This window comes from Psychrobacter sp. AOP7-A1-24, assembly GCF_052376235.1.
In the GTDB taxonomy this organism is placed as follows: Bacteria; Pseudomonadota; Gammaproteobacteria; order Pseudomonadales; family Moraxellaceae; genus Psychrobacter.
Genome location: NZ_JBQSVM010000005.1, coordinates 57,672 through 115,342 on the forward strand (window position 1 = coordinate 57,672; position 57,671 = coordinate 115,342).

Here is a 57,671-nt window from a genome sequence, read left to right on the forward strand (position 1 = left end):
ATACGAATACCACTGGTTAATACCAATACTAATAGTCTTAAATTATTGTAATGGATATCAGTCAGTCGACCAAAATAAAGCGCTATTTATTGATCAATAAATAGCGCTTTCAACAGCCTCATGACTTATTTCTGACACATTTCACAGTTACAAACAAGCAAGAATAATTATTATACTTGCTCGTTTAGTATGCCCTAATACAGAACTTATTTACTCTATAAAACTAAGCGTTTGCTTTTAGATCCAAACGTGCTTGATGCAATAATGGTTCAGTATAACCACTAGGCTGCTCACGCCCTTTAAAGACTAAATCACAGGCGGCTTTGAATGCATAAGAGCCATCAAAATCATCTGCCATCGATTGATAGTCAGCATCGCTTGCATTTTGCTCATCGACGACCTTGGCCATACGTTTCATCGTATCCATCACTTGCTGTTCACTGACTACGCCATGATGCAACCAGTTGGCAATATGTTGGCTTGAGATACGCAAAGTAGCACGATCTTCCATGAGACCTACATCGTTGATATCTGGGACCTTGGAGCAACCTACGCCTTGATTTACCCAGCGCACAACATAACCCAAAATACCTTGAGCATTGTTCTCAAGCTCTTGTTGCTTCTCTTCGTCAGTCCAGTCGGTATTTTTTGCCAATGGAATGGTCAAGATGTCGTCTAAACTCGCACGCTCGCGTGATTTTAGCGTGTCCTGTACATCAGCCACGCTTACTTGATGATAATGTATGCTATGCAAGGTAGCGCCCGTTGGTGATGGTACCCATGCAGTGCTAGCACCAGACTTCGGATGAGCGGCTTTGGTATCCATCATCTCTTTCATTTCATCAGGCTTAGCCCACATGCCCTTACCAATCTGCGCGTGACCTTGTAGTCCTGTCTCTAGACCGATATCGACGTTCCATTGCTCATAAGCAGGTTGCCATGCTTGCGATTTCATCTCGCCTTTTGGTACAAACGGGCCTGCATTCATACTGGTATGCATCTCATCGCCAGTACGGTCTAAGAAACCTGTGTTAATGAAGATAACGCGCTCTTTAGCTTGGCGAATTGCTTCTTTTAAGTTGACCGTCATACGGCGCTCTTCATCCATAATGCCGATTTTAAGTGTATTGCGCTCTAGACCTAACAAATCTTCTGATGCATTGAATAAGTCATTGGCCATTTTGACTTCTTCAGGGCCATGCATTTTTGGCTTCACGATATACATGGAGCCTTGGCGTGAGTTTGATAGCTCGTTTTTACCTTTGATATCATTGAGCGATAATAGTGGCGTGATTAAACCATCCATTAGGCCTTCAAATATCTGCTCTTCACCCTCACCCAAATCTACTAAAATAGCAGGGTTTTGCATTAGATGACCAACGTTACGAATTAATAATAACGAACGACCTGGTAAGATCAGCTTGCCACCATCTGGCGTATTGTATTCACGATCTGGATTCTGCTTACGTGTACGCGTTTTGCCACCTTTTTCGAAGGTTTCTTGTAGGTCGCTATTCATCAAGCCAAGCCAGTTACGATAAACTTCGACTTTCTCTTCTGCATCTACAGCAGCGACTGAATCTTCACAATCTTGAATAGCTGTCATAGCCGACTCAAGCAGTATGTCTTTAATGTTTGCAGGATCATCTTTGCCGACTGGATGGCTGCTATCAATTTGAATCTCAGCATGCAAACCATTATTTTTTAACAGAACGCCTGTAGGAGCTTCAGCGTCACCGACAAAGCCAACAAACTTAGCAGTATCTTGTAGCTCAGTACTGCTATCACCTTGTACGACCTCTAGCTTGCCATCGACTACTTTAAAGCCAGTCACATCGTTGTATGAGCCTGATGCTAGTGCAAAGTGCTCATCTAAAAATGCTTTAGCATAAGCGACAACGGCAGCACCACGAGTAGGATTGTAGCTACCACCTGCTTCTTGACCATTGTCACTGCTGATAACATCAGTACCATATAAAGCATCGTATAAACTACCCCAACGTGCATTGGTCGCGTTAAGCGCATAGCGAGCATTACGAACTGGCACGACTAACTGCGGCCCTGCGATGTGCGCGATTTCATCGTCGACATTTTTGGTATCAACCGTAAATGCTTCGCCTTCAGGTAACAGGTAACCAATCTCTTGTAGGAAGGTCTTGTAAGCTGGATAATCGATTTCACCATCTTTTGCTGGGTTATCTAGGTGCCACTGATCAATCTGTGCTTGAATCTTGTCACGAGTTTCTAATAGCGCCTTATTGCGCGGGGTAAACTCTTTGATAACCTTTTCAAAACCTGACCAATAATCGTCTGAATCCACACCGACTTTCGGTAGTACTTCGTTTTCAATAAAGTCATATAACTGCTGATCGATGGCTAAACTGCCTTTTTGAATACGATTAGTGTTAGAAGGCTGGCTCATATTGTTATCCTTGTCTGTTCGTGAGAGGTACTAATACTGGACTGTGCCAGTAATTGTTTAGAAGTTTGAAAGATGTTAAACGTCCATATTTGTTCATTGTAGAAATTTGCACGTTCTATTTTTCTAAGAAGATATCTCTACAAATTTTATGTTCTAATAAAAGGAGACTTATCAATAGCTCATCATAAAAATAAGATGAAATACTTAAAAAGTAAAATCTCATCCTACTATCAAATAATAAAATTAACAAGAAAACATCATTTACTAAGTAAATACTTGGGTTGTCTAATAATGATAGTCTAAACACTGTCTACATTAGAGGCCGTAATCATCATTTAGAAATTAGATATGGCCGAAGAAATATAAACGGTAAGTAATCATTAATGCTATTAATTATGCTTAATCGTTATCTGTTAATAAACACATATTGATGACTATCCGTTATTTAGCATCGTATCTATGTCGGACTAACGATATAATTACTTATATTATCATTCACAAACAAAGCTTCCTTAGACTATGACCATCAATCAACAAGACCTCGAAACATTACAATCGTCAGAAAGTGCTATAAATAGCGATAATATTGAAGAAAAACTGATCGAAGAAGACAGTGTGGATATCACACGTCTGCGTACTCCTATAAAGATAGATCTATCTCCTGTCTATAACTTCTTGGGCGCACACACCACGAAAGCTTGGGTAGATGCTGCTATTGAGAATCTGCCCATGATTATTCAAGATCATGCCAACTGCGAAAAAAAGGCCGCTGGCACGGCAATGAACTTAATATTCCGTTATGAGTTCTCGTATGACTTGCAACGTAAACTTGCACAGCTGATACGTGAAGAGATGCTGCACTATGAACAAGTACTGGGCATCATGAATGAGCGTGGACAAGAATGGAAATATCTGAGTGCTGGTCGCTATGCTAAAGGTATGCTAAAACATAAGCGCACTTACGAGCCAGCAGCGATGGTCGATGTGTTGATAATAGGGGCTTTTATTGAAGCACGCTCTTGTGAGCGTTTTGCAGCGTTAGCCGAAGTCATCGATGATGAGCGCTTAGCAAAATATTATCGTTATCTGCTCAAATCAGAGAGTCGTCATTTCGAAGATTATCTTGCACTTGCCCAATCATTATCAGACGAAAATATAGACGAGCGAGTTGCGTTCTTTAAAGAAGTAGAGGCTGAATTGATAAGTAGTCCAGATGCTGAGCTGCGTTTTCATAGTGGTACACCCGCATAAAAAGGCCTCTCCCTGTACCTACTTCCATAAGCATCTACCTATATAGTATAGAAAACGAAAAAAGGCACTATATTTGATACGAGAGGTTCACTCCTATCAAATACAGTGCCTTTTTGTAAATGTGTAAAATAGTTATTGGTACACCGACATATTACTTATTGTCTTCCATTAAAGGGCTGTCATACTGTTTATTGCTCTTAGCGATATCATGCGGATCATGGTCTTCCGTAGCCCTCTCTGCTGCAGTTGGATTTGCTTTTTGTAATGCATCATCAGGGACGATACCATTATTGTCATCTGCATCTTTCAAATTAGGATCACTTTTGACGCTTTCATTATGTGAGTTATTCATTGATACTCCCTACTGTGTTAACTGCTTGTCTAATCTAAGAAATACTATTTGTTAGTAAGCACTCATTGATCACTGTGCAAATGAATTTAGGTTACACTTTATATTCAATGCTTAACTTCTCTCTATTCGTTCCTTATCACCGATCATTTCTATACTTGCCTAGTCCTTTTCATCAGGATTTAAGATACGGGTCTGCGCATTATCAATATTGGCATAACGATTCAAGTCGTTAATAGCCTCACTCTTAGGTGCTGCACTACCGACAGTTTCTTCATTTATATTGTCGTCGAATGCGGTACTACCTTCTTGATCACGGCGGTCTGGCTGACGTGCTGGATTATCGTTATCATTCACATGCTCTGAGTCGACTACAGACTCATCAAAAGTATCCGTTCCTTTGTTCTCAGTAGTATTTTTCTCAATTGCACTGTGATCATCAGGTCCTAGTGCTTTCGTGTTGTCTATCGCTGAGTCTTTAGCTTTCATTACTATATCCTCGTTTTGTATTTATAATTTTATCTATTTGGCTAGCCTGCTCTTATATACAGACCTTTACTCATTGCCTTTTTGGCTCAAGTCGTAGGCACTCAGTTCTGCTGCGTTTTTGCCGCCAGCGGCAAGGTCTTCTTCTTTGCGCGGATCCGCATACACCTCATCGGTCTCTTGCGAATCTTGCTCAGGTCCATCGATTTCAGGTTTGTGCTTGCGCCCTACATAGCTGTCTTTTGGATTTTCCGATTCATTAGCAGCAGGATCATCCACGATTACCTTTTCTTCTGTTTCTGTTTCTGTTGCTACTGGTTTTTGTATAGTCATGGCGCGTCCCTCGCTTTATCATTTATTTTTATTATCTGTTAGGTTCTCTACTGGGTCAGTATTTTGATCGTTGTAAATTACTTATCAGTACGTAGATCGTCATCAATAAAAGGCGTTTGCTCTTCTTCGTTTAATGACTCTGGGGCGTTGGGTTTTTTGTTTTCTGCTAAGTTGTTTTCAACTTCCTGCCCATTTACCTGTTCTGCAGCTTGCTTAATATCCGAGTTATCATCGTTAGTAGTACTCATAATTATTTCCTATTCTTATAATTTAATTAAATGGTTTTGAAACACTATATATATATACATCTTAAATTTGTACCGACGCATAAAGAAGTAACCAATACTTAGCAAGTAGCGTCATAGTTGACATTAATTATAGGTATGACCTTGGGTAATGCACCAGTGTACTGCCGTATCAATATGTGAATAATTGTGAGGTTGCAAGACAGTTTGTAACTTTTGCAGTGAGTAAGCGCAAAAAAACCAAGCACCAGTATTTACCAGTGCTTGGTTAGAGAGATAACCGAATTACTAAAAATTAGCTAAAGGCAATCCTAGGAATTAGCTAGACTCTCCCACACGATTGATCGTCTTTAATAAATGATCTTGTGCGACATGTGGTTCCTCTCCTGCTACTGGCTTTAGCTGCTGCCAAACACCATTGCCATCAAGTGTCCATGCTTGCGTATTGTCTTGTAAATAGTTAATCAAGCCATCTTGATAGATCTGCTTAAACAGTTTTTTATTCTCAATCGGGAACGCCACTTCCACACGATGGAATAAATTACGATCCATCCAGTCTGCACTACCACAGTATAGACGCTCATCGCCGTTATTATAAAAATAATAAACGCGCGTGTGCTCCAAAAACCGTCCGATAACAGAGCGTACCGTAATATTTTCAGAGAGTCCTTTCACTTGCGGACGTAGACAACACATAGACCGCAAAATCAGCTCAATTTTTACACCTGCTTGCGAGGCATCATACAACTTATCAATGAGTCGACGCTCAGTTAGCGCGTTGGTTTTGATAATAATATGAGCCTGTTTACCTGCTTTGGCATGAGCAATTTCATCATCGATAAAGTTCATCAACTTCTCGTGCAAAGTAAACGGTGCATGTAGCAGCTTTTTAAGGTTGGCAGGTTTGCCCATACCGGTCAGTTCTTGGAAAATTTTGTGAACATCTTCTGAGATATCAGGATCGGCACTGAATAGACCATAATCTGTGTAAACCTTGGCGTTAGCCGCATGATAGTTACCCGTACCTAAATGTACATAACGGCGAATCCTATCACCCTCGCGGCGTACGATTAGCATGAGCTTGGCATGGGTCTTATAACCGACGATACCGTAGACCACGACCGCGCCAGCTTCTTGTAAATAGTTGGCAACCGCAATGTTAGACGCCTCATCGAAACGCGCACGCAGCTCAATGACAGCCGTGACTTCTTTACCATTGCGAGCAGCAGCGGCAAGCGCTTTGACGATTTCTGAATTGGTTCCTGAACGATATAGCGTTTGTTTAATCGCCAATACTTTGGGATCGCTGGCAGCCTGCCAAAGCAAATTGATAATCGGAGAAAAGGCGTGGAAAGGATGATGAACCAATACATCGCTTTTACGCATAGCAGCAAACATACTGGTCGATTTGTCTGACTTATCCATTTCTCGGCGAAATGCTTTTGGCACGACATGAGTAAATGGCTGATAGCGCAGTGCAGGGATGTTAAAGTCAAACAGCAGACGCGTTAAGTTGACAGGGCCATTGACACGGTACAGCTGATTGTCGTGTAGCTCAAACTCATTGAGCAGGTATTCACTGATATGCGTTGGACATTCAGTTGTCACCTCAAGACGAACTTTATCACCAAAACGGCGGTTTTCAAGCTCACCCTCTAACGCCTTGGCAATATCCTCGACATCATCAGCCAAATCTAAATCGGCATTACGTGTCAGCCTAAATTGGTGACAGCCTGTCACACTCATTCCAGGGAATAGCTCACCGATATGCTCATGAATGATAGCAGATAGCATGACATGATGTTCTTTACCACCAGTCAACTCATCTGGCAGACGAATCACGCGCGGTAGACTACGCGGCGCGGGTACAATCGCTAAGTTAATATCGCGACCAAAGGCGTCTTTGCCTTCCAATGTAGCAATAAAGTTTAAGCTTTTATTCACAAGACGCGGGAACGGATGCGCCGGATCAATGCTAATTGGCGTCAGTACGGGTACGACTTGCTCGGTAAAATAGCGCTTCATCCATGCAGACTGCTCAGCGTTTAGCTCATCACGTTTGAGATAGCGAATATCTTCTAATGCAAGCGCTGGCAAGATATCTTCATTGAGAATCCGATACTGCTCATTAATTGCAGCATGCGTAATAATAGATATCTCGTTTAGCACTTCGCTGGGGCGCATGCCATGGGCGCTGGTCGATACATCACCAATGTTAAGCTTTTGCATGATACCAGCGACACGAATCTCAAAAAACTCATCGAGATTGGATGAAAAAATAATTAGGAAAAATAAGCGCTCAAGCAATGGATGGCGAGAACTAGATGCCTGCGCTAAGACGCGAAGGTGAAACTGTAATAAAGATAAATCACGATTGATATAACTACTGGGTGAATAGCTACCGTCTTCTGAGCGTTGCCATTCGACGTCGGCTAACTCATTTAGGCTATTATCTATACTCATATCTTTATTAATACTTTTATTAGCGCCCTCGTTCATACTATTAACGTCAATCATATCGTTAACATCATCGCTCTGATTACCAGTCATCTCTACCACGTCACTACTCCTTTTGCGTTATCGATACGCCATCATCTTATATAGTTCTGTCTTTATTAGAGCGTGTTCTTCTTTTTATACTATTTTTAAAATGAGGACACGCCCTAGTGTTATTTGAAATATCTAGCCTACAACATCCTAGCCTAAAATATAGCCTAACCCTAAAGGTTTATATTTACGAAGAGGCTTGCGGTAATACGGCATTTTTCATGCGTTTCTTAATAATGGCTTGCTTATTGCGTAAACGTCTGTCGCCTTGATTGTCTTCGTAGTACTTTGGATTGGTGAGCATCGCAATAAGGAGTGCTGACTCATCTCGGTTTAGATTGGCCGCAGACTTATCAAAATAATGATGCGCTGCTGCATCAATACCATAGATACCATTGCCAAACTCTGCCACATTGAGGTAAGCGGTCATGATGCGCTGCTTATCCCACAGGGTCTCAATTATCACAGTAATGACAGCTTCTTCAGCTTTTCGGACATAAGAACGGTGCGAGGTTAAGAACAAATTTTTTGCCAATTGCTGAGTAATCGTTGAACCACCCGCAGAGGTTTTACCTGTCTCCTCGTTTTTCTTCATTGCCGCTTCAATACCTTTCATATCGAAACCGCTATGCTGACTAAACGTCGAGTCTTCGCTCACAATCGCCGCTTGCTTGGCAGACTTAGCAATCGCATCGTACTCAGCCCATGTCTGAGTGACCGTGCCGCCTGTCAGGCGATGCGTCAACATAAACATACTGTTGTTAATTGGCTGCGTTTTCCAAACTAATAGTAGGCCAACGACCAAAATATGGAATGCGACAACCAGTAGCATAATTGCCAATAACAGTCGTTTAATAAATGTGCCAAAACTTGCCATGCGCGATATCCGAGTGGTTAAAAAAGTAATAAGATAAGATAAATACTCTATTGATAACTATAAAACATCAACTAAAAATCAATGATTTTAAACGGGCTGTTTATAGCTATTTATCAACTGCTGACCATCAGTCATTAATAACAATCAACAGCAGCTCATCTTACCTAATCTCACAATCGCTGTCATTATTTACCCCATTTCTTTATGATGTAATGACCGTCAAAATATTTTGCGTTTTAGACAAGCGCGTGATGATAGTCAGCGCGTTGTAATCAGTATGAAGATAAGAGACTACCTATGCATGATGATAATATAGAAGTATTACGAGCGCGTGTTATTTTAGAAAATCCAAACCTCGACACCGCTGATAACGACAATCAATGGTGGCTACTGGGCACAGCGGGCTGTCATTTATGTGATGTCGCTGAACAAATAATCACACAGTTTCAGGCAGTACAACCAATTAGCTATCAATATGTCGATATTGCAGACTTTGATGAAGCGCTCATGATGGAATTTGCTACGACTATTCCTGTGATTTTGACGCCATCCAAACGATTAAACTATCCGTTTTCGGTGATGGATTTGCAGCAACTGCTCGCTTAATAATATTAGATTTATAATAAAGACGTTCTATTACGATGATAAAGTGGTGAGAAATCATGAAAGAATTAAAACCTGTCTTAAAAAAAATAACAGAAATCGAAGACCTGCGCCGTGTCGCTGAACGCAAAGTACCGCGTATGTTTTACGATTACGTCGACTCAGGCTCATGGACTGAGACCACATATCGTAATAACGAAACCGACTTTGACCGTATTAAACTGCGCCAGCGAGTATTGGTCGATATGGACAACCGTAGTCTGGCAACAAATATGATTGGCGAGTCCGTCAATATGCCAGTCGCCATCGCCCCAACTGGGTTTACGGGTATGATGTGGGCGGATGGTGAGATTCATGCCGCGCGTGCCGCCGAAAAGTTTGGTGTGCCCTTCTCGCTCTCGACTATGAGCATCTGTTCTATCGAAGATATCGCGACTCATACCAGCAAGCCGTTTTGGTTTCAATTATATGTCATGCGTGACCAAGACTATGTGGCCAGATTGATTCAACGGGCAAAAGATGCCAACTGCTCGGCGCTGATCCTCACAGCCGACTTACAAGTACTCGGTCAACGCCATAAAGATATCAAAAATGGCTTGTCTGCACCGCCTAGACCGACCCTTATCAATATCATGAACCTAATGACCAAACCACAGTGGTGTATGAACATGCTAGGCACCAAACGCCATACCTTTGGCAATATCGTAGGTCATGCCAAAGGTGTTGATGACTTGTCCTCTCTAACTGCTTGGACAGAAGAGCAGTTTGATCCGCGTTTGAGCTGGGATGACGTAGCCCGTATCAAAGACATGTGGGGCGGCAAGCTCATCATCAAAGGTATCATGGAACCTGAAGATGCCATTATGGCTGCTCGTAGCGGTGCCGATGCACTGGTCGTTTCAAACCATGGTGGTCGTCAATTGGATGGCGCATTGTCTTCTATTGCTGTGCTGTCCGATATTGTACAAGCTGTCCATGCTGAAGATAGCGATATCGAGGTGTGGCTAGACAGTGGCATTCGCTCTGGTCAAGATGTGCTAAAAGCTATTTCATTGGGCGCGAAAGGTACGATGATTGGGCGCGCTTTCCTCTATGGATTGGGCGCTTATGGTGAAGATGGTGTACGTCGCGCGCTTGAAATTATCTATAAAGAGTGTGATCTATCAATGGCGTTTTGCGGTCATACCGACATCAATAAAGTCACGGATGATATCTTGGTCAAAGGTACTTATGAGAACCTTAAAATTGGTAGGTTTTAGAACTAGCCGTTTTTAAGAACTTTCTATTTCTAAGAACTAGCTAGCTTTAAAAGCTATCAGTCATCAAGGCTATCAAAACTTGTATCATGATGACCTGCGGATACATAACATTATCTGACCATACCCTTTATACTATATATACAACATTTTGATGATATCTCGCTTTTATGACCATTCAACAACTATTAAAAACAGCGCCCGTCACTACCCTGCTACTAGCCAGCTTTATCGGGCTATTTATTATGCAGATATTGACAGGTGTCGATGCCAATAACCCCTCTACAGAGGCACTGCTCAAATGGGGTGCCAATGCTTTACCTTTTACCATGAATGATGATCCATGGCGATTGGTCAGCAGTGCGTTTTTGCACATTGGTCTGATGCATTTATTGTTTAATGGGTTTGCCATGTATTTCTTTGGGCAGATTGCCGAGCCGATGTTTGGCTCAGCCAAGTTTTTGACTTTATTTTTACTGGCGGCAGTCGGTGGTAATTTACTCAACAGCTATGTCACATGGCAAAGTATTTTGGATGGTACGGGACAGCCTGGACTATCAGCTGGCGCCTCTGGCGGTATAATGGGTATTGGCGCGGCATTGTTGATCGCGGCATTATTTAAAATATCGATCAATGGCATGGTGCTCAACCTAAAAAGTCTAATATTTATTATGGGCATCAACCTCGTCTATGGGTTTGCCGTACCAGGTATTGATAATGCAGGACATATCGGTGGCGCCGTTACAGGACTGGTAATCGCGTTAGCTTTTGCCATTGGCTATCGTCAGCGCTTGGCTATCGATATACAAAATGCATCTACTCAGCAAGCTCAGCGTGTCCACGCTTATCAAACTACCTATCACTACGGTAACCAAGACGGCAATTCATATAATAGTCAGTATAATGACCAACTCAATCACTCAGACCGTTATGGCAGCAGCTCCATCGATCAAGATGTCATTAATCAAAGTGCTGAGCTGGATAACCATGATACGGCTATGCCAAATGTGCACGGCAATGTAGAAAAAAGCACTGCTACCTATTCAGCATCTAAGAATAGCGCAACTCATCGCATCGCCAAGCCCGAAGAACCTGTAAAACCCTCATTTATCTGGCAGCTGTTACCATGGTTTACGATGCTGCTTATTAGCATTGGTTTTGTCTGGTGGTGGCAAGATATTCATCAGCAATTGCTGCAAGTACTAAAAGCCATTGAGTAAATGCTCATACTTATCTATTATTGCTATATAGTTCCCAAAAACAGCACACTGACTAACGTTACAGATTCGTTTTATTAACTGTCCTTTTGAACACGCATCGCCTAATCGCACCACTCAGTTATCTATACTCACTCATGAGACCCAATTATGTTAAAACTTGCAGCGCTACCCAATATCTCTACACGTACTATGTTTAGCGCGTTCACCGCTACTGCACTATTTAGTGTGGCTAGCATGTCTAACGCCGCACTTTTTAATGATAACTTGCCGACTGACAAAGACGCTGTCCTTAGCGTTGGGGTCAATGTCATGGCGGTCAACTCAGCCTATGACCTCGAAGACAATACTGAGGTGCGCGTGCTACCAGGTGCATTTTATGACAACAATAGAGTCTATGTACGCGGTGCACAAGCTGGTGCATATCTGATCAATGACGGCGTTAATCAGTTTTCGGCTTATGCAAAGCTTGCAGGTTCTGAGTTTGAACCTGATGATGCCAATGGTGCACTTCAAGGTTTGGATGAGCGTAAATCCTCAGCAGAAGCAGGTCTTAGCTATCAGCGTCGTACTGCTATCGGCGGTATTCGCGCGCAAATAGGTGCTGATGTATTAGATCGTAGTGGTGGTAACACAGCTCGCTTGACCTACCTTACGAGATTTAGCAAAAACAAGCTGACCGTCTATCCAAGCATTGGTTTTGAGTATCATGATGCCGATTACAACGAATACTACTATGGCGTAAGTGATGAAGAGTCAGCAGAAACAGGTGTTGCTGCTTATAAGTCTAACTCTAGCTTGAACCCGTATATCAACATTAGCGCCAACTATGACTTTAATGAGCGCTTTGCAGGGTTTGCCAATCAAAGCGTGAGCTATGTACCAAATGAGCAATACGATAGCCCAATGGTTGACTCACGTATGGAGTCAGCGACGACACTTGGTTTGCTTTATAAGTTCTAATTAAGCCTAAATTGTCATAAAAAAAGACCTTGCCATATAATGTGGCAAGGTCTTTTTATTCAATAAGTTTATAGATTCGTGGGTTACAACCCACACTACAAACTCAATGGAACCTAAGCATTACTTTTTAAATACGCTAACATAGTGTCCGCATCTGATACTTCAAATGGGTCTATTGGACAGTTGTCACCAAAATCAGCTTCCTTAAACACTTTTTTAACTTCTTTATTATCGACTACCATCGAATAACGCCATGAGCGCATACCAAAGCCAACATTGCTTTTGTCAACAAGCATGCCCATTTTACGAGTGAACTCACCATTACCATCAGGAAGTAAGAAAACGTTTTCACGGTTTTGCTTTAGACCCCATTGGTACATGACGAACGCATCATTGACAGAAATGCAAACTATTTCATCTACGCCTAATGCCTTAAACTCATTATAAAGCTCTTCATAACGAGGGAGATGGCTGGTTGAACAAGTTGGTGTAAAGGCACCTGGTAGAGAAAACACAACCACTTTTTTATTGGCAAATAACTCATCTGTGGTTAGATCATACCATGTGAATGGGTTGTCTCCGCCAATAGAGTCATCACGAACACGAGTTTTAAAGGTCATATCAGGAACATGGGTAATCATTATTTACTCCGATTTAGGTTATTGTCTTTTTTTCTAAAATCCTGCAGGTATATGATAATAGTTATACTGGTCCATAAGCAAACTTTGAGGTTATATCCCCTAGATAAAATATAGCAATAGCTTGAAAAGTATAGGCCAAAAAAAGACCTTGCCACATTCTCTTATAACTCATATAAGAAGTGACAAGGTCTTTTTATTTCTAAATTCTCAGTGAGACGAAAAGACGCATGCAAATGATACTTATCGTACATCAAGCAAATCTAACGCCGTAGTAGGTCAATATTTGATCTACTGCTTATTTAGGGTTCACCATATCAGCAGGAATAACCCACTCATCAAACTGCGCTTCAGTTAATAGCTCTAGCTCAACCGCTACTTGCTTCAAGGTTTTGTTTTCTTTATAAGCCGTCTTAGCGATTTTCGCTGCATTTTCATAACCAACATGACGGTTCAATGACGTTACTAGCATCAACGAGTTATGCAAGAAATCATCAATCTTGTCTTTTACTGGCTCGATACCAACCGCACAGTTGTCGTTAAAGCTGTTGCAAGCATCGCCAAGCAGTTTAATAGACTGTAATAAGTTAAATGCGATCACTGGCTTATAAACGTTTAGTTCAAAGTTGCCTGATGCGCCAGCCATGCTGATAGTCGTGTCGTTACCCATGACCTGAGCGACAACCATGGTCATTGCTTCTGACTGAGTTGGGTTCACTTTTCCTGGCATGATAGAAGAGCCTGGCTCATTTTCAGGAATCGTCAATTCGCCCAGACCACAGCGAGGGCCAGATGCCAACCAACGTACGTCATTAGCGATTTTGTTTAAGCTGCCCGCTAATGTTTTTAATGCGCCTGAGGCGAATACTTCGGCATCACGAGCGGCTAGTGCTTCAAATTTGTTCGGTGACGTAACGAATGGCAAGCCAGTCAAAGTCGCTAGTTGCTCAGCCGCTGTTACTGCATAGTCAGGGTGCGCATTTAGACCAGTACCAACCGCAGTACCGCCTAATGGCAATTCATACAGGCCTTGCAGCGCATTGTCGATACGAGTCAACGAATGGTCAAGTTGGCTCACATAGCCGCTGAACTCTTGGCCTAAGGTCAAAGGTGTCGCATCTTGCAAATGCGTACGACCGATTTTTACGATGCTATCGAATTCTTTTGCTTTAGCCGCTAATGTATCGCGTAATGCTGTTACCGCTGGAATCAGCAAGCTATTGATCTGACGAGCAGCCGCCACACGAATCGCCGTTGGGAAGCTATCGTTGGTAGACTGTGCATGGTTTACATGGTCATTTGGGTGAATTGGCGTGTAGCTGCCACGCTCAGAACCAGCGATCTCGTTAGCACGGTTAGCCAATACTTCGTTCATGTTCATGTTTGATTGTGTGCCAGAACCTGTCTGCCATACGACCAATGGGAACTGATCAACCAGACCGCCATTGATGATTTCGTCAGCGGCTTGTACGATTAGATCACGCTTGTCGCCTTCGATACGCTCTAGGCTTGCATTGGTAATCGCAGCGGCTTTTTTGACCATTGCCATCGCTTCAATCATTGGACGTGGTAATGTTTCGCCACCGATTTTAAAGTTTTGACGGCTACGCTGCGTTTGCGCACCCCAATAAGCATCAGCTGGGACTTCCACATTTCCCATAGTGTCTTTTTCGGTACGAGTTGCCTGATTCTGTGTCGACATAACTACCCTCTTTGCTGGTTTGTTGTTGGATAACTGAACGATAAAAAGTGCAACAGCTGCTGCACATAAACGGAAATACGATGTAAAGTGGCGTTATGATAGCATGACTAAGGCTTGTTGAATATTCACAAATAGCCTTGAGCGATGCTTAAAAACGAATGTCTAAAAACGCCTGTTAGCACCAATCTGACACTTCATTGGATAAGATACCTATGCACTTTGAAACCACGTACCCTAAATCAATACTATCTGAGCAAAATAGTCTTGATTCAAAAAATACTCAATCATCCAAACCTATAATTAGTAATCCACCTAGACGGCAATTTACTCGCCAGCGTCGCCAGTTAAATGACGGTGAACGTAGACAATACGCTCTTTCTGCAAGCTTGCATCTGTCTAAGTTACAGCAGAGGCTACCAAAAAACGCACGTATTGGATTGTATTATGATGGGTTTGGCGAACTACCCACTCAGCCAATTTTAGAGTGGTGTCAACGCTTAGGCTATTTATCTTATCTACCCGTGGTCGGTTCACTTGGTCGTGCTAGCAATGGCTTTGAGGATAAACGACTGCGTTTCGTCCCTATCTATCACTCAAAACTACTTAACGTACCGACACGTATTCATCAGCTAGGTATGAAACAAAACCACCATCGCAGGTTACTGTGGGCGCGAGAGTTGGACGTCGTTATCTGTCCGTTAGTGGCAGTAGACCTAAACGGCAACCGTATGGGTATGGGTGGCGGCTTTTATGATACAACGTTAGGTAAAGGCTCTCGCTCTGGCGCTAAAAAGCCATTAAAAATAGGCTGGTGTTATGATTTTCAAGTGGTTGAGCAGTTAGCGCGTCAACCGTGGGATGTGCCATTAGATGGCTTAATCACGCCAAGCGGCATAAGGTGGTTTTAATGAAAGATGATAAACAATTTAAAAAAGAAGACTCTAGCGCTGCTGATTCTAGTGCAGATAGCGTGGATGAGTATCTGCAAACGTTAGGCAATGAGGACGCTAGAGAGCTGCGTTACTACAGTCAAGAACAGCCGTTTAGCGCTGAGGAGATGACAAGGCTAATCAATGAAGAACGCCTCAATAAACTGTTGGCGCAAAGTGATGAGTTTTTGAGTAGTTTGAATAGTGAGTTGAGAGATTTTGAGGACGATGGTAGTTGATGTTTATTTTTAATTAAACAGAACTATTGTTTAAGTTCAGAGTATATCTTACTATAGATAATAATGATTATTATTACTAAATAGGATAGCCACTCTAGTGACAACCCTCTCTGTTAAGAAGTCTAGATCGTTTTATGTACTGACAGCTGCCCTGTTTTTTTGGATAGGAGTAACAATATTCGGGATTTACTTTTGGGAGTATGATGATTCTGAAAGCTTAATATCATTCCTTTACTTTCTCTCTGCTGGTATTTTATTTATTCTCGTTAGCTATAGAGAAAGACAGTTAGAAAAAAAGCGTATATATGATAATAATTTGTTATCCTTTAATAGCTTTTCAACGCAACTGAATGCAGAAAATGAGCATCTAATTCTGGTTTCCAATAAAAAAATTTTAAAGTTATCAACTTTCATTTTTTACGCTATATTAATCCTACTAATACTTTCCGTAGGTTTGATTCTATACGGTTATATAAACGGCAATATAGAGTATAGAGTCTTTGTCTTTATTTATCTTGAACTCTTCTTTATGCACTCTATTCATAAAAACAGTAAACAAATAAAGCAGCGTATCTACGATAAAAAAATATCGTAGATACGTAGAAATCGATCAACTCGCTATGCATATACGCTACCAATCACAACACCATTGACGCAATCCAACCAAAGGCCAGTAGCGGAATGTTGTAATGCAAAAATGTCGGTACCACACTGTCTTTAATATGGTCATGCTGCCCATCGATGTTTAAACCAGAGGTCGGCCCTAATGTCGAGTCTGACGCAGGCGAACCAGCATCACCCAAAGCACCAGCCGTACCGATAATCGCAACTGTTGCCAATGGCGAAAATCCTAATGAGATACACAGCGGTACATAAATCGCAGCCAAAATAGGAATCGTCGAGAATGACGAGCCAATACCCATAGTCACAATTAGGCCAACTAGTAGCATAATAAACGCAGCAATCGCTTTATTGCCAGCAAACAATGATGCCGCACCATCGACCAATGGCTGAATCTGATCAGTCGCTTTCATGACTTCAGCAAACCCTTGTGCCGTAATCATAATAAAGCCAATCATCGCCATCAGCTTAATACCGTCATTAAAGACTGAATCGGCCTCACGCCATTTAACGACACCAGTGGCCATAAATACGCCAAAGCCAAACATTGAACCTAGCAATAACGAATCCGTATATAACTGCACGACGAAGGCCGTAACAATAGCAGCTAAGGCAACCAGTGTCTTAAGCGTGCTTTGAGACTTTGCATCAGCAGCTGTTTTACTTAAAGCATCACCCTCTAAAGCTGCATCATGCGCCTCTTTATCAACGGCAACTTGTTGATACTCACGTGGCTTACGATAACTGATAAACATAGCCGTCAACAAGCCAACAAACATACCCAATGCTGGAATTGCCATTGCCTTAGTGACGGAGATATTGCTCACATCAATACCCGCTTCACCCACGTTCTTTAGCATGATTTGATTAAGGTAGATATCACCAAATCCATAAGGAATAAACATATAAGTGGTGACCAACCCAAAGGTAATTAAACAAGCAATGAGGCGTCTATCAATTTTCATACGATTAAATGCTAGTAGCAACGGTGGCACTAGCAACGGGATAAAGGCGATATGAATAGGAATTAAGTTTTGGCTAAAGCAGCTCATCACAATCAAGCCTGCAAATAGCATGTACTTAATCATGCCACCAGTGCCGCCAGCATCGATACGCTTGATGACCGATCCTGCCAGTGATTGCGGCAAGCCCGAGTGCGCAATCGCGACCGCAAACGCACCTAGTAATGCATACGACAGTGCAATTTCTGCTCCATTACGAATACCTGACTGAAAGGCTTCTAGCGTCTCAGTGATGCCAAGACCCGCGATTAAGCCACCTGCGATTGCCCCTATTAATAAGCTAAGCACCACGTGTACTCGCGCCAGTGACAGCCCTAGCATGATCACTACCGCCAGTAATACTGCATTGATTGTCATGTGTGCCTCGTATTCTATTTACTTTGGTCTACTGTAATCTTATTAATATCTCATGATTTATAGATATCGCCATCGTCTTAAAAACGCTTTGTCTCAAAAACTCACCGTTTAAGACGCGCGATATTTTACCTTATTTTGCCTATAAAACCTATGTGTAGAACCCGCTAAATATAAGAGAGATTTATATACAAATGCTTGATGGAACCTAACTTTCACTTATGACTTATCACTTATGACCTTTTGCATAAAACAGGTAGCAGTATCGGACGTAATACTTATACAGATATAGTCATTTAACAAAGATAAGCACGTGACTTGTTTAAAAAGCCTTGCAATTTTTTTCGTGAGCACCATTTATCTAACAATGAACCACGAACTTGACTTTACAAGTCTGGGGAACGAGGAAAAATATATGAGTGAACATAATATTGATAAAGACAACATCGACATCGATGTATCATCTGCCCTTAATACTGACACAACGCCTGACGCAAATACTGACACTGACGTGAACAATGAGACAGAAAGCTCATCTACAGATGAGTTAAATGCCTCGTCTGACGCTGTCAAAGACAATGAAGATGAAAGCTATCTACCACTGCTGGCATTACGCGACGTCGTCGTTTATCCGCACATGCAGATTGCATTGTTTGTGGGACGCGCGCCATCGGTAAAAGCAGTAGAGCTGGCACAGGCTGAGTACGGCAACAAAGTACTGGTAGTCGCACAAAAAGACTCACTAACCGAAGATATTGATCAAGGCAACTTGTATCAGTACGGTACAGTGTGCCGCATCGTCAGCACTATGCCACATGACAGCGATGAGAACTGCATTAAAGTATTGATTGAAGGTCAATACCGCGCTCGTGTCGATAATATAGAAGGCCATGACGACTTACTGATGGCAAGATTTGAGCGTGCTGACCTCGATGTCAGCATGGATGAGAGCCAACAGAAAAACACCATTCAAGCGTTAACTACATTATTTGAAAGCTATGCGGATGCACGACTTCGCAATGCACGTGAGCTAACCCGTGTTGCCAAACGTATTGATGACTTACTTGAGTTGGTTTATTTCATCTCAACTCGTGTGTCGATGGACCTCGATATCAAACAGTCTTTCTTAGAAGAAGACGATATCAAAACACATATCAATACTTTGACTGAGTATCTAGTAAAGCAAAGTGCTGAGCAAAACATCGAACAAGATATCCAAGATGCTGTCCGTCAGCAAATGGAAGACAATCAGCGCGAATATTTCTTAAATGAAAAAATGAAAGCTATCAAGAATGAGCTGTCAGATATGAATGACGGCGCGTTCGATGGTGAAGATGATGTGGCGGAGCTAGAGCAGCGTTTAGAAGATGCTGACCTACCAGACGATGTACGTAAAAAAGCGGAGCAAGAATTCAAAAAGCTCAAAATGATGCCACCTGCGTCAAGTGAATCGTCAGTGGTACGCAACTATATTGAGTGGATTTTGGACACGCCGTGGAATGCGACGACCAAAGTATCTATCAATTTAGACAAAGCCAAAACTGTATTAGACGAAGATCATTATGGTTTACAAGATGTGAAAGACCGCATCTTAGAGTACCTCGCCGTACAATCACGCGTGAAAAAACTTCGTGGTCCGATTCTATGTCTCGTCGGTCCTCCAGGTGTCGGTAAAACCTCATTGGGTGAGTCGATTGCCCGTGCCACTGGTCGTAAATTTGTGCGTATGGCGCTTGGTGGCGTACGTGATGAAGCAGAGATTCGTGGTCATCGCCGTACGTATATCGGTGCGATGCCGGGTAAAATCGTTCAGTCACTTGCCAAAGTAGAAGTCAAAAACCCGCTGTTCTTATTAGATGAAATCGATAAGATGGCACAAGACTTCCGCGGTGATCCAGCATCAGCGTTGCTGGAAGTATTGGATCCATCACAGAACGATACGTTTAACGACCATTATTTAGATATGGACTTAGACTTATCACAAGTGATGTTCATCTGTACTGCCAATAGCATGGATATTCCACCTGCGCTGCTTGACCGTATGGAAGTCATTCGCTTGCCGGGTTATACTGAAGAAGAAAAAGTCAATATCGCACAAAAATACCTAGTGCCAAAAGCCATCAAGCAAAATGGTCTCAAAGAAGGCGAGATTGAGATTGTTGAAGCGGCATTGCACAGTATCGTCCGTAGCTATACTCGTGAAGCAGGTGTGCGTAACCTTGAGCGTGAAGTGAACAAGATCTGCCGTAAAGTGGTTCGCGGTTCAGTTGAAACTCATGGTGCTCGTGCTCCGAAAAAAGCAGAACGTCAGCTAGTGACAGTCGATGACAAGAATATCGATGACTATCTAGGTGTACATCAGTATGACTACGGTCTGGCTGAAGAAGAGCCTGAAATTGGCCGTATTACTGGCCTTGCGTGGACACAAGTCGGTGGTGAGCTATTGACCATCGAAGCGGTCGGCATGAAAGGTAAAGGTGAGCTTAGCTTTACTGGTTCACTAGGCGATGTGATGAAAGAGTCTATTCGCGCAGCTATGAGTGTGGTTCGTGCTCGCGGTGATAGCTTGGGTATCGACTACGAGACGTTTAAAACAACCGACGTCCATGTACATATGCCAGAAGGTGCCACGCCAAAAGACGGCCCATCTGCTGGTGGTGCACTGACGACAGCATTGGTCTCTGCTCTAACTGGTATCGCAATCCGTCCAGATATTGCGATGACAGGTGAGATTACCTTGCGCGGTAAAATCCTACGTATTGGTGGCCTCAAAGAGAAGCTGCTTGCGGCGCATCGCGGCGGTATCAAGCACGTCTTGATCCCAGCGACCAATGAGCGTGATCTAGCTGATATCCCTGATAACGTAAAAGAAGGCTTAACCATTCAGCCAGTTGCTACGATTGAAGAGATTTTAAAGGTAGCTTTGGTCAATATGCCTACACCAATCAAACCTGCCAAAGTGACGGTTGATAAGACCTCTGGTAAAGCACTGCACAATTAATTGAACTTCTATTAGACTTATCCTATAGATTAAGAAGCCGCTTATCACAATGATGGGCGGCTTCTTTATGCCTATCTATTATTTACTACTAGTAATTTACACCTTTCTAAGTAGATTTCTCACAAATCTAAAGCCGTTTAATGTCAAGAAGTACTTATGCTATCTTGTTTTGCAAACCCATACGTTATTTACATTTATTAACTGATTGTTGCGCATTTGATGAATAACTATAGCGTTAGCTTGGCTATACTGACTCCGATGTTAACGAATATTGACGCCTATTTTTGTAGAAAAATAACGATAGATATTCGTATATATAACGAAAATTAAAAGTAACGACTAAAACAATTGGAGATAATAATGAATAAGACATTACTTGCAAGTACTCTATTATGCGGTTCAGCTTTAGCGGTGACTGGTTGTCAAACAGTAGAAAGCCAAATGCAAACGGGCAATCCTTTAGCACAGCCAACACTGAAATCAACCATTCATACAGTAGATGGCAAGAAAAAAGAAGTTGGTCAAGTGTTCTTACGTCCAGTTGATGAGGGTGTTCAAGTTTACGGTAAGCTGATGAATCTACAGCCAGGGCAAACGGTGGCACTACATATCCATGAAACAGGAAGCTGTGCTGATATGGGTAAAGCAGCAGGTGGGCACTTTAATCCAGACGGCAAGCCACACTCTAATCCAGACGATATGAATGGTCATGCAGGTGATTTGCCAAACTTAACTGCCAATGAAAATGGCGTTGCTACGGTCAATTACGTGAATAAGAAAATTGCAGCAACTGAAGCAGGTAAATATAGCGTAAACCGTTTAGCATTTATCGTACATGGTGGTACGGATGATTATACCAGCCAGCCGTCAGGCAATGCTGGTGACCGTGTCGCTTGCGGTATTATCGAAACAATGTAATAGCCCGCTAATAATATTTAAAACTAAGCATAATTGAAGCTAAATATAATTAGTGATATAAAAAACCTCTTAGAGATTCTAAGAGGTTTTTTTATGGCTTAACACTATTTATGACGAAGGTAAAAGAGGTTTACTCTTCTACCCACTCACCTTTACGCCAGTACACACCCCAACGTGTGGCTTTGCCATTTTTCTCAGAGCCAATATATTGCTCTTTTTTCTTGCGAGACCAACGCAAGATGGTTAGGTTACCATCAGGATCTTCATCTGGTCCTTCAAATAGATATTGGAACTTGTCTTCCATTTTATCTTTGATGTCTCTTAGCTCAGCCAGCTTTGGTGCGCGCGTCTCACGTACTTTGGGGAACTTAGATGCTGCTAAGAACATTCCAGCGGCACCTTCACGCAAAATGAAATAATCATCATGCTTGGTCGATTTTAGCTCAGGTAGATGGATTGGATCCATACGTGGCGGTGCTGCTTCGCCTGTTTTTAGAACCTTGCGTGTGTTGTCACAGTTCTGACAAGCAAAGTACGGACCGAAACGTCCAGTCTTCAGCTCCATTTGTCCATCGCACTTATTGCAGTCAATAGTTGGGGCATCTGAGCCTGGGACTTCAAACTTACCTTCTTCTAGGACGTAACCATCGCAGTCAGGGTTATTACCGCAAATGTGTAGCTTGAGACCACCATCAACGATATAGCCGTTCATCGCTGTACCGCATTTTGGACAGCGTTTTTTCTCCATCAAATCTTTGACTTCGGCCGCTTCATCATCACCTTCCGCATCATCTAGATTGGCAAATGCTTCGACTGGCATGAGGTTTTTGGTGCCTTTACAGCGCTCTTTTGGCGGTAAATTATAACCCGTACAACCTAAAAACACACCTGTTGAGCCCGTACGGAGCTGCATCGGACGATCGCAAAGATCGCAATGAACGTCAGGTACATCGGTCGGATCGTTGGGACGCATACCGTCTTTTTCTTTAGCACGCTCTAGAGTAGTTTTGAACTCGCCATAGAAATTATCAAGTACATCTTTCCAATCTTGATCACCCTCTGCCACATGATCGAGCTTATCTTCAAGTGCAGCGGTAAAGGTATAATCCATCAAATCTGGGAAGCTAGCCGTCAATCGATCAGTGACAATATCACCCATTTTTTCAGCAAACAGACGCTTGTTCTCAAGCTTCACATAACCACGATCTTGAATGGTCGAGATGATTGAGGCATACGTCGATGGGCGACCGATGCCTTTTTTCTCAAGCTCTTTCACTAGACTGGCTTCAGTATAGCGAGGTGCTGGCTTAGTAAAATGCTGACTCGGGTCTAGCTTATCGAGATTTAACTTATCACCTTTTTTGACATCAGGTAATAAGGTATCGTCAGTTTTTGCTGGTGGCATGACTCTTGTATATCCATCAAACACCATGGTACGACCACGGGCTTTTAGCTCGATATCATCTGCGCCTACGAACAGGTTCACTGACAGATATTTGGCAGGTAACATCTGACATGCCACAAACTGACGCCAGATTAGCTCATATAGACGTATCGCATCACGCTCAACGCCTGTGAGCTGCGTTGACTTCATGTTGACATTAGAAGGACGAATCGCTTCATGCGCTTCTTGTGCGCCTTGCTTGTTGCCATAGAAATTCGGCTTTTCTGGTACATATTTTGCGCCATAGCTGTCTTCGATATGACCACGAACAGCAGCAAGTGCATCGCCCGATAAGAACGTCGAATCAGTACGCATATAAGTGATATGACCTGCTTCGTATAGACGCTGCGCCAGAATCATGGTTTTCTTAACAGAGAAGCCTAAGCGCGTACTAGCAGCCTGTTGCAAGGTCGAAGTAATAAATGGTGCACTTGGACGCGATTGGGTTGGTTTTTCTTCGCGTTCTTTAACGATAAAGTCATTGGTTTTTAGAACTTCTAATACTTTATCGGTCTGCTCTTTATTAGCAAGCTTAAGTGTTTTGCCACCTTGCTTAGTTGCTTCTAAGCGAATGCCGATTTGCTCAGCGTCTTTCTTATTATTTGCAACGTGCGTATCTGCATGAATCTGCCAGTACTCTTCTGGGATGAACGCGCGGATCTCATGCTCACGCTCAACGACCAAGCGCATGGCAACTGACTGTACACGGCCTGCTGATAGTCCGCGAGCAATCTTTTGCCATAACAGTGGCGACACCATAAAGCCAACAACACGGTCCAAGAACCGACGAGCTTGCTGCGCGTTCACGCGGTCAATATCTAATTTAGAAGGCTGTTTAAACGCATTTTGAATAGCTGATTTGGTAATCTCATTAAAGACCACACGTTGATACTTGCTATCAGGGCCACCGATGACTTCTTTTAGATGCCAAGCAATCGCTTCCCCTTCTCTATCCATATCCGTTGCGAGATAGATTTTATCAGCGTCTTTAGCTAGTGCCTTGAGCTCTTTGATGACCTTGGTTTTGTTTGGCAACACTTCATAAACTGCTGCCCAGTCATACTCTGGATCTATACCCATGCGGCGTACCAGTGCTTGCTGCGCCTTTTCTTCTTTGGTTAGACTGTCATCTTTTTTAGTGGTCGTTGCTTTCTTTGCGCTTTTGCTCGCACTGACCGGCAAATCACGGACGTGACCGATACTTGAGCGTACGATAAAGTCATCACCAAGGTATTTATTAATCGTTTTTGCCTTGGCTGGTGATTCTACAATCACCAAAGACTTACCCTTTGGGCTGTCAGCAGCTGGTGCTGGACTTTTTTTAGTTGTGGTTTTTGCCATGTTTGACGACACCATAATATAAGTAAATTAGAAGTAAGATTAAATTCAGCAGCACAGCAATTTATGGAAGCTAATACTCATGGTTTGGCCATGGTTTAGCTATTTATAGTAATAATAGCTACTGACAGAAAAGGTTATTAAACAAATAATAACCATAAAATAAAGATATAGTTATAAAGACGTTACACTGCTAAGTGTTAAACTGTCAACTTTAAATAATTTGAATATGAAAAACCGCTTACATATTGCCCTTTAATGGAGACGAAAAAACGCTTTACTAGGTTTATGCTTGTTTTTGCATCTGTAGCGCCCATTTCTCAAGGTTTTCTTTGAGCACTAATAAGTCTGCTTCAATCCGTTTTTGATGGTACGTTGGGTTAGATGCTGGACGTACATAAGCAATATCTTCCCAATAGATAATAATGCTATTTGCCTTGGTCAATAGACCCTTAACAAACGGCTCGATACTTACTGGCAAATCTAACGGCACTTGATCCAAGCTAAAATCCGTCTTTTTAACCGTTGGATTATTGCTAATTTGACTAGAACGAATTGCACTTGGAATAGTAAGCGTCTTATCATCTGTACTGGTATCGACAAAACTGCTGTCTGGTCGCCACTGTCCATCAATCACTTGATAACGAGTATGTGGCAATTTAGTGTCTTCGAATATCAGGCAGTACTGTCCAAGCATACCGCGACCATATTCATTATCACGGCCTTTGATCCAATCAGGGCACGAAACGAGCTTTGGATTGAGCTGTAAACGACGCGCGGTCATGCGCAGCTTATCCAAACGCTGATCGATACCGTTTGGTTTGAGCGCCATCATACTCCCTAATACGAATAGTACAATGATAACGCCAATCAATGTTCCCATGATGGTCTGGCCTTTTGACTAAATGAAAAAGATACTAAAAGATATAGGTAAATATCGCTAATGAACCACTATTTATAAATAGTATGTACAGATTACGGTTAGCACGATAATAAACAACTATATATAAAGGCTTATAATGAGCACTAACCGTTAAAAATCAAGCGTTGTCGTCTAATTGCGATACAGAAAGCCCTTTTAAAGCGCATCACAAATTCTATATTTATACTATTAAATCAGCTATTTAGCGTATATAAACTTACCGAACACAGCACGCTACAAAAACCAGAGACAAAAAATGGACTGCTCAAAAAAGTGCTATGATAAACCATAATTTTAAACGCGCGCAGGTTTATTATGAATTATCTTATTGAGTCAAACTCATCAAGCGCTTATCACGCTCGCAAGCTAACGTATAAAGTCGTTAGCAAGACAGGCATGAGCCTATCGCTACTTGGCGCGATAGTACTGACATTATCAGGCTGTGCCACTACTCAGGGTCTAACGCCGCAGCAATGTCAAAACAGTAACTGGCAAGAAGTTGGCTACGCTGATGGCTCGCAAGGACGTTCAGGTGCCTACTTCGGTCACTATACCAATAGCTGCGCTAGTATAGGCGGTACTAGTCCTAACCGTATCCAATGGGAGCAAGGACGCCAGCAAGGTCTTAAAAACTACTGCACTGAGCTGAACGCTTATAAGCTCGGTCGCGAGGGCTATGACTGGCAACCTGTCTGTCCATTAGAAGGTATTGAGACGTTAGAAGAAGCTTACTCTCAAGGGCGATATTATTATATCCGTCAGCGCGACCTCGATTACTTACGCTCGCCTTACCCATTTGGTTATAGACATGTAGGCTTCGGTTACGGCTATCGTTCATTTGGTTATGGCTGGTAAAAAAGAAAACCTCACCAATGACTTAATTTGAGGTTTAAGTCATTAATGAGGTTGGAGATAATTTTATTATTTTAATTGTTTTTATTATAGCGGTGCTGGTTGTTTTACTGGTTGGGCTATTAATTTATCTAGCCAGTTTTCTAATATATAGCCAAAGCTACTAGTACTGACTCACAGTGCTTAAACTATTAAGTATTTATCTACTCATTTACAAATGCGATTTTGGTCAGTCCAGCATTACTTGCCGCCGCCAATACTTGAGCGACCATATCGTACTTGCCTTCTTTATCCGCACGTAACTGGACCGCTGGATTTTTACCAGTCGCGCCTTGTTGCTGCAAGCGTGTCTCTAATTCTTCCATGCTAATTGGATCGCTATCCCAGAATATCCCCGCATCTTTATCAATACTGACCTGAATCGCTTCTGGCGGCGTTTCATTGAGCGCTGCACTAGTTTCTGGCAAATCTAAAGGTACCGTCGGATTCAACACGGTCGCTGTCAATAAAAATATAATCATCAATACCAGCATGATATCGATAAGCGGAATGAGGTTCATCTCATCCATGCTTCGTACGTCATCATCACCCAATTGAAATGCCATAGTTACTCTCAATGCTTTTGGTTATTTTCATACAGCCAAGCCGTTTTTCGACTTGTCATTTTAGTCTTTATAGACCTAGCGCTTGTAGCCTTAATGCTTGCAAAACCAGCACTATCTACAGCTGCTTTGGCACAGAATTACTGTAGCTATTGCTATGCTGAGTCTCTCTCGTAGTTGAACGACTGCTTGGTGCAGCGTGCACTGGTGAAGCACTAGCAGGATTGCTCGCGTTTACCTTTGTAGTATCCACAAGACCCGTTGATTGCGCTAATAAATCATGCGCTCTATCATTGGCTTGATACATTATGCGGCGATTGATACGTACTGCAAGGTTGTAAAACACCACAGCTGGAATCGCGACCGCAATACCCAGACCTGTCATAATGAGTGCCTCACCGACTGGCCCTGCAACCTGCCCCAATCCTGCCTGACCACTCATACCGATATTGTGCAAGGCATGGAAAATACCCCATACAGTACCAAACAAACCGATAAATGGTGCAATCGCTGCTGTCGTACCAAGAATCGGTAAACCACGCTCACTAGCAAAACGATAGCGACCGATATGCTTCAGTAAGGTCTGTTCAGTCACCAAACGGCGAGTCGCAGCATCAGAATTGACCAAGTCAGACTGTTTGGCTTGTAACTGCTGACTCAAATCATCTGCTACATTGGTCGCCAGTTTACGGCTTTGCAATACGCGGACGATACCTGTCACCCAAGAGAGAATAGATAACGCAAGTAACAAAAAGAACAATGTTTTTGTCACCATATCGCTGATTTGCCAATATTGCATAAAGTCCATGTCAGACTCCTTAATGTGTAATGCCATTACATGATGCTGAGGTAAATATCATGCTTAGTTTGATTATGAAAGATTATCAATAAATACGTCGTTATAAAATATGAACTATCAAGGGACAGCGTAACTGATCGGTAGGGTCACATCACCTACTACGGGTACACCGTTCTTAGTAAAAGGTTTGAATCTACCAGACCGTACTTGACGTCTGGCCTCTTTGTCTAATAGAGGATTACCTGATGACTGAGCAATTCGCACGTTATCAATACCGCCTTGCTTGTTGACTCGTAATACTAAGACCACGTTGAGCGTGTCACCAGAACGGGCTCTACGTGCCGCTCGCTCAGGGAAACTAAAGTTTGGTGCAGATGCCCAGTTAGCTGAGCTAGCAGTAAAGCTCACGGGCTCATTACTCTGTGCTAAAGCAGCTGCTGCTTCTGCCTCAGCCTCAGCTCTTGCTTGTGCAGCGGCCTCTGCGGCAGCCTTCGCTTGAGCGGCAGCTTTGGCATCAGCAACTCTTTTGGCTTCTTGCTCTGCCCTAGCCTGTGCCTCTTGCTCTGCCTTTCTGGCTTGTCGCTCTGATTCAGCTTGGGCAGCTGCTTTGCGCTGTGCTTCAGCCGCTGAATTATCAACTTTCTGTTTCGGTAGCGGATCTTTTGGAGCGACTTTTTGACTGGTATCAGAACGAGGCTTTTCTGACGCTATAACAGGCGTCACTTTCGGCTCTGTATTTTTTACCACAGGCTCTTTAGGTTTCGCTGGCGTCTCTACTGGTTGTCTAACAGGTTCTTTAGGCTTTGGTTCAGGTTGCGGCGCTGGCTGAACTGGCACCTCAGGCTGTACTTCTTTTTTAGCTGTGACTGTTTGCTTTTCAACTTCAGTTGAGACCGTTTCGGCCGGTAACGACACAAACTTTATCTCAAGCGGTGACATCTCTTTTTTTGGCTCAGGTTTGAGTTCAGGTGTTTTTATTGCCACTAATGCAATTGCAGCAAGCACATGGAGCCCTACGACTGCGACAATGGCTAGCAATAGCGATTTAAGTGGTGGCGCGTCTAAATCCGTTGAACTCATAACAGCCTAATGTTTATTACTCGAGATATAATGACGTAGATAATAATGCAAACGATAATTATTATCAATAATAATTTAGGATATTTCTTCTATTTAATACATTTCTAACACGTAATGTTGCTTAGTAGTTTTACTTATCGGAACTATCGTTTTTGTGAACATTATCTATTTCTAATCCTTACTATATTAAGGCCTACTTCTTGTTAAATCATACGTTGAGTTTAATATAACAAGTACTGTTAATAAAAACCATTATCATTTATATTGATAATGAGTCTCAATTACTTTAGTATAACGCCTATATTGCTTACTCATACTATTTTAGTCAAAACGATTCTTATAGGAATTTAGTTGGTTGGTACCAAGTAGATTATTTATTTTGTACTTTTTATCTCAAGCATTTTTTAGACTTAATATTTTTAATGTCATTCATTTGCAGTTATTTTAGACGATTGCTTAAACATTTTTTGATAGACCGAGTTCATTATGCCTACTACCTTATTATCTAGCAGATCTACCGCATCTTTTTTCAAACGTCCACTACTGACTGTTGCTATGACAGCATTGTTAGCTACTGTTGTGGCAGGATGTAGCTCGACTGAAACCAATGATTCTGAGCCAGCAGACGCAAAAACTGAGAACCCAACGGCTGATGAGTCACTGAACGTTGCTAATAACGATAATGTATCTGCTGAGAAAATTACGGTAAACACCGTAAAAGGTGATATTGATCTTGCCATGAACCCATCACCACTTGTCGTTTACGATATGACGTTGATGCAAAATTTAGCTGCATTAGATGTGGCAGTTGATGGTGCACCTGGCGGTCTATTACTAGAAAATCTACACTCAGAAACACAGCCTGATCCAAAAGCGGTAGGTACAGTATTTGAGCCAGATCTTGAAGCGCTAAACGCGATGCAACCGCAAGCTATCTTGGTCGGTTCACGCATGGCAGAAAAATACGACGAGCTATCAAGCATCGCACCGACATTAGACATGAGTATTGATACAGCCAATATTTATGAATCAAGTAAGCAGCGACTACATGATCTAGGCGCATTATTCGGTAAAAGCGATCAGGCCGCTAAGCTCCAACAGAACATCGATGGACTCATCGCTGAGACCAAGAGTCTGACAGAAGAAAATAAAGGGACTGGCCTAGTAGTCATGGTCAATGGCAACAAAATGTCAACCTATGGAGAAAAGTCTCGCTATGGTTTTATCCATACTGTGTTAGGTGTACCAATGTCAGATGACCAAGTTACCGATGCACCTCACGGTCAGCCGATATCGTTTGAATACATTCAAAAAGCCAATCCAGATTGGTTATTTGTTGTCGACCGTAGTGCCGCGATTGGTGAAGACGGTATTGGTGCCAAGGCCGTATTAGACAACCCATTGGTTGCCCAAACCAACGCATGGAGCAAACAGCAAGTGGTTTATTTGAGTCCAGACTCGTACTTAGCATTTGGTGGCTACTATCAATGGATGCAGGACCTAACGACGATCAAAGATGCTTTTGCTAGTGCTAAATAACGTTGTTTTCTATGCAAATGATTGTTGCACCAGTAAGTATTATTACCGTTAACACTGTTCATTTTTAAGTCAGTAGAGATTATGTCGTTATTTTCACACCGTGCTCATGCTGGGATCAATCCCAGCAAGTCTCTAGACCATAAATATCGACGTACCGTCATACCACCATGGTTCATCAATACAGCAAGCCTCATTCTCATGGGGCTTTTAGTGTTATTGAGCGTATCTATTGGTGTGGCTGACTTCTCATGGTCAGGTATTTTACAGAGCCTTCTGACTCAGAGTGCCAACTCCGATAGCTCATTACTATTGGTTAGCCGCATACCGCGCACCATCGCGATTATTTTAACTGGCATTTCGATGGCGGTGGCTGGGATGATTATTCAGGTGGTGCTAAAAAACCGCTTTGTAGAACCCTCCATGGTTGGTGCGACGCAAAGTGCTGCACTTGGTTTACTGGTAGTCAGTTTACTGTTTCCTGCCAGCGCCCTCATCGTCAAAATGGGCGTGGCGACCATCGCTGCTGTCTTTGGCATGATGCTATTTATGCTATTAATTCACCGTATTCCGCCCACTGATTTTTTAATGATTCCGCTGATTGGTATCGTCTTTGGCGGTATCATTGAAGCATTCACCACCTTTATCGCCTATCAAACTGAATCACTACAGATGCTAAGTGTATGGCAGTTTGGTGACTTTTCAGGTGTACTAGCAGGACGTTATGAGCTTCTGTGGCTTACGGGCGGACTGTGCGTGTTGGCTTATATCATTGCTGACAAGCTGACCATCGTCGGCTTGGGTGACAATATCGCATTGAATCTAGGTATTAGTAAGCGTCAGGTTACTTGGATTGGCGTCGGTATGGTCGCCATGATGAGTGCTGTCGTCGTTGTGACTGTCGGTATGATTCCTTTTATTGGGCTGGTCGTGCCAAACATTGTGAGCCGACTCATGGGAGATAAGCTGCGTCGCAGTTTGCCAGCCGTTGCCCTGCTTGGTGCTTCAGCTGTATTGCTGTGCGATATTATCGGGCGTTCTATTCGTTATCCATTTGAAGTGCCAGTCGCCACTGTATTCGGTGTGGTTGGTACGGTACTGTTTTTATGGCTGTTATTGCGTGCTCCAGCTGAACAGTAGCATTATGTTTACTAACTCTGTATTCACTTTCAGCGCTCATTTACCGTCGTTTATTTTTGCTTTATTAGCTAAGCTTGGCACCATAGGGGTTTTATATGTTCTCATCAACTAAGCTTACTTCTACAAAGATTGGTGCTACCAAAACCAGCACAGCGATAGACAACTCATCTTCGACAGACGGTCAGTATTCAGCCGCTGCCCAAAATCAGTTAGCAAAATTTTGGGCATTTATAGCTGCACATCCAAAATCTATAGCGGCTATCATTCTACTCATATCGATGACTTTATTTCTGACCCTCAATGTCAACGGCTACTGGGATTTTGCGCTGCCACTACGCGGCAAAAAACTACTGGCATTAATGGTGGTTGGCTATGCGATTGGCGTATCGACGTTACTGTTCCAGACATTGACCCATAACCCCATTCTAACGCCTTCCCTACTTGGATTTGATTCGCTCTATGTTCTGTTGCAAAGCTTGCTGGTTTTCTTTTTAGGTGCGATTAGCTTTACCAGTCTCGATCCTATTGCCAAATTCACACTAGAGATTGTCCTAATGTTTGGGGCATCTTTATTATTGTTTAAGCTACTATTTTCTAAGAGTAGTCAGGATTTAACGCGCTTGATATTGGTGGGTGTGATCTTTGGCGTGTTGTTTCGCAGTTTATCAGCACTCATTGCACGGCTGATTAATCCTGACGATTTTGTGGTCGTGCAGTCTGCCAGTTATGCTCAGTTCAATACGGTCAACCCTCAGTTACTGGGTATCAGTCTATTTATCTGTACTATTACGGCGATATTCGTATGGCGCTGGCGTTACCAGTGCGATGTATTGATGCTTGGTAAATCCCAAGCCGTAAACCTCGGTATCAACTATCAACGCCTAGCATTTGGTTTGTTAACTGTCATTGCTGTACTGGTTGCCACAGCCACGGCATTAGTTGGCCCTGTGACGTTCTTTGGTCTATTGGTATGTGCATTGACCAATCGTATTGCTCGTCACATGTACCACAGTGAGCGGCTGATATTGGTCAGTTTGGTCGCTATGATTTGCTTGGTGCTGGGTCAGACTATCTTTGAGCAAGTGCTAGACATGGCAGGCGTACTATCCGTAGTGATAGAGCTAGCGGGCGGATTGATGTTTTTGGCATTGATATTTATGTCTCAACGTCGTTCTTTATGACTATTTAGCTGACACTATTCATTTAGCCAATACGGTTCATCAAGAAAACCCTAAGATTTTTTAAAATAAGACGATTATGATTAAACTGAATAATATCTCTCACCATATCGGTAAACAACAGATCTTGCATGACATTACATTGTCCCTACCAACAGCACAGGTGATTGCTCTGATTGGCCCTAATGGCGCTGGAAAGTCTACGTTGTTTTCTGTCATGGCCCGCTTGCAGCCGCTACAATCTGGTCAAGTGAGCTTCGGTGAACATGATATTGTCAGCTGTCAGGCACGGACACTTGCCAAAACTGTCGCTATGCTCGGACAAGACAACCATGTACAAGGACGCCTGCGTGTACATGAGCTGCTGATGTTTGGGCGTTACCCTTATCATCAAGGACAACCCACCGCAGATGATCAGCAAAAAGTGCAAGAAATCCTTGAGCGCTTTGAGCTTGAGCCACTTGCCGAGCGCTTCTTGTCGACGCTGTCAGGTGGACAACGTCAGCGCGTGCTTATTGCCATGATTGTCTGTCAAGATACGCCCTATCTATTACTCGATGAGCCATTAAATAACTTGGATATGTATCATTCGGGACGCCTCATGCGTGAGCTACGTGAGCTTAGCCACAGTCAGCAAAAGACCGTGGTAATAGTCCTACATGATATCAATCAAGCCACACAATTCGCTGACACCGTAGTCACCATGAAAGAAGGCCAAGTGATGGCGGTTGGTCAGCCTGTCGATGTCATCACGCAAGAAACGATGAAAGAGTTGTACAACGTCGATGTGACTGTGCTAAATCATCAAGGCCGTCCAGTGATTGTTGATACGGTTTAGTGTCTTGTATTATACGTAATAAAAAACTCAATATATTGCCAGTACGAATGCCATTGCCTTCGTACCAGCACTATATTAAGCGTATTGATTTTATGTCTTAATATCTTATGTCTTAATACCTATCTGAGCTTTTGCGACGCTTTCAGTCGTTGTTGTCGACCTTTCCACCAGAGATAAACGCCCGTAATGGACAACACTGTCACAGCCAAACCTACCACTGCTAAAAATATTTGATACAGCAAATGACCGATACCATGGCTAATGTGCCCCATGTGTAAGGTCAATAACCAATGATTAGTTTTACCACCAAATGATGAGTTTTGATAACCAAAGTTCATGCGCTCAACGCTACCTGTCTTTGCACTGACCGTGATAGATGATGCACCGCCTTTTTTGCCAATATCTTTATTCGTCTTAAAGCGTAGTTGCCATTGACTGTCATCCGCAATCCAACGTATACCCAATAACTGCTGTACGCTCATGCCCTGACGTTGAGCAGCGATGTCTGCCTGCTCGCTTAAATAAGCAATGCTGTTGGTTTTATTGACCACATCAACAGTATCCAGAGCACTAATATCAGTGGCTTCAGTGCCAGCTTCGACACTAGGTGCCTTTCTCATTTTTTCAGGTAGTTTTTTTGACCTCTCTTGTCTTTCGCCTCGTCCTTCTAGCCCAACGACTGCCTGCATCACGGGTCGATAGACTTGCTGTAAATTAAAACCGACACTCGACCAAGCGATGACAAATAAAATACCCCAAAGCCATAATCCAAAGGCATGATGCAAATCATAATTGAGTTTAAACAGGTTACTCTTGGTACGAATTTTCCATGCTGGCAACCAACGCTTTAGAAATGACGCACGTTTTTTAGCGGATTGTTTTTTCTGCGTCTTTTTCTTTTTAGCAGCTCTAGGAAAGGTCAAATAAAAGCCAATAAAGCAATTAATCGTCCAAACGAGCGAGACAATACCCAATATCAACTTGCCAATATCATCAAGCAACAAGTCACGATGTAGCCAAAACACTTTCCACATAGTATTGCGCCATGCCCACTCATCCCTATCACGAGTACCGATGATATCGCCTGTATAGGGGTGAACATAAACTTCTTGAAACAGTGCTTTTGGTTGGTTTTGGGTAGCCTTACCTCGGACTCTGTCTACCGAAAACACCGCAGCCCGATCAGCTTCTATTGAGGTTGGCATACTAGAAAAAGTATGCTGAGGATATGCACTGATGACCCTATCATGAAGCGTGGCAATAGGCAGTTGCGGTGTTTCTTGGACATCAACTTGAGCCAGCTTATGATTGAAGACATCATCCAATTCCTCATGAAATGCCAATAGCGTGCCAGTAATACCAGCGATAATTAAAAAAGCGGCCATGGCAAGACCAGTATAACGATGAATCCAAAGGCAGCTATAGCGAATATTAAATGACATAAATGAATCTGCTGTTATATTATGATAGTTATTGATTAAATGACTAGAAATACTTGTTAAAAGAAATTACTGACAGCACAAAAGGTCTGAACTGACAGTTCAGACCTTTTTAATTAAACAGACCTTGTGCCTACCGATTAGAAGTCAACGCTAACGTCGAACACATAAGTACGTCCTGGCTCATTAAACGTACGTGCACCAGCATTCGTAGCAGTACCTTCACGATAAACACCCGTATCAAACAAGTTTTTGACACCAGCCCCAACGGTTATACTCTCATTCAAATCATAACGAGTACCAATATTAGCAATGGCATACGGCTCGCGGTCAAGCGCCAAAGTATTTAGCTCATCATCTGTGGTCACTGAACGCTTAGGAGCCTCAATCGCGCCATAGTAGCTCACATCAAAGTCAGCATTCCAACGCGGCGTAATATCCCAATCGACACCCGTGTTCACAGTGAACTTAGGAATAAGCGATAATGGCTCGCCATTGTCTTTTCGCTCTGAACGGATGTTGCCAGTGATATTAGAAGACCATGAAACATTGTCAGTGACTGGTACTTGTACAAAACCTTCTAAACCTTCGACAATTGCCTCGCCTTGATTGTCCCATTGAAAGATAGAACGGTTCGTCGCTGTATCTACCGCCACACGATCCGTACCAGCACCAATGCGGTTATCATAGGCATTGTGATAATAAGTCAAGCCAGCATTCAGCCCAGTACCATCGTCATAAGTAAATGTCAGCTCTTTATTCCAAGAGGTTTCATTTTCTAGGTCAGGGTTACCTAAAACCTGACAACCTCTTTCATCACGAGGTACCCAAGATGGGCAACCACCACCACGAGTGTAGTAAATATAGTTTGGGTCAAGCTGGTACAGCGATGGCGCTTTAAATGCACGACTGACACCTGCCTTCACGGACCAGTCAGGGCTAAAGTGCCATGTGGTATTGATACTAGGCGACCAGTTACTACCAGCTTCGCTATGATAATCAAAGCGTAAGCCTGGCGTGACATACCAATCAGGCGTGATCTCATAGTTATCTTCTAAATAAGCACCGACGAGATAGGCATCTGAGGTTGGATCGCGCTTGTCAGGGTCGGTCTCTACATCACCAAACTCAAAACCATCATCAAATGTCATATCAGATACCACAGGGTTATCCAGCTTTTCACCGCGGAACTCACCACCAGCAGTCAAGGTATGACGGTCAAAATAGATATCCCACTCTGACTTAGCATTTAGCGTGTCGTAGGTTGCCTCTACCCATTCAAAATCCTCTCCGTCTTCAGGTAGCTGAATTTGTCCTTCACCACCGCCCGCACTACCTTCACCCAAGCGCTCATTAATGGTTCGAGTGTACTCAATGAAACTGTTACTACTAGCATCATCATACTCACCGCGATGCGTGATCGCCGCGCCATAACGCTGCATCTTATTGGTTGTTTCGCCTTCTAACTCATCTAACAAACCTTCGTTCACGGTTTGGAACAATGAGTCACCTACCCAGCGATTCTCTTGGCGGCTATAATTGACCTCAACACCGACCGTATTCATCGCATCCATTGCGTACTCGAACAATTGACGCGCGTCGATATTTTCAACACCTTCAGTACCCGCTGCTAGCGAGGCGGCCGGACCACTGCGCCCATCAACAATCTGTGCGTCTGACGCATTGATATAAGGATCGTCCCCTTCACTATCGTGGTAACCAAGGGTGGTACGTGAGGACAGCTTATCAGTCAACGGACCAGACATATTGACGTTAGTACGCCAGCTGCTGCCTTCTAGATCGCTCTCTGGTGCCTCATAGTGACCAGTCACAGAAAACTCTGACTCAGTCGGGCGCTTAGTGATGATGTTTACTACGCCGCCCATACTTCCAGAGCCATAGCGAGCGGCTGCTGGACCACGCAATACTTCAATGCTCTCGATGGCGCTTGGCGGTACCCACTGCGAGTCACCACGCGTGTCTTGCTCATTACCACGACTAGGTCGTGAGGAATTGCGAGAAGTGACAGGACGACCATCGATCAAGATAAGCGTGTTGTTTGGTCCCATACCACGCAAGTCGATTTGACGCTGGTTACCACGTTGACCTGATGTTGATGATCCTGACAGATTCACACCTGGCATCTTACGTACAATTTCTGAAATATCATTAGATACTGATGCTTTTTCGATGGCTTCTTCACTAATGACAGACAGCCCTGCTGCCTGCTCTAACTCCTCTCTTGCCGCTCGTACCACAATAGTATCTAGTGTCGTCGTAGGCATCGCTTCTTGCTCGGTCGCTCCTTGAACTGATACCTCGTCACTCTCCGCAGCAACAGCCGTGCTACTGAGAATGGATACCACAGCGATACTTAGCAAAAGCTTACCCGTCACGACGCGTTGAAGGTTTTTTGGAGAAGTGATGACTGAAGAATCAGAGCAACCTGATTGGTTTGACATAAATAATATTCCTTGAAGCGCTCAGTTTCCTTAATACCTATTTGTCTCACCGTCAGTGAACGGTTTTAGCCACTTTCTATGCAATGCTATTGATACATTCTCGGTGCAAGCACACACAAGTAGACGTATTCGCAAATACGTATGCTACTAAAAAATAGCTAAATATCGCCAAGAGGCTCAAATATGAATATAGGGCAAATGAATGAAGGCATGTACTGAGTAGGGTTAAAAGTTTGATGAAGCTATAACTGGCATTGGCCAACGAATTAAATATTTATCGCAATAAAGTCTCTATAAACAGAATAGAGTGAAGAGCTATTAACTGTTCTGTAATGAACGAAACACACTTTAGCAAGATAAATATAAGAATGCAAACATTAATGATAATTATTATCATTAATGTTTGCATTCTTATATTTGGAGTTTATTAGCGGTGTAATTAATGCTCAATATATCTATAGAAATGTCTAATAACTTGAGACATATAAATGAGTTTCGATGATATCTCGCCGTTGTTTAAAGTATTGGCGTCACGCTCACATACGATTTAACTTATATACTATCTATACGGTACTGATCTTCTAGCAAGCGAGCGACTTAACATCTACTCTTATATAAACCGCACTCTCAAAAATCTCGTAAAAAAAGCCAGCTACCATGTAAGACAGCTGGCTTTATAAGTACGATTAGACTTAATTTAGATAAGCTACATTAGAATTGATACGTTAAAGACGTTTTGATATTGCGCCCCATGTCGAAATCAGTAGAAGCATCATTGGTCGCATTTAAACGAGATGAGTGATTAGCATATGTTTCATCAAAGATGTTGTACACGCCTAGTGTCGCTTTGATACCTTCGATCTGAGTTGGTGTATAAGTCATAAAAATATCGTGGACATCGTAGCTCGGCTTAGTATCTTGATTATTATCTGTAATCGATGACACATAAGTACTGCGCCAACCTAGATCAACGATATCAGTTGGTGCATAATTTAAGTTGACCATGTAGCGATCACCCGAGTCCGCACTACCGCCGCTCACTGATGGGATACTATCGCCTGTCTTATCACCTTCACTACGGGCACGCGAATAGCTTAGTCCCATACCAAAGTTACGAGTCGTATAATTAGCTGCTAGCTCAACTCCTTTGATTTCATAGTCTTCATCGCTGTTGATTGTACCTTGGCAATCTTGCAAATTACCCGATGAACCGCGCACACCAGTCTCACAGTTCAGACCATATCGACCCGCGCGATCACCTGTTCTGATAAATTGCTGATAGTTTTCAATATCAGTGATGAAGTATTTACCACTCAGTTGTAGAGCATCATCAGCAATCGTTAAATCGCGCAATGTCGTTGCAATACCAACCTCAGCATTAGAGCCTTCTTCTGCTTTTAGATCGTTATTGGTATAAGTTCCTGCTCCGTCATCATTAAAAACAGTTTGGCTTAAGTCTGGACCATTAAATAGCTGCGTATAGCTAGCAAATACTTGGGTGCGTGGGGCAATCTCATAACTAGCAGCCAATGCACCAATAACGTTGTCATATGTTTTGCCACCAGAGACAAACTCTGGAGATTCATAACGGTCATAGCGCACACCTGGCGTCAAAGACAGTTTACCCATTTGCCATTGGTCTTCTAAATATATAGAGGTATTGGTTGCTTCATCACCACCTCTTCTTTCAAAGTCTCTGGATAAATCAGACTCTTTTTTGTAGTGTTCAACACCCGTGATGAGTTTATGAGTGCCTTTAATACCTTCAATAACGCCACTGTCAATCAAGCTAGTATTCTGAATTTTACCGCCTGTCGTTTTTACCGTTGCATCAAACTCATAACGCCCTACATTATCAGAATCACGCAATATTTGCGTCTCTGTGTGGTAGATATTGGTATCAACATCTATCAACTGGTTTGCAGGATTATAAGTATGATCGAGCGTATAGGTATCTCGGCTTATCTTCTGCGGTATTGGTTCATCAGACAGGCTAGGGAAATCTGGGCGAAATGGAAAGATACCATCTTTTTCAGTACGGCTAAAACTGGCACCAACGTGGTGAGCATCCGTGATATGAGCACCCGCTTTCAATAAGATATTTTCGCTTTCACTATCCTCAAAAAGCTCACGACCGCTGCCATCTTCACCAGAGCTAGTATCGCGCTTACCATAGTAAGCAAGTAGGTCCACATTTTCTGTTGGCGCGCCATACACGGTAGCTGAAGTTAATAGTTCATCATTATTGCTACCATAACCCACATTGACTTTAGCACCGATTTTTTGATTAGGTTTGAGCAAATCTGCCGCATCAACGGTTTCGAACGCAACCGCACCACCAAGAGCATCATTACCTAGTGTTACCGAGTTATTACCAACAGCGACTTCTGCTTGTTTTAGCAAGTCAGGATCGATAGTGATATCACCCATATGATAGAACAACGCACCTTCTTGGCGGGCGCCATCAATCGTTACTTTTAGATTGGTATCATCAAGACCACGTACACGAATACGTTGGTTGACCGATGATGTACCACCTACGCTTACTCCTGGTATCACATCCAAAAAGTCGTTTAAATGGCTGGCTTGTGCAGCTGGAGTGTAGTCATCTATGTAGACAGAGTCTTCTTGTACAGCGTCACGTACTGAGCTATTTGCTGTTACAGTGATAGTCTGTAACGTTGTATTTGGCACGTCTGATGCCGTTGCGGCACTAGCAGCCTGTGTCCACAATACAGCGGCAACACCTATAGACAATACTGTCAATTGACTAGATAGCTTTGACAACTTCACTTCGCGCATAACAAACTCACTTTATTTACTATAAGAAATTAGAATTATTTTTAAAAGTTACTGTCAAACAACTTTTTAAATAGTGCCTATCGAAATACTCGGAACCTCAAAAACACTTATATACGAATAACATTATAAATATTAATGATAATGATTAGCATTTAAATAATGAAAAGCATAATAACTAAGTATTAACAATTTGGCAATAAATAATATTAGAAATTTCTATCGTGAATATTCTTTATAGGTAAAATGCACAAAACGATACTAGAGCACTGGTGCATACCACCTTTGATACTCTGCTAGTTACCGCTATAGACTATAAACGTGTCAAGTCAGCCTTTATTTTTCGAGTAAATTACCAACGATTTTGCCTATCACTTGTTTTTATTGTACTACTGTACTAGAATACTGAAACAAGATAGTCCTTTGGAGGACATTCGCTCAGTAAGCGATCTATCTACTTTCTTTGGCTAAGACTACTTATTATGACTACCGATCCTTATCAGAGCTTAGTAAAACATTTGACAAACTGTACTGATAGCACAGATATCGAAGCATTACTCAGTGCACTACTGACTGATAAAGAACAGCACGATATCGCCAATCGTATACGTATTTTTGACTTGCTGGATCGCGGTATCACCCAACGTGATATCTCCGAGCAATTAGGAGTTGGTATCGCCACTGTGTCTCGCGGTGCTAAGGCCAAACAGAGCCACGATGTCAGCGCATTACTGACGACTCATAGAGACTGCTCTTAAGCACTCTGACGATACCATTTAGTTTTTTACTCTCACATTTATCAATCGACACATATTTGAATCTTTTCGGACTTTGTTATGACCTCTATTACACGCATACAGACTAAACCTGCACCTATCGATATCCCGAGCAAGCCTCAGCGTATCAAGCTGACGCAAGATATCGATTTCTTTGCACTATTCAAGCGTATCGAAAGTGCTTTTGATACCTGCTATTTGCTCGAATCGTTAGGCGAAGACAGCCATATCTCGCGCCATCACGCGATTGGTTTTGACCCTGTCACCACCATAGCAGCATTAGATCGCAACACACTTGCGATTACCGATAACCAAACTGCTGAGACAAGTTACTATCAAACCGATAACCCTTATCAACTGCTGCGCGATATAACGCCGCAACATGTCATCGCTCGTGATCAAAGTGGTGGTCTGGTCGGTTATTTAGGTTATGACTGTGTAAACTTTTTTGAACCAAGCCTTAATGCAAAGGCCAGCGAAGACTTTGAACCATTCAAGTTTGGCGTCTATCTAGATGGATTGACGCTAGATAAAATGACTGGAGAAATCTTCTATTTTTATTACCCGACCGATCAACAAGAAAACCGCATCGAGCAAATCAAAGCCCTACTCGATGAACCAACGCCTAGCTATGATGCACCCAAAATTGAGTTCTTAGGTGATGGTATGAGCCAAGAGGAGCATGCCAATGTGGTCATGCAAGTCAAAGAAGACATCATCTCTGGTCGTATCTTTCAGTGCGAAGTCGGCTTCAAATCTAAGTATCGTATCGTTGGTGACAAAATGCCGATTTACGAAAAACTGCGTGCCGTCAATCCATCGCCGCACATGTATTTTATGAAATTTGCTCAGCAGTGCATCATTGGTGCTTCTCCTGAACTGCTGTTCCGCTTGCGTCAGGGTGAAATGGAAACCTATCCGCTCGCAGGAACTGCCAAGCGCGGCGCTGATGTGATCGAAGATCGTAAGCTTGCTCGTGCCTTGCTCAACGATGATAAAGAGATTGCTGAGCACAATATGTTGGTCGATTTACATCGTAACGATATTGGCCGTGTGGCACGATTTGGGACGGTAAAAGTACGTAGTTTGATGGATATCAAACGCTTTTCTCACGTGCAGCATATATCGTCTGAAATCGTTGGTATTTTGCACCCGAACGAAGATATGTTCAGTGCCCTTGCCAGCAACTTCCCTGCTGGTACCTTATCAGGCGCACCTAAAGTAGAAGCTATCAAAGTAATTAACGAGCTAGAGCCAGATGGTCGCGGTGCTTACGGCGGTGCATTAGGATCGTTTAATTTCAACGGTGACTGTATCTTCGCCATTCCTATTCGTAGTCTCTTCATTAGTGGCGAGTCTGCCTATGCACAAACTTGCGGTGGCAACGTTTATGACTCAAATCCAGCCGATGAGTACCTAGAGATTCAGCGCAAACTGTCTGCAATGAAAGTCGTATTAGACAGCTTTATGCAGCCATAACTGGTATCAACTGTAATTAGTCTCTTGACTATATCTTACCTAGCTATATTTTTACAAAAGAGTTTATGACCCATGAATGTTTTAATTATCGATAACTACGACTCGTTTACCTTTAACCTCTACCAATACGTGGGCGAGATTTTACAGACTTTAGGCAGTGATGAAGAAGCCAGCGTCATCGTTAAACGCAATAACGAAATCACCTTAGCAGATGTACAAGCGATGAATCTCGATAGAATCATTATCTCACCTGGCCCTGGCTCCCCGGATGATCCAGCGTATTTCGGTATTTGTAGCGAGGTCATTGAGACACTAGGTAAGACTGTACCATTACTAGGTGTCTGCTTGGGTATGCAAGGCATCGCTCACGTATTCGGTGGTGACGTCATACGTGCCAGTGTACCGATGCATGGCAAGGTTTCATCGATTCGCCATGATGGTGCTGGTATATATCAAGGCTTACCACAAGAGCTTGAGATTATGCGCTATCACTCACTAGTGGTCAAAGCCGACACGATTCCAAGTTGCCTGACGATCACTTCAGTGGTCGCCAATGACAGCCGTGCTGAATTAAGCTTTGCCGAATCAGCATTGACTGGTGATGAAGTTATGGGACTGGCTCACAAGGACTATCCGATACAGGGTGTACAGTTTCACCCTGAATCATTTGCCACTGAAGGCGCTAAGCGATTACTAAGTAACTTCTTGCTACAGGTATAGATCTGTATGACTCCTCCTATGTCTGTTTCAAGCCTGAATAAGTCCAACTTACTCGGACGTACTACGTTACTCTTGAGTGTAATATTGGCTACTTCTGTCAGCTCAGCGGTAGAACCTGTACAGGCAAACTTTATACTAGGAATGGACATCCAAGGTCAACGTCTCAACCTCTATGAGAGCTGTGCAGAAGGGAGCGTGACTTGCAACAATATGCTGCTAGTCACTCCCGATTTAGGACGGCTGTTGCAGACAACACAAGAACCTAGCAAATCACCCTATGCTGTTAAGTACTACTCTGCGCAAACCAAACATAGCTTATGTAAAGATGGTGTGACCCCTTGTCGGTTTCAGGGTTATACCTTTGAGGGCGAAAATTTTGATGGGTTTATAGATACATCGAACCATAAAATATCTATAAGAAGTAAATGGACAGTCGATACTTATAGTGCCACCTACAAAGAAAATGCGACTTATTTGCCATTAGCCTCACAAGCTGCTCTGATTGATCAGATGTATAATACGTCTGATAAAGCATTGAATAAAAGTTACAGAGTAACGCGAGATGAAGTCAGACGCTTATACGGTGGAGATATGACGACTAATCTTAAAAAAGAACAGACTCAGTGGGTAAAACAGCGATCAAAAAACTGTGGGGCTGATACGGATCACTTACCAAGAACCCAAGTGGAAAAAGTGTGCTTTATTCAGCGAAATGCTCTCCGAGAGCAAACATTCTTTTCATGGATTGATTAACAGAGACTATAGAAATAAAAAATGATACGAACAGGAATGGAATATTCGTCAGTGATTCGGCATTTTTTAGATGGTCTAAGCATTGTTTAGCGAATGCTAGCTACTTTTACTTCTTTTAGATGACTATTGATTGAATTTAAGACACGCCCTAGTAGCTACTTATTCTCTTTTAGTGATAAACTGAAACAACAAACAAAAGACAGCCTTTAATCAGGTTGTCTTTTCTTATTTCAGTGTTGCTTGGAGAGATTGTATCAATAGCAATCTTACAAAACCTTATGTCACTTAGCTCCTAAGAAGAAAATAGTATGGCAAACATCGATAGCGGAACGACCCATTCGCATCAATCATGGCTAGGCACCATTCAAATCATCACGGCTGCTATTTGCTGGGGCACATTAGGTATATTCTCAACTTACCTAAACCAAATTGGATTTAGCGGTTGGCAAGTAACGATATTACGTATCGTCACGGCGGCCTTTATCGTTTTAGCCATGCTACCAAAACTGTGGCCGCATCTCATCAAATTAAAGCCAAAACAGTGGCTTGGTTTGGCGATGCAGTCTTTGATAGGCGTACTTGGTATGTCTGTCTGCTATTTTTTTGCGGTCAGTTACGTTGGTGCTGGCCCTGCCGTTGCCTTGCTCTATACCGCGCCTGTGTTTAGTTTATTGTTTTCGAAATTCTTACTGAGCGAGTCCATCACTCGTAAATCAGTGTTGCTAGCACTCATGGCAGTGTTCGGTGTGGGCTTAACGATGTTAGGCGAGCAAGCAAAAGTTAACTGGGGTATTCTACTCGGCCTGTCAGCAGGAATGTGTTATTCGCTATATGGCGTATTAGGCAAGCGCGCGATGCATTACGCTCACCCCGCTCCCTTGGTATTTTTCACCTCTATTATCATTAGTGCTGGCGTATTACTATTCTTACCTGAGACTTACAACACTTATGATCAGCTAGTAAGCCTTCCCTTAATGACTTGGGGTTACGTGTTGGGATTGTCATTGTTAGGAACGGTTGTGCCATTTGGTCTATATATGAAAGCATTGGAAAAACTGCCTGCCACTCGTGCATCGGTGTTTACGATTTTTGAGCCATTGACTGCGATTGCACTTGCTATGCTGTTACTGCATCAATCTTTGTCTTGGATTCAGTATCTAGGCGTGGCGCTTATTTTGCTAGCAGCTTTACTGAATGCTGTGTTAAATGGTACCGCTCCTCGCGTCCCTCGTTGGTTAAAACAACGACAAAAGATATAGTGTTACTGGCTGCTTATACAAAATATATTGGACTTACTTTGACAAAAAAAAGCCCCAACCATGGCATCATGATTGGGGCTTCTTGTTTTATTACTTACGCAAAAACAAACGTTTTTACTGCTCAATACGTTGCAAAAATGCCTGTGTACGAGGGTGCGTTGAGTCTTCAAACAGCTGCTTAGCACTGCCTTCTTCGACCACATGGCCGTCCTCAATCAGTACCACATGATCGGCCACATCGCGGGCAAAGTTGATTTCGTGCGTCACCACGACCATCGTCCAACCTTCAGACGCTAACTGTTTCATGGTCTCAAGCACATCTTGTACCAATTCTGGATCAAGCGCAGAGGTTGGCTCATCAAACAGTAGTAAGGACGGCTCAATAGCAAGCGCACGAGCAATACCAATACGCTGCTGCTGACCACCAGATAACTGGAATGGATAAAGATCCGCCTTGTCTGACAGCCCAACTTTCTCTAATAGTACGAGAGCCTGCTCACGGGCTTGTGCTTTAGTTTGTCCTTGTACCACTGTCGGCCCAAGCATTAGGTTTTCAACCGCTGTCTTATGTGGGAACAAGTTATAAGACTGAAATACCATACCTGACTTGCGCTGTAGGGCTAGTAGTGATTTTTTGCTTGGCTTAGTCGCAAAGTCGACGCTCAAACTATCGTCATCAAAAGCAATCACACCTTGATCAGGAATCTCTAGCGCATTTAAACAACGCAAAAAGGTGGTTTTACCCGATCCTGAAGGCCCTAATATTACGACTACCTTGCCTTTGTTTATGGTCAAGTCGATGCCTTTTAGCACCTGATTGCCACCGAAGGCTTTATGAATATTAGTGACTTTGATCATAAAAATTCCTGTTGTACTGGTCTCTATTTGTGACTTGTTTATTCGTGAGCACTTGTATAACTAATAATTCTGCAGCTAATGAAATATGGCTAATAACTATTCAACCATCAATTATTTTGCCACATAACGATCTAGCCTAGTTTCAAGCTTGCCTTGGATAAAGGTCAAGAATAGACAGATACCCCAGTAGATAATCGCCGCTTCTGTATAGACCAACATAAACTCATAGTTACGAGCCGTGATAATCTGCGCTTGTTTGAATAGCTCAGTGACCAATACCAGTGACGCCAGTGAGGTATCTTTTACCAAACTGATAAAGGTATTAGACAACGGCGGCACCGATACTCTAAGTGCCTGCGGTAAAATCACGTGACGAAAAGTCTGTAGATATGTCAAGCCAACCGTCGAGCCAGCTTCCCACTGCCCTTTTGGTATCGATAAAATCGAAGCACGCACTGTCTCCGATGCATACGCACCGATGTTCAAAGAGAACGCAATAATTGCAGAGGGAAAAGGATCAAGTTTTACCCCGACACTTGGCAGACCATAGAAAATAATAAACAGCTGAACCAGCATCGGTGTACCGCGAATTGCGGACACATAGATACGGGCAAGCCGATAAATGACTTCATGGAACCAACTTGCGCGCGGAACGATACGAATCAATGCTACTGTCAGTGCAATGGCTATACCAATCGTAAACGATATCAATGCCAGCGGTATCGAATAATAAATACCGCCTTTGAGCATCGGCCAAAACGACGAGATGACAATCTGCGCTCGATCAGGACTCATAAATGGCAATACTGCCAATAAGTCCGCGAACCATGATGTAGACATTACAGAAGCTGACATGATAGAAACTGACATTATTTTTGTTGACTTATATCAGCACCAAAGAACTCTTCACTAAGCTTAGTGAGTGTGCCTTCATCAGCCAATTCAGCCATTGCTCCATTCAGTTTTTCTACGACTTCATCGTCCCCTTTAATAAGCACTAGGCCTGAGCCACGTAACTCACTAGCAGGTGCCGTCAGTTTGATCTCAAGATTTGCATCTGGGAATTTTTTGAGATAATCCAATACTGCTAGATTGTCGTTCATCGTAAAGTCAGCACGATCTTGCTTCACTAATTGAATCGCTTGCGCCATACCATCAACAGGAACAATCTCTGTGCCATAACGTTCTGCAAGCTCACCATAGTTACTGCTAAGTGATTGCGCAGTACTTAGACCTTTTAGACCTTCCCACGAGCTATAACGATCGTCATCGGTAGGTGCCAAGACTACCGCACCTGACCAGCTATAAGCCGTTGCTTTGTCATACTTTGCTTTACGCTCAGGCGTGGTCAAACTAACTTGGTTAGCCACCATATCGAAACGTCCTGAATCCAAACCTGCCAACATCGCATCCCATTGGGTTTCTTTGAACTCAACGTCGACGCCTAGTTTATCAGCGACTGCACGCGTGACTTCAACATCATAACCTGTTAGTTCGCCACTCTCATCATGGTACGTGAATGGAGGGTAAGTACCCTCTGTACCGACGTTGATAGTGCCGCCATTATTAATACGTTGTAGCAAATCAGAACCGCCTGTAGCAGTGCTGTCAGTCGCACTGGTATCGGCTTCATTGGTAGTAGATTGACCACAAGCAGCAAGGAACATGGTGCTAGCAGCAAGGGCTAAGAGAGTACGACGTTTCATAAGACGTCCTTATAAAGAGTGAATGAATAAAGTAAAAATGCACAGTGCTAATGAAAAGCAGATGATTAATAAAATACATAATGCTAATAAATAAGGCAAACCGGCACGAGAGAACAGTGCAAACCGTCCTACGTTATTCGGCGTTGGTTGCCCGATTTGAGGCTATTTAGGCTATTTTTCAACACCTTTTCTATATTATATTTTAATTTGTAACGATTGTTCAAATATTATAGCAGCTATTGAGTAAGTCGGTTCTAAAGTAGGCTAATGGCAACGGCGATTCAACTAAATAGCCGCTTACGGATATAGTAAATTACATTGAACGTAACAACGTACAAAACCAGTGAGCATATACAAGGTCTGTGCTACAACTCACCCGAGAATTGATAACGATCACCAGCATGCCACATTTTTACAAAGGTAACGACCTGACCTGCTGAGTAAGTTTGCCGACGCAACACAAGCGTTGGTGACTGCGGCGCAATTTGCAAAAATTCAGCAATATCGTCAGGAGCTGCTAATGCTCGAATAGTGTAGCTACCGATCTCTAGAGGGCTTTTGGCAATTAAGTAATCACTGGTATTGACCACACTAAAATCTTGATCGATAAACTCTGGTACTTTTTTGGCATCGACCCAGCGTTCCTCAAACTGTATGGGCTGACCATCAGCAAAGTGAATGATCTTTACTTCATATAGTACAGGTGTATCGCTAGCGTTCGTATGAGCACTTGTATTAAAAGGCGCGGTTATTTCATCTATGCCAAACTTACGACGCAACTCATTATCAAGCATATCAGCGGTAATCGCACGCTTACTCACGACCTTTGCCTCATAGTCGCGATTGGCAGATTTTAAGTCTTCAGCAATATTGCGCACTTCTACAAAGGTATGATTAAACTGCTGCTGCGCGACAAACGTTCCCGATCCCTGCCGGCGCTCTAGCACCCTCTCCTCGCTCAACTCTTTTAACGCGCGATTGACCGTCATTCGAGACACACCAAACTCTTCAGCCAGTGCCATCTCTGTCGAAATCGCGTTCCCTGCTTGCCACTTACCAGAATGAATGTTGTCTAGTATGGCATCTTTGATGCGTTGATACGCTGGAATCGTCTTTGTCATATCCGCCTTTAACTGTAAGTTGTACTAATCACAATGGCCACATGATATCACGAGACTAGAGTACAAGCCTTAGTCAAAATGTCTAAGCGTTTAGTCTTAACCGAGTTAATCACAAAAATAATGTGGCTATCCATAAAAAAACCTTGCATGAAAAAAGCATCTTTGATAATTTGTATATACAACTTTACAGCAGTACTAGAAAATCTGTTCTATTAATTCGATATTTATATGAATTCACGTAGAAAACTAGCCTGACTGTAAAACACATACTCTGATTACTTTATCGCCCTACTTGCTATCACAAGGATATGATCATGACTACTGAACATGGAACCAACACAGAAACTAAGCTGACTCGCCGTGATGAGAGCCGCGAAATCGCCGCGCCCACTGGCAGTACCCTACATTGCAAAAGCTGGCTGACCGAAGCGCCGTATCGCATGCTACAAAACAACTTGCATCCTGACGTGGCCGAAAACCCAAAAAGCCTAGTCGTCTATGGTGGTATCGGACGCGCAGCCCGTAACTGGGAAAGCTATGACCAAATCTTAGAATCACTAAAAAAATTAGAAGAGGATGAAACGCTGCTAGTGCAATCTGGTAAACCTGTCGGCGTATTTCAAACACATGAGAATGCACCGCGTGTCTTAATTGCCAACTCCAACCTTGTACCGCGCTGGGCGACATGGGAGCACTTTAACGAGCTGGATCGTAAAGATCTATTTATGTACGGTCAGATGACTGCGGGTAGTTGGATTTATATTGGTACGCAAGGCATCGTCCAAGGTACATATGAGACCTTTGTGGAAGCTGGTCGTCAACATTATGACGGTAGCTGGGCGGGTCGTTGGATTTTGACTGCGGGTCTTGGTGGCATGGGCGGCGCGCAGCCACTAGCCGCGACTTTTGCTGGCGCAACCTCGTTAAATATCGAGTGCCAACAGTCTAGTATCGACTTCCGCTTGCGTACTGGTTATGTCGACAAGCAAGCCGATGACCTTGACCACGCTTATGAGTTAATCAAGCAACATACCGATGCGGGTGAAGCCGTCTCTATCGCCCTACTTGGTAATGCTGCAGATATCTTGCCCGAAATGGTCAAGCGCGCTAATGCTGGTGGCATGAAGCCTGACTTGGTCACCGATCAGACCTCAGCACATGACTTAATTAATGGTTACTTGCCAGCTGGCTGGACAGTAGAAGAATGGAAAACTGCCCAAGAAGATCCGACGCAGCATGCAACATTGACTAAAGCCGCTGCCCAGTCTTGTGCCGCACATGTACAGGCAATTTTGGACTTGCAAGCGATGGATATTCCAGCAACCGATTACGGTAATAATATCCGTCAGGTTGCGTACGATGAAGGGGTCAAAGATGCCTTTAACTTCCCAGGCTTTGTTCCTGCTTATATTCGTCCACTATTCTGCCAAGGTAAAGGCCCATTCCGCTGGGTAGCGCTATCAGGCGATCCAGAAGATATCTACAAAACCGATCAAAAAATCAAAGAGCTATTCCCTGAAAACAAACACGTCCATCGCTGGTTAGATATGGCAAAAGAGCGCATTCAGTTCCAAGGCTTGCCTGCTCGTATCTGCTGGTTAGGGCTTGGTGAACGTGATAAAGCAGGTTTGGCATTCAATGAAATGGTCAAAAATGGTGAGTTAAAAGGCCCGATTGTCATTGGTCGTGACCATTTAGACACAGGCTCTGTTGCCAGTCCAAACCGCGAGACAGAGAGCATGAAAGATGGCTCAGATGCGGTATCTGACTGGGCACTATTGAACGGCATGCTGAACGTGGCAGGCGGCGCAACTTGGGTATCACTACATCATGGTGGCGGCGTTGGCATGGGTTACTCGCAGCACTCGGGTATGGTCATCGTTGCAGATGGTACGGACGCTGCAGCCAAACGCTTGTCACGTGTATTAGTTAATGACTGCGGCTCAGGCGTCATGCGTCATGCTGATGCAGGTTATGAATTAGCGATTAAAACAGCGAAAGACTATGGTTTGAATCTGCCAATGGTTAAATAGTTTGTCTCTTGTCCTTATACGCTGTAACTAGGTATAAGGGCATTATCGGCGTTTTATCAAGGAGGATAATATGATTGAGCAAAATACAGCATCTGATCTACACGATGAAAATGCAATGCCATCGTCAAAAAAACTGCTATCACCTACTATTGCTCTCATACGGCTAATCGTATTCAGTGCCATCGGTTTGGTGATGTTTTTTGTACCATTTACCATTGGTGAAAAAAGCACGATTTTGTTCGATCATGGCGCAACCTATCTGGTTACGCAGCAGCACACCCTATCTGTGACATTATTATTTTTACTCATGCTCTATGGCGTGAGTAAGCCATTTATCGATGGCTCATGGCGTAAAAACATCACTTACATGATTATGACTGCCTTCAAAGCCATTGGTCTGATATTGGCAGTGATGTATGTGGCTGACATAGCACCTGCCTTTATGATGGAAAAGGACATGCTGCCATTTTTATTTGAAAAATTGGCTCTACCAGTCGGTATGATTGTACCGCTTGGGGCATTGATATTGGCATTCTTGGTTGGTTTTGGCTTATTAGAAATGGTTGGTGTGCTCATGCAGCCAATCATGAAACCTATTTGGAAAACCCCAGGTTCATCAGCGATTGATGCCGTAGCCTCCTTTGTTGGTAGCTACTCTATTGGATTGCTCATTACCAATCGTGTGTACTTGCAAAAGCAATATTCAGCGCGTGAAGCCATTATCATTGCGACTGGGTTTTCAACTGTATCAGCGGCGTTTATGGTGATTGTTGCCAAAACGCTTGGCCTGATGGAGTTCTGGAACGTGTTCTTTTGGTCTACGCTAGTGATCACTTTTGTTGTTACTGCAATTACTGCTCGTATTCCGCCTATCAGTCTCTTTGATGATAATGTCGAACGCCCCGCTTTCAACCATAAACGTGGTACACGATTGGCTGCAGCGTTTGATTTGGGTTTATCCACTTCCCGCCGTGCAACCGACCTCAAACAAATATTATGGTCTAACTTCCGCGACGGTCTAACGATGGCAGCTGCGATTGTGCCCTCCATCATTGCTGTTGGCTTGACAGGCTTACTATTAGCGAAATATACACCTGTCTTTGACGCATTAGGCTTGCTTCTTTATCCATTCACATCGCTTGGCGGCTTACCAGAACCGCTAGTTGCAGCTAAAGGGATGTCAGCAGGATTGGCTGAAATGTTCCTGCCAGCATTATTACTGAGCAATGCTGACATATTGACGCGTTATGTGGCAGGGGTAATCTCCATCAGCAGTGTACTGTTTTTTTTCTGCCATGATTCCATGCGTGCTTGCTACTGAAATCCCTATCTCTGTTGGCAAAATGGTCATCATTTGGTTTGAGCGCGTGGTACTCAGTATTTTGTTGGCTGCGGCTTTTGGTCATTTAGCAATATACTTCAGTTGGATTGGCTAAAAAATTCAAACCTGACAATCCCTATCACGATCGCTAAAAACACTTAAAACACGCCATTTTAGTAAAGATATGAATTAAAAATAATATAGCCCCTATGGCTATGCAACTAGGATTATCCCTATGAACGATATCAAACCGTTAACCCTACACCCTCGCCAGCTTAGCTTTGCGATGCTGCGTGATATTTATAATCAGCCTGTCATATTGACACTGCCTGAGAGCGCTTACGAGGCAATAGATGCCTCGCACGAAGATGTACGAACCATCATTGCGCGAGACAAAAGCGCTTATGGTATCAATACTGGTTTTGGCCTATTGGCAAAAACGCGTATCAGTGATGACCAACTTGAGCTACTTCAGCGCAACCTGATCATTTCTCACTCAGTAGGCACTGGTGAAGCACTACCAGACGGCGTGGTGCGATTGATTATGGTCATGAAAGTTGCTAGCTTGGCTCAAGGTGTCTCTGGCGTACGTCGCGAAGTGGTAGACAGCTTACTTGGACTAATCAATAATCAAATCACCCCACATATCCCAGCCAAAGGATCTGTTGGCGCATCTGGTGATTTAGCGCCGTTATCACACATGACGCTTGCGATGATGGGCGAAGGCCATGTCTATGTCGACGGTAAAAAAGTACCTGCTGTTGACGCTCTAGCGCAGCATGGACTTGAGCCAATCACATTGGCAGCTAAAGAAGGCCTTGCACTTATTAATGGTACGCAAGTCTCAACCGCGCTCGCTTTGCGTGGCTATTTCTTAGCGCGTGATTTACTCGAAACCGCTACCATCGTTGGTTCATTATCGATTGATGCAGCAAAAGGTTCAGACTCCCCATTTGATGCGCGTATTCATGAAGTGCGTGGCCATCATGGTCAAATCGAAATCGCCAAAGCACACCGTCAGCTAATCAAAGGCAGTGCCATTCGTGCCTCACACGACGGCGAGCAAGACGACAGGGTTCAAGATCCTTACTGCTTACGCTGTCAGCCGCAGGTCATGGGTGCCTGTCTTGATATCATCAACCAAGCAGGGAAAACGTTACTCATCGAGTCCAACGCAGTGACTGACAACCCGCTTATCTTCAATAACGAAGACGGCCCAGTTGCCATATCAGGTGGTAACTTCCATGCTGAGCCAGTTGCCTTTGCTGCTGACATCTTGGCCTTGGCAATCGCCGAGATTGGTTCTATGTCTGAACGCCGTGTGGCCTTGCTTATCGATGCGACGCTATCGGGTGGATTACCGCCGTTCCTAGTGGATAACGCTGGAGTTAACTCAGGCTTTATGATTGCCCATGTGACCGCCGCCGCACTGGCCTCAGAAAACAAATCTATCGCTCATCCAGGCAGTGTCGATAGTATCCCGACTTCCGCCAACCAAGAAGACCACGTATCTATGGCAACCTATAGCGCCCGTCGTCTACATGAGATGGCACAAAATACCGCGACCATTGTTGGTATTGAGCTATTGGCTGCTAGTCAGGGCATCGACTTCCATCGCGGATTAGACACCTCAGAGCCGCTGACTATCGCCCACCAAAAACTACGTGAGCAAGTGACTTTTTATGACAAAGATCGTTATCTAGCCCCAGATATTGAAGCAGCTAAGCAGTTAGTATTAGACGGTACGCTTGCAGAACATTGGCAAGCACTACGCAGTGACTGGTATGAGTCTAAATAAAGATTGATTGATTAACGGAGAGCAGCGATGACGACAGCGATAACAGCAACGACTACCACACGCATTAGCCACACACCTGCTGATATGACTCAGTGGACAGGTCGTGCAGAGCCATTTGAGACTGTGCGTGCCCGCTATTGGTATCAGCTTGCTCAGCCCTATGAGAAACAACATATTGGGCTAATCGGCTTTGCCTGTGATCAAGGCGTCAGACGCAATCAAGGCCGCGTGGGTGCTAGACACGCCCCGCCATTAATTCGTCAAGCGTTTGCCACGCTGCCAGTCATCGCTGACTTGCAACAACGTTTTGATGGACAATTATCAACCTTATTGGGTGACGCTGGTGACATTCATTGTCACGACGATGATGATTTTGCCGACAGCACTCTTGAACAGGCACAAGTTAAATATGCTGATGAAGTCAGCATTATCATTAAGCAAGGTGGCTTACCCATCGGCATTGGCGGTGGTCATGCCATTGCTTATGGTAGCTTTTTGGGATTATGGCAGGCCTTAGGCAATACAAACGAAGCAAATATCAGCACAAACACAGTGCCTACTATCGGAATTATTAACTTTGATGCTCATCTTGATATTCGTCAGTCGGATGTTGCTACTTCTGGGACACCGTTTCGCCAGATTGCCGAACATCTTGATACGTATGAACAGCCTTTTTATTATTGCTGTATCGGCGTGAGTCGGTTTTCTAACACGGCGGCGCTGTTTGATCGCGCTGAGCAATTGGGCGTACAAGTCATTAGCGATGAGGACTGTCATTATAAGCCTTGGGACAAACTGGCTAAACAGGTTATAGACTTTATCAATCAGGTTGATGTGGTTTATCTGACCATTGATATGGATTGCTTGCCATCTAGTGTCGTTCCGGGGGTCAGCGCACCTGCCGCTTACGGCATTGAGATTGGGTTCGTTGAGCGCATGGTAAAAACCATCATGGCCACAGGTAAAGTAAAAATGTCTGACATTGCTGAGATTAATCCTACTTTCGATGTTGATGGTCGTAGCTGCAAAGTTGCTGCTCGACTACTAGCCACTATTGTGGGACAGCACTTACTTGTCGCTTAGATTTTACCCACAACGATCACTGACTTTACAATAATCAGGAGCATATTATGCATCCATCAAAAAACTCTGCATTGAAAAATACTACAGAACAGACACTAGATGAGCCTACTATAACGTCTTTTGATCACATTATTATTAATGCCAATATCGCGACCTTTTCAGAGCAATACGGTTTTGATATTTATGCCAATGATCAAGCTAATAGCATTCCATACGGTCAGCTGCACAATGCTGCCATCGGTATTGAAAACGGTAAAATTTCTTGGATCGGCACACAGGATCAGATCTCTGCTCATTTGTCTAAATATCAAGCTAGCCAAATCACAGATGTAGATGGTAAATGGATAACTCCGGGACTGATCGACTGCCATACGCATATTGTCTACGGTGGCAACCGTAGCAATGAATTCGAGGCGCGTTTGCAAGGCGCTAGCTATCAGGATATTGCAGCACAAGGTGGCGGTATTGTTGCGACAGTCGATGCTACACGCGCCGCCAGTATTGAATCGCTATTTGCACAAAGCGAAAAACGTCTACTCGCACTTATGAGAGAAGGTGTCACCAGTATCGAAATCAAGTCTGGTTATGGTTTGGACTTAGAAACTGAACGCAAAATGCTCACAGTTGCCCGCCAGCTGGGAGAAAAATACGACATTTATGTGAGCACCACTTATCTGGCTGCACATGCACTACCTCCTGAGTACAAGTCTCACGAGCAGGACCGCTCGGATGACTATATCGAGCAAGTCTGCGAATGGCTGCCGATTCTGCATGCAGAAGGCTTGGTCGATGCAGTCGATGGTTTCTGTGAAAATATTGCCTTTAGTAGCGAGCAAATCAGACGGGTCTTTGAAGTGGCGCGCTCATTAGATCTACCAGTCAAACTGCACTCTGAGCAATTATCTGATATAGGTGGCAGCGCTTTAGTTGCTGAATATAACGGACTATCAAGCGACCATCTGGAGCATTTATCGGAAGAAGATATCAAAAAAATGGCCGCTAGCAATACCGTTGCCGTGATACTGCCAGGGGCATTTTATACGCTACGTGACACCAAGTTGCCACCCATTGAGGCGCTACGTAAACACCAAGTACCCATGGCGCTTTCTACCGATTGTAATCCTGGCACTTCACCTCTCACCTCGCTTTTATTAACGATGAACATGGGCTGCACACTATTTTATTTGACCACTGAAGAGGTTTTATCTGGGGTTACGGTTCATGCAGCCCAAGCATTGGGGCTACCTAACAAAGGTAAAATAGAAGTCGGCTGTGATGCTGATTTAGTACTATGGGATATCGCTCGTCCTGCCGACTTGGCTTATCAGATGGGGCTAAACCCTATCCAAAGCGTTATGGTTCAAGGCACATGGCGCAAGACAGTGTAATCTTCCCACCTTGACTTATTACTAAAAAAGCCACTAGCTGACATGTTCAGCTGGTGGCTTTTCGTTTGGTTTATCTAGAGATCTTTACTAGCTCTTATACTTGTTGGCAAACGTCTCGCCTGTATTGGCATCCACATTAATACCGACGATCTCATTGCCTTTTAATAAGTCAACTTTATAATACAGAGGATGACCATCATAGTCGCGATCTGCTTCAAATTCGACCTCTAATACCATACCGCCTACGTCTTTTTCAGCGATACCTATCGCGCTCATCACATTTACTTTTGCACGGCTCTGTACGTTATAGTCGCTAATATCATCACGATCTAATTGCTCAGTATCCGTACTAACAACTGCTCCCGTAATAGCATCAACGATTACTTCGTAGCTATCGCTAGCCGTACTAAACTCTATTTCATATACGCCGTTTTCTGTTTCATCGTCGTCCTCATCATAATCGGCACCGATGAGCATACCTGATGCATTTTCGGTTGCAATCGTAATCGCTTGCTTTAGACCAACCTTGTTATCTTTTGCTGATGTGACTTCGGTAGATAGGTTTGTTTGAGCGGCTATCACAGTCGTGCTCATAGTACCCACTGTCAGCGCAACGATCAAACTCGCACCTAAAGTGTTCAACTTCATATTTTTAGACAGTTTTTCCATTGTCTTATCTCCTGCATTTGTGACTTACTTTATTCACCAAGTTGTTACGTTTCATTCATTAGTAGACTTTGGCTTCGTTATCCGTAGATATATGTTAGCTAGGTTTTCTACTCACTGTAGGATGGAAAAGTATCAAAGTGTAGTTACTTTGTTTGAGTACCCAATCTAGGTGCATTGCCGATAAAAATATTTATTTCCGATTAGCAATGGCTATTGTTTCGACAAATGTTTCGACAAAAAAATGCTGCGTGTGCCTAAAGAAAGCAAACGCAGTATCGACTATTTCAATAACTAGATGGTTGTAA

At 43.2% G+C, this 57,671-nt stretch carries 49 protein-coding genes; 26 read left to right on the forward strand and 23 right to left on the reverse strand.

Translation table 11 applies throughout. From position 1 onward, the window contains the following. Positions 1 to 223 precede the first annotated feature (223 nt). A complete protein-coding gene (locus ACT3QQ_RS03185) occupies positions 224 to 2,422 on the reverse strand; it encodes a malate synthase G (protein ID WP_444526879.1) in 2,199 nt (732 codons plus the stop codon). 519 nt (positions 2,423 to 2,941) lie between these two features. On the opposite strand from ACT3QQ_RS03185, the gene ACT3QQ_RS03190 reads away from it, so the two are divergent. Continuing rightward, positions 2,942 to 3,673: a tRNA-(ms[2]io[6]A)-hydroxylase gene (locus ACT3QQ_RS03190; protein ID WP_444526880.1), complete on the forward strand. Its 732-nt coding sequence runs from the start codon at positions 2,942 to 2,944 to the stop codon at positions 3,671 to 3,673. Between the two features lie 151 nt (positions 3,674 to 3,824). Here ACT3QQ_RS03190 and ACT3QQ_RS03195 read toward each other — a convergent pair whose 3' ends face one another. The 6 genes from ACT3QQ_RS03195 to mtgA form a co-directional block, all read right to left on the reverse strand. Next, positions 3,825 to 4,025 (reverse strand): hypothetical protein, encoded by a 201-nt coding sequence (locus tag ACT3QQ_RS03195; RefSeq protein WP_444526881.1) that lies wholly within the window; start codon positions 4,023 to 4,025, stop codon positions 3,825 to 3,827. Between the two features lie 159 nt (positions 4,026 to 4,184). Then, entirely contained in the window at positions 4,185 to 4,511 is a 327-nt protein-coding gene (locus ACT3QQ_RS03200; protein ID WP_444526882.1) for a hypothetical protein, read from the reverse strand. 66 nt (positions 4,512 to 4,577) lie between these two features. Then, positions 4,578 to 4,841 (reverse strand): hypothetical protein, encoded by a 264-nt coding sequence (locus ACT3QQ_RS03205; protein WP_444526883.1) that lies wholly within the window; start codon positions 4,839 to 4,841, stop codon positions 4,578 to 4,580. Between the two features lie 77 nt (positions 4,842 to 4,918). Continuing rightward, positions 4,919 to 5,089, reverse strand: a complete 171-nt coding sequence (locus ACT3QQ_RS03210; protein ID WP_444526884.1) for a hypothetical protein — start codon at positions 5,087 to 5,089, stop codon at positions 4,919 to 4,921. Positions 5,090 to 5,404: 315 nt separating this feature from the next. After that, on the reverse strand, positions 5,405 to 7,549 hold the full coding sequence (ppk1, locus tag ACT3QQ_RS03215) for a polyphosphate kinase 1 (RefSeq protein ID WP_444526923.1): 2,145 nt from the start codon (positions 7,547 to 7,549) through the stop codon (positions 5,405 to 5,407). Positions 7,550 to 7,820: 271 nt separating this feature from the next. After that, positions 7,821 to 8,510 carry a monofunctional biosynthetic peptidoglycan transglycosylase gene (mtgA, locus tag ACT3QQ_RS03220; protein ID WP_444526885.1) on the reverse strand — a complete coding sequence of 230 codons (690 nt, stop codon included), beginning with the start codon at positions 8,508 to 8,510 and terminating at the stop codon, positions 7,821 to 7,823. A 297-nt stretch (positions 8,511 to 8,807) separates the two neighbouring features. Between mtgA and ACT3QQ_RS03225 the strand changes: the two genes are divergently transcribed. The 4 genes from ACT3QQ_RS03225 (at position 8,808) to ACT3QQ_RS03240 (ending at position 12,549) form a co-directional block, all read left to right on the forward strand. After that, positions 8,808 to 9,116, forward strand: coding sequence for a glutaredoxin family protein (locus ACT3QQ_RS03225; RefSeq protein WP_444526886.1), 309 nt, complete (start codon positions 8,808 to 8,810; stop codon positions 9,114 to 9,116). Between the two features lie 56 nt (positions 9,117 to 9,172). Beyond that, positions 9,173 to 10,372, forward strand: a complete 1,200-nt coding sequence (locus ACT3QQ_RS03230) for an alpha-hydroxy acid oxidase (RefSeq protein ID WP_444526887.1) — start codon at positions 9,173 to 9,175, stop codon at positions 10,370 to 10,372. A gap of 167 nt (positions 10,373 to 10,539) precedes the next feature. Further along, a complete protein-coding gene (locus ACT3QQ_RS03235; protein ID WP_444526888.1) occupies positions 10,540 to 11,589 on the forward strand; it encodes a rhomboid family intramembrane serine protease in 1,050 nt (349 codons plus the stop codon). A 147-nt stretch (positions 11,590 to 11,736) separates the two neighbouring features. After that, the gene (locus tag ACT3QQ_RS03240) at positions 11,737 to 12,549 is read left to right on the forward strand and encodes a MipA/OmpV family protein (RefSeq protein WP_444526889.1); all 813 of its coding nucleotides are present in this window, start codon (positions 11,737 to 11,739) and stop codon (positions 12,547 to 12,549) included. Between the two features lie 113 nt (positions 12,550 to 12,662). Here the strand turns inward: ACT3QQ_RS03240 and ACT3QQ_RS03245 are convergent, their stop codons facing one another. Beyond that, the gene (locus ACT3QQ_RS03245; protein WP_192518204.1) at positions 12,663 to 13,190 is read right to left on the reverse strand and encodes a peroxiredoxin; all 528 of its coding nucleotides are present in this window, start codon (positions 13,188 to 13,190) and stop codon (positions 12,663 to 12,665) included. Positions 13,191 to 13,485: 295 nt separating this feature from the next. Then, a complete protein-coding gene (fumC, locus tag ACT3QQ_RS03250; RefSeq protein ID WP_444526890.1) occupies positions 13,486 to 14,889 on the reverse strand; it encodes a class II fumarate hydratase in 1,404 nt (467 codons plus the stop codon). Positions 14,890 to 15,101: 212 nt separating this feature from the next. Between fumC and ACT3QQ_RS03255 the strand changes: the two genes are divergently transcribed. The 3 genes from ACT3QQ_RS03255 to ACT3QQ_RS03265 all read left to right on the forward strand — a co-directional run bounded on the left by ACT3QQ_RS03255 (position 15,102) and on the right by ACT3QQ_RS03265 (position 16,652). Beyond that, a complete protein-coding gene (locus tag ACT3QQ_RS03255; protein WP_444526891.1) occupies positions 15,102 to 15,797 on the forward strand; it encodes a 5-formyltetrahydrofolate cyclo-ligase in 696 nt (231 codons plus the stop codon). Continuing rightward, complete coding sequence (locus tag ACT3QQ_RS03260) at positions 15,797 to 16,057, forward strand: hypothetical protein (RefSeq protein WP_444526892.1); 261 nt, start codon at positions 15,797 to 15,799, stop codon at positions 16,055 to 16,057. Before ACT3QQ_RS03255 ends, ACT3QQ_RS03260 begins: the two co-directional genes overlap by 1 nt. Before the next feature lie 97 nt (positions 16,058 to 16,154). After that, positions 16,155 to 16,652: a DUF3981 domain-containing protein gene (locus tag ACT3QQ_RS03265; RefSeq protein WP_444526893.1), complete on the forward strand. Its 498-nt coding sequence runs from the start codon at positions 16,155 to 16,157 to the stop codon at positions 16,650 to 16,652. A gap of 43 nt (positions 16,653 to 16,695) precedes the next feature. Here ACT3QQ_RS03265 and ACT3QQ_RS03270 read toward each other — a convergent pair whose 3' ends face one another. Then, positions 16,696 to 18,057 (reverse strand): Na+/H+ antiporter family protein, encoded by a 1,362-nt coding sequence (locus ACT3QQ_RS03270; RefSeq protein WP_444521481.1) that lies wholly within the window; start codon positions 18,055 to 18,057, stop codon positions 16,696 to 16,698. Between the two features lie 412 nt (positions 18,058 to 18,469). Here ACT3QQ_RS03270 and lon point away from each other — a divergent pair, with 412 nt between their 5' ends. Then, on the forward strand, positions 18,470 to 21,055 hold the full coding sequence (lon, locus tag ACT3QQ_RS03275; RefSeq protein ID WP_444526894.1) for an endopeptidase La: 2,586 nt from the start codon (positions 18,470 to 18,472) through the stop codon (positions 21,053 to 21,055). 360 nt (positions 21,056 to 21,415) lie between these two features. Further along, entirely contained in the window at positions 21,416 to 21,973 is a 558-nt protein-coding gene (locus tag ACT3QQ_RS03280; protein ID WP_444526895.1) for a superoxide dismutase family protein, read from the forward strand. Between the two features lie 130 nt (positions 21,974 to 22,103). On the opposite strand, the gene topA is transcribed toward ACT3QQ_RS03280, so the two are convergent. Together topA and ACT3QQ_RS03290 are read right to left on the reverse strand one after the other, a co-directional pair. Next, the gene (gene topA / locus ACT3QQ_RS03285) at positions 22,104 to 24,758 is read right to left on the reverse strand and encodes a type I DNA topoisomerase (protein ID WP_444526896.1); all 2,655 of its coding nucleotides are present in this window, start codon (positions 24,756 to 24,758) and stop codon (positions 22,104 to 22,106) included. A gap of 283 nt (positions 24,759 to 25,041) precedes the next feature. Beyond that, positions 25,042 to 25,638 carry a hypothetical protein gene (locus ACT3QQ_RS03290; RefSeq protein WP_165598520.1) on the reverse strand — a complete coding sequence of 199 codons (597 nt, stop codon included), beginning with the start codon at positions 25,636 to 25,638 and terminating at the stop codon, positions 25,042 to 25,044. 354 nt (positions 25,639 to 25,992) lie between these two features. On the opposite strand from ACT3QQ_RS03290, the gene ACT3QQ_RS03295 reads away from it, so the two are divergent. Then, positions 25,993 to 26,532, forward strand: a complete 540-nt coding sequence (locus ACT3QQ_RS03295) for a DUF2799 domain-containing protein (protein ID WP_444526897.1) — start codon at positions 25,993 to 25,995, stop codon at positions 26,530 to 26,532. Positions 26,533 to 26,732: 200 nt separating this feature from the next. Here ACT3QQ_RS03295 and ACT3QQ_RS03300 read toward each other — a convergent pair whose 3' ends face one another. The 3 genes from ACT3QQ_RS03300 to ACT3QQ_RS03310 all read right to left on the reverse strand — a co-directional run bounded on the left by ACT3QQ_RS03300 (position 26,733) and on the right by ACT3QQ_RS03310 (position 29,010). Then, positions 26,733 to 27,134, reverse strand: coding sequence for an ExbD/TolR family protein (locus ACT3QQ_RS03300; RefSeq protein ID WP_444526898.1), 402 nt, complete (start codon positions 27,132 to 27,134; stop codon positions 26,733 to 26,735). Between the two features lie 115 nt (positions 27,135 to 27,249). Next, entirely contained in the window at positions 27,250 to 27,939 is a 690-nt protein-coding gene (locus ACT3QQ_RS03305) for a MotA/TolQ/ExbB proton channel family protein (RefSeq protein ID WP_444526899.1), read from the reverse strand. Between the two features lie 108 nt (positions 27,940 to 28,047). Next, positions 28,048 to 29,010 carry an energy transducer TonB gene (locus tag ACT3QQ_RS03310; RefSeq protein ID WP_444526900.1) on the reverse strand — a complete coding sequence of 321 codons (963 nt, stop codon included), beginning with the start codon at positions 29,008 to 29,010 and terminating at the stop codon, positions 28,048 to 28,050. 486 nt (positions 29,011 to 29,496) lie between these two features. On the opposite strand from ACT3QQ_RS03310, the gene ACT3QQ_RS03315 reads away from it, so the two are divergent. The 4 genes from ACT3QQ_RS03315 to ACT3QQ_RS03330 all read left to right on the forward strand — a co-directional run bounded on the left by ACT3QQ_RS03315 (position 29,497) and on the right by ACT3QQ_RS03330 (position 33,702). Then, on the forward strand, positions 29,497 to 30,549 hold the full coding sequence (locus ACT3QQ_RS03315) for a siderophore ABC transporter substrate-binding protein (protein WP_444526901.1): 1,053 nt from the start codon (positions 29,497 to 29,499) through the stop codon (positions 30,547 to 30,549). A gap of 81 nt (positions 30,550 to 30,630) precedes the next feature. After that, positions 30,631 to 31,686, forward strand: coding sequence for an ABC transporter permease (locus ACT3QQ_RS03320; RefSeq protein WP_444526902.1), 1,056 nt, complete (start codon positions 30,631 to 30,633; stop codon positions 31,684 to 31,686). Positions 31,687 to 31,781: 95 nt separating this feature from the next. Then, positions 31,782 to 32,867: an iron chelate uptake ABC transporter family permease subunit gene (locus tag ACT3QQ_RS03325; protein WP_444526903.1), complete on the forward strand. Its 1,086-nt coding sequence runs from the start codon at positions 31,782 to 31,784 to the stop codon at positions 32,865 to 32,867. 76 nt (positions 32,868 to 32,943) lie between these two features. Then, on the forward strand, positions 32,944 to 33,702 hold the full coding sequence (locus ACT3QQ_RS03330; RefSeq protein ID WP_444526904.1) for an iron ABC transporter ATP-binding protein: 759 nt from the start codon (positions 32,944 to 32,946) through the stop codon (positions 33,700 to 33,702). A 119-nt stretch (positions 33,703 to 33,821) separates the two neighbouring features. Here the strand turns inward: ACT3QQ_RS03330 and ACT3QQ_RS03335 are convergent, their stop codons facing one another. The 3 genes from ACT3QQ_RS03335 to ACT3QQ_RS03345 all read right to left on the reverse strand — a co-directional run bounded on the left by ACT3QQ_RS03335 (position 33,822) and on the right by ACT3QQ_RS03345 (position 40,405). Next, complete coding sequence (locus ACT3QQ_RS03335) at positions 33,822 to 35,144, reverse strand: PepSY-associated TM helix domain-containing protein (RefSeq protein ID WP_444526905.1); 1,323 nt, start codon at positions 35,142 to 35,144, stop codon at positions 33,822 to 33,824. A 137-nt stretch (positions 35,145 to 35,281) separates the two neighbouring features. Then, positions 35,282 to 37,603 carry a FepA family TonB-dependent siderophore receptor gene (locus tag ACT3QQ_RS03340; RefSeq protein WP_444526906.1) on the reverse strand — a complete coding sequence of 774 codons (2,322 nt, stop codon included), beginning with the start codon at positions 37,601 to 37,603 and terminating at the stop codon, positions 35,282 to 35,284. 711 nt (positions 37,604 to 38,314) lie between these two features. Further along, complete coding sequence (locus ACT3QQ_RS03345; RefSeq protein ID WP_444526907.1) at positions 38,315 to 40,405, reverse strand: TonB-dependent receptor domain-containing protein; 2,091 nt, start codon at positions 40,403 to 40,405, stop codon at positions 38,315 to 38,317. 479 nt (positions 40,406 to 40,884) lie between these two features. On the opposite strand from ACT3QQ_RS03345, the gene ACT3QQ_RS03350 reads away from it, so the two are divergent. The 5 genes from ACT3QQ_RS03350 (at position 40,885) to ACT3QQ_RS03370 (ending at position 45,389) form a co-directional block, all read left to right on the forward strand. Beyond that, on the forward strand, positions 40,885 to 41,160 hold the full coding sequence (locus tag ACT3QQ_RS03350; RefSeq protein WP_444521466.1) for a Trp family transcriptional regulator: 276 nt from the start codon (positions 40,885 to 40,887) through the stop codon (positions 41,158 to 41,160). 78 nt (positions 41,161 to 41,238) lie between these two features. Continuing rightward, positions 41,239 to 42,657, forward strand: a complete 1,419-nt coding sequence (locus ACT3QQ_RS03355) for an anthranilate synthase component I family protein (RefSeq protein ID WP_444526908.1) — start codon at positions 41,239 to 41,241, stop codon at positions 42,655 to 42,657. Positions 42,658 to 42,729: 72 nt separating this feature from the next. Continuing rightward, positions 42,730 to 43,377, forward strand: coding sequence for an anthranilate synthase component II (locus ACT3QQ_RS03360; RefSeq protein WP_444526909.1), 648 nt, complete (start codon positions 42,730 to 42,732; stop codon positions 43,375 to 43,377). Between the two features lie 18 nt (positions 43,378 to 43,395). Beyond that, entirely contained in the window at positions 43,396 to 44,130 is a 735-nt protein-coding gene (locus ACT3QQ_RS03365) for a lysozyme inhibitor LprI family protein (RefSeq protein WP_444526910.1), read from the forward strand. A gap of 308 nt (positions 44,131 to 44,438) precedes the next feature. Then, complete coding sequence (locus ACT3QQ_RS03370) at positions 44,439 to 45,389, forward strand: DMT family transporter (protein ID WP_444526911.1); 951 nt, start codon at positions 44,439 to 44,441, stop codon at positions 45,387 to 45,389. Positions 45,390 to 45,503: 114 nt separating this feature from the next. Here the strand turns inward: ACT3QQ_RS03370 and ACT3QQ_RS03375 are convergent, their stop codons facing one another. From ACT3QQ_RS03375 to ACT3QQ_RS03390, 4 genes are all read right to left on the reverse strand, one after another. Further along, complete coding sequence (locus tag ACT3QQ_RS03375; protein WP_444521461.1) at positions 45,504 to 46,247, reverse strand: amino acid ABC transporter ATP-binding protein; 744 nt, start codon at positions 46,245 to 46,247, stop codon at positions 45,504 to 45,506. Positions 46,248 to 46,358: 111 nt separating this feature from the next. Beyond that, positions 46,359 to 47,102: an amino acid ABC transporter permease gene (locus ACT3QQ_RS03380; protein WP_444526912.1), complete on the reverse strand. Its 744-nt coding sequence runs from the start codon at positions 47,100 to 47,102 to the stop codon at positions 46,359 to 46,361. A 14-nt stretch (positions 47,103 to 47,116) separates the two neighbouring features. Continuing rightward, entirely contained in the window at positions 47,117 to 47,953 is an 837-nt protein-coding gene (locus ACT3QQ_RS03385) for an amino acid ABC transporter substrate-binding protein (RefSeq protein ID WP_444526913.1), read from the reverse strand. Positions 47,954 to 48,318: 365 nt separating this feature from the next. Then, the gene (locus ACT3QQ_RS03390; protein ID WP_444526914.1) at positions 48,319 to 49,074 is read right to left on the reverse strand and encodes a UTRA domain-containing protein; all 756 of its coding nucleotides are present in this window, start codon (positions 49,072 to 49,074) and stop codon (positions 48,319 to 48,321) included. A 314-nt stretch (positions 49,075 to 49,388) separates the two neighbouring features. Between ACT3QQ_RS03390 and hutU the strand changes: the two genes are divergently transcribed. From hutU to hutI, 6 genes are all read left to right on the forward strand, one after another. Next, positions 49,389 to 51,107, forward strand: a complete 1,719-nt coding sequence (hutU, locus tag ACT3QQ_RS03395) for a urocanate hydratase (RefSeq protein ID WP_444526915.1) — start codon at positions 49,389 to 49,391, stop codon at positions 51,105 to 51,107. A gap of 70 nt (positions 51,108 to 51,177) precedes the next feature. Then, positions 51,178 to 52,428 carry a YjiH family protein gene (locus ACT3QQ_RS03400; protein ID WP_444526916.1) on the forward strand — a complete coding sequence of 417 codons (1,251 nt, stop codon included), beginning with the start codon at positions 51,178 to 51,180 and terminating at the stop codon, positions 52,426 to 52,428. Beyond that, complete coding sequence (locus tag ACT3QQ_RS03405; RefSeq protein ID WP_444526917.1) at positions 52,415 to 52,543, forward strand: hypothetical protein; 129 nt, start codon at positions 52,415 to 52,417, stop codon at positions 52,541 to 52,543. The genes ACT3QQ_RS03400 and ACT3QQ_RS03405 overlap by 14 nt, the downstream gene beginning before the upstream one ends. Before the next feature lie 120 nt (positions 52,544 to 52,663). Next, positions 52,664 to 54,226, forward strand: a complete 1,563-nt coding sequence (hutH, locus tag ACT3QQ_RS03410; RefSeq protein WP_444526918.1) for a histidine ammonia-lyase — start codon at positions 52,664 to 52,666, stop codon at positions 54,224 to 54,226. Between the two features lie 27 nt (positions 54,227 to 54,253). Beyond that, positions 54,254 to 55,309, forward strand: coding sequence for a formimidoylglutamase (gene hutG / locus ACT3QQ_RS03415; protein WP_444526919.1), 1,056 nt, complete (start codon positions 54,254 to 54,256; stop codon positions 55,307 to 55,309). A 71-nt stretch (positions 55,310 to 55,380) separates the two neighbouring features. Further along, entirely contained in the window at positions 55,381 to 56,697 is a 1,317-nt protein-coding gene (gene hutI, locus ACT3QQ_RS03420) for an imidazolonepropionase (RefSeq protein ID WP_444526924.1), read from the forward strand. Between the two features lie 87 nt (positions 56,698 to 56,784). On the opposite strand, the gene ACT3QQ_RS03425 is transcribed toward hutI, so the two are convergent. Then, positions 56,785 to 57,366 (reverse strand): PepSY domain-containing protein, encoded by a 582-nt coding sequence (locus ACT3QQ_RS03425; protein WP_444526920.1) that lies wholly within the window; start codon positions 57,364 to 57,366, stop codon positions 56,785 to 56,787. Between the last annotated feature and the right edge of the window lie 305 nt (positions 57,367 to 57,671).

What these genes read in the sequence shown, in the direction of transcription:
- ACT3QQ_RS03185 (WP_444526879.1), bottom strand. Translation starts at nt 2,422, where the DNA reads ATGAGCCAGCCTTCTAACACTAATCGTATTCAAAAAGGCAGTTTAGCC.
- ACT3QQ_RS03190 (WP_444526880.1), top strand. Translation starts at nt 2,942, where the DNA reads ATGACCATCAATCAACAAGACCTCGAAACATTACAATCGTCAGAAAGT.
- ACT3QQ_RS03195 (WP_444526881.1), bottom strand. Translation starts at nt 4,025, where the DNA reads ATGAATAACTCACATAATGAAAGCGTCAAAAGTGATCCTAATTTGAAA.
- ACT3QQ_RS03200 (WP_444526882.1), bottom strand. Translation starts at nt 4,511, where the DNA reads ATGAAAGCTAAAGACTCAGCGATAGACAACACGAAAGCACTAGGACCT.
- ACT3QQ_RS03205 (WP_444526883.1), bottom strand. Translation starts at nt 4,841, where the DNA reads ATGACTATACAAAAACCAGTAGCAACAGAAACAGAAACAGAAGAAAAG.
- ACT3QQ_RS03210 (WP_444526884.1), bottom strand. Translation starts at nt 5,089, where the DNA reads ATGAGTACTACTAACGATGATAACTCGGATATTAAGCAAGCTGCAGAA.
- ppk1 (WP_444526923.1), bottom strand. Translation starts at nt 7,549, where the DNA reads ATGAGTATAGATAATAGCCTAAATGAGTTAGCCGACGTCGAATGGCAA.
- mtgA (WP_444526885.1), bottom strand. Translation starts at nt 8,510, where the DNA reads ATGGCAAGTTTTGGCACATTTATTAAACGACTGTTATTGGCAATTATG.
- ACT3QQ_RS03225 (WP_444526886.1), top strand. Translation starts at nt 8,808, where the DNA reads ATGCATGATGATAATATAGAAGTATTACGAGCGCGTGTTATTTTAGAA.
- ACT3QQ_RS03230 (WP_444526887.1), top strand. Translation starts at nt 9,173, where the DNA reads ATGAAAGAATTAAAACCTGTCTTAAAAAAAATAACAGAAATCGAAGAC.
- ACT3QQ_RS03235 (WP_444526888.1), top strand. Translation starts at nt 10,540, where the DNA reads ATGACCATTCAACAACTATTAAAAACAGCGCCCGTCACTACCCTGCTA.
- ACT3QQ_RS03240 (WP_444526889.1), top strand. Translation starts at nt 11,737, where the DNA reads ATGTTAAAACTTGCAGCGCTACCCAATATCTCTACACGTACTATGTTT.
- ACT3QQ_RS03245 (WP_192518204.1), bottom strand. Translation starts at nt 13,190, where the DNA reads ATGATTACCCATGTTCCTGATATGACCTTTAAAACTCGTGTTCGTGAT.
- fumC (WP_444526890.1), bottom strand. Translation starts at nt 14,889, where the DNA reads ATGTCGACACAGAATCAGGCAACTCGTACCGAAAAAGACACTATGGGA.
- ACT3QQ_RS03255 (WP_444526891.1), top strand. Translation starts at nt 15,102, where the DNA reads ATGCACTTTGAAACCACGTACCCTAAATCAATACTATCTGAGCAAAAT.
- ACT3QQ_RS03260 (WP_444526892.1), top strand. Translation starts at nt 15,797, where the DNA reads ATGAAAGATGATAAACAATTTAAAAAAGAAGACTCTAGCGCTGCTGAT.
- ACT3QQ_RS03270 (WP_444521481.1), bottom strand. Translation starts at nt 18,057, where the DNA reads ATGACAATCAATGCAGTATTACTGGCGGTAGTGATCATGCTAGGGCTG.
- lon (WP_444526894.1), top strand. Translation starts at nt 18,470, where the DNA reads ATGAGTGAACATAATATTGATAAAGACAACATCGACATCGATGTATCA.
- ACT3QQ_RS03280 (WP_444526895.1), top strand. Translation starts at nt 21,416, where the DNA reads ATGAATAAGACATTACTTGCAAGTACTCTATTATGCGGTTCAGCTTTA.
- topA (WP_444526896.1), bottom strand. Translation starts at nt 24,758, where the DNA reads ATGGCAAAAACCACAACTAAAAAAAGTCCAGCACCAGCTGCTGACAGC.
- ACT3QQ_RS03290 (WP_165598520.1), bottom strand. Translation starts at nt 25,638, where the DNA reads ATGGGAACATTGATTGGCGTTATCATTGTACTATTCGTATTAGGGAGT.
- ACT3QQ_RS03295 (WP_444526897.1), top strand. Translation starts at nt 25,993, where the DNA reads ATGAATTATCTTATTGAGTCAAACTCATCAAGCGCTTATCACGCTCGC.
- ACT3QQ_RS03300 (WP_444526898.1), bottom strand. Translation starts at nt 27,134, where the DNA reads ATGGCATTTCAATTGGGTGATGATGACGTACGAAGCATGGATGAGATG.
- ACT3QQ_RS03305 (WP_444526899.1), bottom strand. Translation starts at nt 27,939, where the DNA reads ATGGACTTTATGCAATATTGGCAAATCAGCGATATGGTGACAAAAACA.
- ACT3QQ_RS03310 (WP_444526900.1), bottom strand. Translation starts at nt 29,010, where the DNA reads ATGAGTTCAACGGATTTAGACGCGCCACCACTTAAATCGCTATTGCTA.
- ACT3QQ_RS03315 (WP_444526901.1), top strand. Translation starts at nt 29,497, where the DNA reads ATGCCTACTACCTTATTATCTAGCAGATCTACCGCATCTTTTTTCAAA.
- ACT3QQ_RS03320 (WP_444526902.1), top strand. Translation starts at nt 30,631, where the DNA reads ATGTCGTTATTTTCACACCGTGCTCATGCTGGGATCAATCCCAGCAAG.
- ACT3QQ_RS03325 (WP_444526903.1), top strand. Translation starts at nt 31,782, where the DNA reads ATGTTCTCATCAACTAAGCTTACTTCTACAAAGATTGGTGCTACCAAA.
- ACT3QQ_RS03330 (WP_444526904.1), top strand. Translation starts at nt 32,944, where the DNA reads ATGATTAAACTGAATAATATCTCTCACCATATCGGTAAACAACAGATC.
- ACT3QQ_RS03335 (WP_444526905.1), bottom strand. Translation starts at nt 35,144, where the DNA reads ATGTCATTTAATATTCGCTATAGCTGCCTTTGGATTCATCGTTATACT.
- ACT3QQ_RS03340 (WP_444526906.1), bottom strand. Translation starts at nt 37,603, where the DNA reads ATGTCAAACCAATCAGGTTGCTCTGATTCTTCAGTCATCACTTCTCCA.
- ACT3QQ_RS03345 (WP_444526907.1), bottom strand. Translation starts at nt 40,405, where the DNA reads ATGCGCGAAGTGAAGTTGTCAAAGCTATCTAGTCAATTGACAGTATTG.
- ACT3QQ_RS03350 (WP_444521466.1), top strand. Translation starts at nt 40,885, where the DNA reads ATGACTACCGATCCTTATCAGAGCTTAGTAAAACATTTGACAAACTGT.
- ACT3QQ_RS03355 (WP_444526908.1), top strand. Translation starts at nt 41,239, where the DNA reads ATGACCTCTATTACACGCATACAGACTAAACCTGCACCTATCGATATC.
- ACT3QQ_RS03360 (WP_444526909.1), top strand. Translation starts at nt 42,730, where the DNA reads ATGAATGTTTTAATTATCGATAACTACGACTCGTTTACCTTTAACCTC.
- ACT3QQ_RS03365 (WP_444526910.1), top strand. Translation starts at nt 43,396, where the DNA reads ATGTCTGTTTCAAGCCTGAATAAGTCCAACTTACTCGGACGTACTACG.
- ACT3QQ_RS03370 (WP_444526911.1), top strand. Translation starts at nt 44,439, where the DNA reads ATGGCAAACATCGATAGCGGAACGACCCATTCGCATCAATCATGGCTA.
- ACT3QQ_RS03375 (WP_444521461.1), bottom strand. Translation starts at nt 46,247, where the DNA reads ATGATCAAAGTCACTAATATTCATAAAGCCTTCGGTGGCAATCAGGTG.
- ACT3QQ_RS03380 (WP_444526912.1), bottom strand. Translation starts at nt 47,102, where the DNA reads ATGTCAGCTTCTGTAATGTCTACATCATGGTTCGCGGACTTATTGGCA.
- ACT3QQ_RS03385 (WP_444526913.1), bottom strand. Translation starts at nt 47,953, where the DNA reads ATGAAACGTCGTACTCTCTTAGCCCTTGCTGCTAGCACCATGTTCCTT.
- ACT3QQ_RS03390 (WP_444526914.1), bottom strand. Translation starts at nt 49,074, where the DNA reads ATGACAAAGACGATTCCAGCGTATCAACGCATCAAAGATGCCATACTA.
- hutU (WP_444526915.1), top strand. Translation starts at nt 49,389, where the DNA reads ATGACTACTGAACATGGAACCAACACAGAAACTAAGCTGACTCGCCGT.
- ACT3QQ_RS03400 (WP_444526916.1), top strand. Translation starts at nt 51,178, where the DNA reads ATGATTGAGCAAAATACAGCATCTGATCTACACGATGAAAATGCAATG.
- hutH (WP_444526918.1), top strand. Translation starts at nt 52,664, where the DNA reads ATGAACGATATCAAACCGTTAACCCTACACCCTCGCCAGCTTAGCTTT.
- hutG (WP_444526919.1), top strand. Translation starts at nt 54,254, where the DNA reads ATGACGACAGCGATAACAGCAACGACTACCACACGCATTAGCCACACA.
- ACT3QQ_RS03425 (WP_444526920.1), bottom strand. Translation starts at nt 57,366, where the DNA reads ATGGAAAAACTGTCTAAAAATATGAAGTTGAACACTTTAGGTGCGAGT.